This is a genomic window from Deferribacter autotrophicus, assembly GCF_008362905.1.
GTDB classification, from domain to species: Bacteria; Chrysiogenota; Deferribacteres; order Deferribacterales; family Deferribacteraceae; genus Deferribacter; species Deferribacter autotrophicus.
Genome location: NZ_VFJB01000007.1, coordinates 1 through 54,434 on the forward strand (window position 1 = coordinate 1; position 54,434 = coordinate 54,434).

Below are 54,434 nucleotides of genomic sequence, written 5' to 3' on the forward strand. Positions count from 1 at the left end.
TGCCTGTATCGCTGACATTCGGACAGTGATATCGTTTTTATTCGGACACCGTATCGGAAACATTCGGACACCATAGCGCTACTATTCGGACACCTTGAGTTAAGCGAAACTAACCTCTAAACTCCCCATAAAGTAAACAAAGGGGGAGTAAAAATGAAGAGGTTAGCTATGGCTATGGTAAAAGATGTTTTACGTTTAAGATTTCAAAATAAGTTATCGTATCGGGCAATTAGCCGTTCTTTAGGAGTTCCCAAATCAACGGTATTAGATTACTGTACACGTTTTCAAATAACGGGATTATCGATAGAAGAAGGGCTAAAGCTTTTGGATAATGAGCTTGAAGATAAGCTATTCCCAGAGCGTAAAGCAAAGTCAAGAAACAACCGTCCATTACCTGATTTTGCATACATAGCTGAAGAGATACGCAAAAAAGGTGTCACATGGTTACTATTATGGCAGGAATACAAAGAAAGACATCCGGAAGGTTACAACTATACTCAGTTTAAGAAATATTGCCAAGATTATATTCAAAGACTATCCCCTACAATGCGTCAGATATATTATGCTGGGGAGACGATGTTTGTTGATTATTCAGGATTAACGATGAATATGGTTGATGTAAGTACAGGAGAGGAGAAAGCAGTTCAAATATTTGTAGCAGTACTTGGAGCCTCGGGTGCGGTATTTGTTCATGCGACTCCTAATCAAAAGCAGTCTTCGTTTATATTGTCTCATACGTTGGCTTTTGAATATTTTGGAGGAGTTCCGAGACAAATAATTCCTGATAATTTAAAATCAGCAGTAATAAAGAATACTCGAGAAACCCTTGAATTGAATTCCAGCTATTTAGATATGGCAAGATATTACAATACAGTAATAATTCCAGCTAGACCTAACCATCCAAAGGATAAAGCGAAAGTGGAGCAGGCAGTTCAGGGGATACAGCGCTGGATATTAGCCAAATTGAGGAATAGGGTGTTTTACGGAGTAGAAGAGATAAATGCTGTTATAAAGCCTCTTATGGAGCAATACAATGAAAAAAAGATAAGGGGTATAGGTAAGAGTAGGTTTGAGCTGTTAGAGGAGTTAGAGCGTCAAGAATTGCTACCATTACCTAAGAAGCGTTACCAATATAGAGAGCACTTATTACGAACGGTTCATTTAGATTATCATGTGGAAGTTGCAGGTAATTATTATTCTGTTCCTTATCAATATATAAAATCAAAGGTTGATGTATGGTATTCCAACACTACCGTAGAAATATTTTTCAAAGGTAAATTAATAGCAGTTCATCCCAGGTTATTTATTAAAGGTCAAGCTTCTACTTTGGATGAACATATGCCACCTAACCACGTATTGAGTAAAGAAAGATGGAGTCCAAAAAGAATATTTTTTTGGGCATCTAAAATAGGCTTAAATACGACTAAGTTGATGAAAATGATAATGGAATCAAGGAATCACCCTGTAAATGCTTATAGAACCTGTATTGCGATATTAAAATTATCCGATGAATACTCTGCAAAGGAATTGGAATTAAGCTGTCAAAAAGCGATTTCAATAGGAGCGTTTACAGTAAAAAGCGTAAAAACTATCTTGAAGACCAAATCTTATCAGCAAAGACCGAAAAAAGATATCACCCCTTTAAATAAGCATGAGAATATAAGGGGTAAACAATACTACAAGGAAGAGAAGGAGGAAAAGTAATGGAACTTGATAATCTTTTATCACAATTAAGTTTAAAAGGGTTTAGTGCTGCACTTACCAAACAACAAGAAAACCCAGTTTACAACGAAATGCCCTTTGAAGAAAGATTAATTCAGTTACTTCAAGCCGAACTATCGGAAAGGCTGAATCGAAAGATTAAAAGAAACTTGGCTGCCGCAAAACTGAAAGAGAAGATGGCAAGGGTGGAAGATATCGATTACGGTATTCAACGGGGATTGAATAAAAGTATAATGACTTCTCTGATAGGAGGTGATTATTTGAGAAGAAAACAGAACATAATTATTACTGGGCCTACTGGTACGGGGAAGAGCTATATAGCTCAAGCACTGGCAAACAGAGCAATTCTTGATGGTTATACTGCGAGATATTACAGGGTTCCCAGATTAATGGAAGAATTAAAACTGGCAAGGTTAGAAGGTGATTATATAAAAATGCTTTCCCGTCTTGCAAGGTTTAATCTTCTCATTTTAGATGATTTTGGTATCAGTGCGTTTGAGGCTGATGAAGCTAATGATTTATTAGAAGTAATAGAGGATAGAGTTGGCGTGAATTCAACAATAGTTACTTCTCAATTACCAATTGATAACTGGTATGATTGTCTAAAGAATGCCACTGTGGCAGATGCAATACTTGACAGATTGGTACATAGCAGTCATAAGATAAAACTTAGCGGAGAAAGTGTTAGAAAACTGAAATCAGAGGAGAATATAGTTTAGTGATACTAAAAAATACCGTGAGGTTAGTTTTGCATAGAAGGGGTCTTAAAATTAGTGTCTAAAGTGTCCGAATGATAGCGATACGGGTGTCCGAATAAAGCGATACGGGCATTCCAAGAATATAAGAAATCCTTTCAATGGTGTCCTTACTTAAGTTTCCTTGAAGATTTTTTTTCCATTCATAAAATGTTGATTTTGACGTTAGCCCGAGTAAAACCATCTGGTCTTTATACGATTTAATTCCCCATTTCTCGCAAATATTAAAAAAAGCCTTTAATGCAAAATGATTTAACTTTTTGGTATCAATATCTTCAGGTAAAAGAGTTTTATCATTAACCAACATAGTAACCTCCTACTTAATTAATGTAGTCCATATAGATAAATTTCAATAAATATTCCAAATATAGAAAAACTATTGAACTTTATATTCAAAACCCTATATTGTGTAATAGGGGTGGGAATAAGAGGGTGAGGTGAACTATGATGAATAAAAAGACTTTTCAAGAGTTAAAAAAGCAGAATGAGCTGTTAAAAAAAGAAATTCAAATATTAAAAAATCAACCCGAAGAATTTGCAGAAGAAATTATAGATAGAGGTGTTAATTTATATTTTTCCTACAATGTATTGATTCCTTTAGCTGTAGTGTTATTGATGATTCTTGCACCCATTATATTTCCAGTAATGTGGGTGAGTTTTTATTTTTTTGCTGGAATAGGCGCTTTAATTGTTTTGGTGTTTATAATTTTTTATATTTGTAAGCCTCTGTTTTTATTATTCAAATTATTGAGAGATAAAATATAAAAGCCCCTATCAAAAGGGGCTTTTTCATTGTATCCATTTAGGTTTAAAGTCTGGTTTAATTGAAGGATTATGATAACCGGTATCAAGTTGATTTGATCTATTAATAAGTCCGATAACTTTGATATTTCCTTTTTCATCTTTGGCAAATACCATATTATTGACTAAAGATTGAGTTACATAACCTTTTTTACCAAAATAGTTTGAATATACTTTGAAACCGTCATCAGTCTTTTCTACAAAAAAACTATTAGGGTCAAAGGTATCAGTTTTTGTAATTATATTTTTAGGATTTATAGCCTTTCCTGAACTATCAAAGTAAGAGGAATTTCCTGTTTTAATAGATTTTGCAGGCATAATATCATCTATTTTATCGCTCAAACCAGGGATTTTTTCATAAATATTCCGTAATTTGTCTATTTCTTTATCTGAAAGCAACTTATCAGTTTTCAAACCCATAGTTGCTAATTCTCCTCTTACTCCAAAGGCTGCCAAAGCGTAAGCACGAGACAAACCAAAATCATGCATGTTACTATTTAATTGTTTCTCGGTTAGATAACCTTCTCTCAATCCACTATATAATTCTTTAGCATAATGTTTGATTGCGGTCATTCTTGGATCACTGCCTCTTAATGCAGCTTCACTTATGCCAAGCTCTTTAGCCATATCCCTTAACAACATATAATAACCTTCATTATAACTAGCCTCAAAATATTTTTTATTAGCGAAAATTTGTCCAAGTTTTTCTGGTGTAATTCCTCTCTCATTAGCCAATGCAGCAAACGCTTTCATGCCTTGATATGTTTCGCCATATTTCATTCTTAAAGATTCAAGCGCTTTTTCAGGGTCTTTTTCAAATGTTTTCCAGAATTCTCCAGCCTCAGCCCTGTTCATAAGTGTAGTCATCTGCGCATATTCTTGAGCTGTTGCTTTAGCTTCGGCAGCAGTTAATTTCCCGTCACCATTCAAGTCAAACCCTTTAATCCTGCCGCTCATCATAGCTTCTCTAATAAGAGATTCAGATATAACTGCCTTTTGATAAGCACTACGACTACCCCAGAATTGCTCTCTCCCTTTAATTTCACCATTAAGCAATGTATTCTGCCAGTGTTTAATTTCCTCCCATCTTTGAGGATTAAAATCTTCTACTAAAGCTTTCCTTTCCGCAGCACTCATTTTGCCTGATTCAATCCATTGTTTAGATGACATAGAAATAAACTTACCCAATTGCTCTTCTGTCATCCTCTGTTCATATGTACCTTTATTTGCATCAATAACAGCATGTTGTTTAATATAGCCAGCACCATCAGTTGCTTTGGATGTAGCGTCATAAGACAATATCGGCGCAAAAGCTCCAGCTTTCTTTAATGTTTCAACTCTATTTAACATTTCTTGGTCGTTAAGTTTTGAGCTTGCTCTCATCATTTCCGCAGCCATTTCAAATCTCTGAGCATTTCTATAATCTCCCTGTTGTCTCAAAATATCCGCATATTTTTCATAAGTATTCGCAGTCCAGTTAAGGGCTTCTCTTACCTGTTTAGGGGAATCAAGAGTCGAAATAGCGTCTTTAACAGTATTCATCCCTTGAGCAGTTCCAAGCTTGTCCCAACTGATATGTTGTTTTGAATAATCAAATTGCTTTAATTGTGCCAATTCTCCATAGGCTTTAGCATCGATTGTTCCTTCCATACCGAATTTATCAACAACCCGTTGTGTTTCAACAGAGTTTATATACGAGCGTGTTAAACTGCCTTTTGAAATAGTATCTGCGACACCAAAAACACCTTTACCTGTTGTTATTCCTAAATTATCATAACTCATCATTTGAGCGGATTTTAGTCCTATATCCTGAAAAGCTTCATATCTAGCTGTATTAAATAGTCTCGTTTGTTTATCTACTTGAGGATCACCAAGCATATCAGCCGTAACATTTTCCCTGAGCCATTTTCTTGTCATTTCAGGGGAGTAAACTGCCCCAGCAGTAGCCATAGCCGTTCTTGCCATGCCGTCTGCAATTCTGCCTGCAACCCAGTTACCGCCATAAACAACGATAGTAGCAATCGCAGGTATGCTCATCATCATAAACCCCGTTACTCCAATCATACTACCTGCATATTGGGAATATAATGTTGCAGTCATAGGAGAATAACCAGCGCCAACAAGATTTGAAATCATTGCGCTCTTTTTTAATGCCATTATTACAAGTATTGAATTCATTACAGAAGCAATAGGATGCCACAATTGTATCCAGAATAATGATAAAATATAGCCTTTTATAAACATCCATCCTCGAGGAAAGATAAACATTATCACAATTATTGGAAAAACAGCTATCATAATAGCTTCCATTACATTCCTATATGCAGGGATATATTCAGAAGCATAATAAACAAGAGATTTACCTTGTTCATTTGCTTGTAAGAATGACATTATCCCTGTAAATTTATATGGGTCAACTCCAGCATCAACATTACCATTAACAATATTTTGAAAAGTTGCTTTGATTAAGGCATTTTGTAATAGAGCTTGCTTCATTGTATAGCTATCATTGGTTAAAGTTGTTAAGACGTTATCGAGACTTGTTACTTTACTCGCTAATCTTGGTTCAGAAAAATATTTATTATAATAATTATCCATAAAGTCATAAATATCTGGAGCTAAAATATTTTCACATGCTTCTTGACAAGTAGTGTCTACACCACCAATAGTTGTAGGCAATGTCCATCTTGTTCCAAGTCCGTTAGGAAATCTATCACAATTTAAGTTACCATCAGAATCAACAAAGTATTTATTCTTAAAAAAAGTTTCTAATTGTGAGTTTGTCGATGCCAGCATTTCATATGATAAACAGTTTTCATAATAGTCCTGAAATTCAGAGTTGACTTTATATGACAATGAAAATGATTGTATTTCATTTAAAGATTGAAAAGCCCCTCCCAGACCTATTTTAGAATACTGTAAAGCTTCAACGACATCATTAGGTTCGCTAAACAATATAGTAGTCGTTGGTATGGCAAAAGCCTGCTCATATATTTTTGTAAAATAATAACCTATACCTGATACTGTAGTTGCTCCGTAAGCAAAACCAATAGGAACATTATCAACCACATCATATTCGTCGAAGGTTTCATCATATATAGTTACACTTGTTTTACTCCAGAAAAATAGTCCCAGTATAAGCAAGGTTACAGCAGGATATTTTATTACATCATATCGTTTAGCGTATATGCTATAAACAGTTGCAAGCACCATACCAACAAGCATAACAAATTGTAATAATCTGCCATATTGAGAACTGTTAGTAATCATTGCGATTGCATTAAGAGTTGAACTGATAACAGGCAAATTACCAAAACATCTATAAACAAAATCATCAGCAAATGCTAAAGAAGGCAATAAAATTAAAGCAAAATTAAAAACCAACTTACGCATTTATAGCCCCCTAAAAGCTGAACTTACTTAGAGATTTATTAAACTTGCCAGTGACAAAGTCACCTACCTGTAATGATTTTTGTTTTCTTAGTTTTTCAAACATTTCCATATTATTTATGAAGTTGATTAATTCTTTTCTTGTCTTTTCAAAATACTTGTGAATATCACCTCTAAGAGTTGTTAATTGAGAAACTAATTGATTGTATTGTTTCGTAGCTTCGCTTGGAGCATTATGTTTAGAGAGTATAACCGAAACGTTCATATTTACTGCTCTGTCAGCATATATTGAAAGAGCTTCTATAACCCACCACGCATAATATTCAGATATGACATCAATTTGTAAAAGTGTTAAACCTGGGTCTTTTAAATAATTGGTTGCAAGATACATAAACAGGTCAGCGGAGTTTGGTATTGCTTTTAAGGCCACTACATCGTAATCACTGCTTGTAATTGTCTGTCCATTGGCTATTTTTTGAACGACATTTTTAATGGAATCGTAAAATTTATTTTTTATTCCGGAATAACTGCTATCATTAACAACGCTTATGTTATTACAACTGCTATTAACAAAGCCGGCAACTGCACAAACATTACCGCAGGAATATCTCTGTATTTCACCTCCATAAATATATTTTTTAAAATCCTCTATATTCTTAACAAGTGGCGGTTTAACGGATACGGTTATATCTGCCTTTTCAGGCTCATTTATGTTACAGCTTCCATCACCGGGAAACCACTCCATTGTGCCAAATAAACTCATGGCAAGGTAGGCATAATCAGCTGACATTCCAGCGTCTACAACTGCGTCATAAACAATATTACCTCTTGTTCTTTTTGAGTAGTCATCAGGGTTATCCCAGAAATCAGATATTGTCTCAACAAAAGTTCCTTTTGCGCCGCTTGCTATCTCACGAGCTGATTTATCCTGTTTATAACCCTCTTTAATCGTTGTAGCGATTGATTGTCCCAATTTTTTACCCAATGCGCACATATTACCGCTTAACTGTTGAATCATGCGAACATATTTTTGTATTTGTTCAAATACATGCGATACGGTGGGTAAAGAATATGCCAAACCGATGAGCAATCCCCACATGAGCGAAGCGCCGCCCTGCTGTAAAAGCTGTTCAATCATATCAAGATTAAGGATTGATATAAAACCTGCATTAAAATCGAGTCCAGAACAGGATACACGTAAATCAGGCGGTCTAAAACTTGCCAGAGGAGGCATTGAAGTATCTATTCTTATGCTTGCTGATCCGCCAAAATATCCTATTCGGTTTCCAACTTTAAAAGTTCTCGGTTCGCTTATATTTGATAGAATGTTATTGTTATTAATAAAATCATCAATAGCGTCACCAATACCGGCGTAAAGAGTGTTCGTAAAAACCAACAAAGCAAGAAAAAAAGCTGTAATATGTTTCATCTATAACCTCCTGTAAAACTAATGTTTGCCAAATTGTTATTAGATATATTCTCAGGGTTTACCCCTGCTTTAGACAAGAGGTTGTAAAAGATTTCAGTATATTCACCCTTCCATTGCTGGAAAAATTCTTCTTTTGTGATAATACCCTGCTGTAACAAGAAAGATTTTAAATTAAGCTCAATTGCCGATAAGGGAGTATAGCCTTTAGCGATAACTTGAAGAACATTCTTTTCTGGATAATAAGCCGCAAAAGTTGGAACAGAAGTTATCTGAAATTTATAAAACAACCCTGGCGCAACCCTTGTAGGGAAAGAGAGCGAATCATCTTTATCTTCTTCAGTAAAAACAATACCCCTAACCTCTATATCGTATTTTCTTGCAAACATATCTATGATTGGCTTTTCAGCCTCGCAGAATTGACAACCTGCCTTATAAAAAAACAGCAAACCCACTTTATCTTTAGCTTTTGCAAAGGCGTCTTTATAAATCTTGTTTTTCATCCTTGAGGCAATAGGAACGGCTAAAGGTTGCTCTGCATAGCCTTCAATAGGATAAATTGTATCACCATAGTTGAGATAAGTATTTCTTAGAGTTCTTGATATTTTATGAAGATGATTAAAATATTTTGCCTGCCAGCCTAAAAACTTTTTTGCGTTTTCTTCGTTAGGATTTTTTAAAAAATTGGCAATAACAGGCACTCTTTTAGCTTCGTCAGTTAAAGGAAATTCAAAATCTTCAGGGCTTGTGTTTACCTGTTTTTCTTTCTTTTTTGTATGAGGGGGAGTGATTACTGTAACAGTAGTCTCATGTGATTTATTATCGTTTTTAATTACTTTTTTTTCTTTCTTTACTTCTTGTTTTACAGGGTCTTTATACCAGAACCAACCTTTCTTTGGATCATCTTCACTAAAAGAGGTAGCAAAAACATTTATCGAAAATAGCAACAATAGGACGATGAAAAACTTACGCATAATACACCTCTATTGTTTTTTCTAAAGATAAATATAGAAAAGAACTGAAATCAAAAGTGTGGTATTTTAAGACATTAAAAATTTCTTAATTCTTTCAACACCTTACCTATTAGCTTATCTTTCGAAGCCTCATAAATCTTTTCAACAAGATAATCCAGTCTGCTATCGCCATAGACTATATAATCATAATCACATTCTACAGGCTGTTCCGTGCAATGTGCATAGACAAGAGCAGGCACTTGTGTAACATTCAAATCCCTAAAAAAGAAAGGATCAAGCCTCACTTCAATATTATCTATTTTACCTTTCTTCACCTGCTTCTCTATAAATTTTCTTAAGTCTTTAGACGTATTGCCTATAAAACCTTTAAGACAACCTGTAAACTCAATTGATTTAATTTTTTTTGCCTGTTTAAAAACACTCTCAACGGTGGTTTTGGGCACGCTATCAGAATACAAATATACCAGTTGAGGCTTTTTATATCTTCCATATTTTCTATACATTTCTCTAAAACGTTTCGTTTGTTCAATAATATCTTTCATATCATACTTAATCATTGGTTGAGGAAATTTATATGTGTCAGCATAAACCACGTTAAAAACAAATAACACTAAAAAAATAAAAACAACTCTTTTCATATATCCTCCTTAATTGCTTGATGATTGAGGATGTGTTCCTCTTTGATCCATTTCATTCATAAAATCAGTGTAATAAGTTCTTATTCTATTCTTTAAAGCATCGTTAATCTTATTTGTTCTTGACTTGATTTTAGACTCAATATCCTGTTGTATTTCAGAAAAATCCATTCTGTCCCAATCAAGATTATTTAAATCATCAATAGTTAGTCCATTACAACCTTCATCCCAACTTTTCCCTAACTGTATATATGCTTGCTCAACGATGACTCTTGCTAATTTAGAATCGTAACAACAATATTTTCTAGTGTGTTCGATACAAATACTACCAAATCCCAAGTCAATCTCATTTGTGCATTCTGTTCCTAAATAATGACAAAGCCCTTTTTTATTCATTTCATAGGCTTTCTGTTGTTCAGGTTTTTTTTGAAAACATAGAAATCCACCTTCACCTTTGCAGTTATTACAGTAAACTCCACCATATCCATTAACAAAATAGCCATAAGAACAATATTGATACTCACCGCTCCAAATAGAATTAATATCATCAAGCATACCTAGAATTCCCATTGCCGGTCCGAAATCAGTAAAATTATCATTTTTCATTTCAATGTTAGGTATTGGAAATGACTGATCATTACAAACAACTTCTTCATTATATTCAGCGCAAACATTTTTTGTAACAGTTTCAGTGCAATTGTAGTAAACTTCTTTTTGTCTGCAAACCGCTTTAGTTGAATCCCTTGCGTCTTGATGATAGTCTAAACACAACTCATCATTTGTAGCTGAGCAATTGAAAGGAACTGAAGCAGTGTTGTAATCTGTATAGCAGTAATACTGTTCGTATGTTTCTACATAAGTGACATCCACATCAACATATTGGTCATAAGCGTCATTGCCTGCTCCAAAACAGCCCGATTTATTAGAAAGTCCACCAACTCTGGTTTCATTAGCAACGTTTACAACCGGTTTTGGAAAAACGCCTTTTACCGCATTAAATAAATTGTTATCAAATTGGCTTACGCAAGCACTCCAACTGCTTGTGTTTGGCCCTGTTTCTCTACATATACCTCGATAATTAATAAAGCAGTTTTTAGAACTACCGTCAGCATCCCAACCGTTTATAAACCTAATTCTTTCAGTGATATTTTTTTGTTTATCTCCAATATAAATACACAAGGAATTGTTATTTAAATCAGAGCATCCTGTTGAACCTTTAACACATTCTTTTACAGCATAATTCCTGTTAAGCACAAAACTTTTCTCACTTACCTCATTAATTGTCTCTTGCACCCATCTTACACATTCTTTTTTATTCTGGCATAGTGTTTCACTTCCATCTGGACAAACCATTTTATATTCTTTATTTTCACAATTCCTAACATCTGCGCTATCACACTCATATTTTTCTATTTGAACATCATAGAGCCTTCTATCGTCTGTAAGACTAGCAATTTGATTAGGATCAGTTGTGCAAACTCTACCGTTTACAGGGTCAATAATCCAAACGCAATCAGTATTCAATATTGTAGGCTCATCCCCATATACCGTAGTTCCTAAATCATCAACCCTTCTGCAACGAGGATTGTTTTCTAGTTGTTCACATTCATTCACGTAACACTCTGGAGGTCTTTCTCCATTAGCAAGCCTTTCTGCACAACTTGGAGCTTGTCTTGGGCTATAATACTTTTGACAAGTTACCCCGCCACCGGTTAAAGTCATTGCGCTACCCCCAGAGAAAAAACCATATTCATATTCTTCCATTGTAATTGTTCCTGTTTGTCCAAATTGACTACAATCTTCCTCTGTTATATTGCCAGTGTATCTTAAATCATACCCTTCAGGACAATTGTCATAATAATAACCGGGATAACAACCAGAACCTCTTTTGCATGTTCCTGCTACGCTAATTGAGTCATTACAAGTAACCACTATTTCGCAATGCTCTTGATTAATCATAGACATTATATTGCTTAAATCGCAACCAGCCGAATACCTTGTAACTGTTCTTTTCGATTCCTTGCAAATAGTCTGGTATTCTAAACATTCATCACCGACATAATGAGTACAAATAGTTTCTTCGTCTAAACAATGCCAATCGGTTGTTGCATAGGATGTTATAGTATTTAAAATTAGAAAAAATAAAGCTAACTTTTTCATAAATCACCTCTAATTTACAGGGACTGATGTTATATTATAATTACAGTCAACGTAGGTATGCTTAATTTGTTCTTCACATGTTCCGCTTCTCGTGTATTCCCAGCAAACATTTTGATATTCAATACAATTGCCAGCGCTGTCTTTTGTAACACACGTGTTTCTGCTATCAATACATTGATAAGGATTAAGAACACAATTTACTAAAGGATCAAAAGAAGATGGTTGTTCTATATAATAGAATTTTGCTTCTTGAACCGTAGTTGAAATCATTTGCTGTTGAGTAGAACAAGGTTCTTGAACTAGAACATCATAAGGAGACCATGGAGGATTAGTATTACCATTGGCTACATAAGCTCTAAACCCTGTAGTTGTTGATTCCAAACAAATATAATTTGCTACTCTACCATATTGCCAATACTTACTGGAACAACCTTTATTGTTCTCAAAAAGTCTAACACTTGCTAAATGCATAAACCCTGAATAAGTTAGAGTATGAGTAGATGGTTCATATTTAAGACAAGGAAAAAGATCAACACACACGGTTGTAGTCTGAGTAACTTTTTTAGTATCCAACCAATCTGAATAGTGAATTCCATTATAATTAACAAGCACTCGGAATTGATAACCTCTAGCTTGAATTTTAAAAGCATCTGTCTCTAAGCTATAAGTGTAAATTGTAGTTGATGGAAAATAACCATAACAACTATTATTACATTCCGTTGAAGTTGAATACGTTTTATCAGTAACATCACAATAATAAACCGTAACAGTTTCCGTCGTTGTTTTTGCCTCGTAGTCAGTATGATCTAATATTTTATCTTGCGTTACGTCCACGTCACGATATTCATATTCGGTCCTATTATCACAAACAGCAGTTTTAGTTTCTTCATAAACATTAACAGTGCAAGAGTCTGTTAATGTTGTTCCGTAGTCTAAAAATTTATCAGCATCCGCTTGACTTTTAGGACAATCAGAATTTACGCAATTCTCATCATAATTAGGGGTTCTGTTTTTTAAACTATTAACAAAGTTTTCATTTGCGTAGTTACTGTTTGCGTTGTAAAACTCTTGTATTGTGTCAGCTTTTGCTTTTGTGTTTAAAAAAATTATATCTAACAATAACAAGAAAGATATAATAATGATTTTAATAATTTTTTTCTTATTCTTTATAGCAGACAACATATCCTCTTCCTCCATAAAACAAATACATAATCTTCAAAACCGGGCGCTTTAGCAAAGGTTGAAGTATAAGCTGGAATAGTTCCTAAAGAATAACCAAAACGCATTACAGGACACGCAGGTTGTAGCCAGTATTGAGATTTTATAATACGGGGGAAGGGGACAGGTTGACATAAACTATCAGGTATTTCTTCACTACCTACTGCCTCACCGGGACTTGTCGCCCAGAATAAAAAACTAGAATGAGCTTTATCAATTAATCTTGTAGCAATTAAATTTGCGCCAGTAATATCATTGCCACCTTGTTCTTGCGCATTGCCGGTATCGGGGAATATGCCTCCCCAACAACCTGCGCACCAATACAAGGCGTTTAAAGGCTTTTGAAATGTGGAAGCAACGCAATCAGCAAGACAAATAGATTGAGCAATGGGATTTGCATACAATAACTTTTCAGGTTGCAAATAGTGATTTAATTCATCATATGTCCATGTCGGATCAACTTCCGATAAATATCCAAAATCAATAGAAGTTGGGTCAACCTGCATACAAAGAACATCTGACAGAATATTTAATACCCAGAATACAGGATACCAGAGATAATAGGTATTAACAGTTGTTCCGCTAACACCTAACTGATTGCCAACCTTATATAGTCCAGAAAAAACACCTAAATTAAGGTTTAATGATGGAAAGAAGAAGGGTTTTTGTGTTGTTTCTATAAGTCCGATAGGTTCAGCATATCTAATTTTAAAACCTATACGGGGTATCGGATCACCGCAGGCACAAATACCTAAAAATCTGAATTCTCTGACAAACATACTCCAGTCGACATTTGTTATCGGATTAAATATTGGAACACAACCAGCAGAATAGCTCTTATTAGAAATTGAAAAGAATAGGTTAGATACAATAATGGTTAAAACGATAATCTTTTTCATTTATCACCCCCAGCAGGGATTTCTTCAACGATAAGTTTTTTCCCTTTTTGGTAAACAAGTGATGGGAGTTTTTTTACAAACATTTTATCAAGCATTAGCTTTGTAGCTTTGCCGGCAGGGATAGGACGTTTTTGGAATTTCTTAATTGTTTCGTAAAAATAAGTTAAAGAGCCTTTTACAACTATTGGTTGTATATTTTTATATCTGTCTGCATATTCGAGATAACTGGCTATATGTGATCTTTTTTCAGCATTTAAGAAGAAATAAACATGTTTAAAAGTTACATAATCAAATACGTTATAGCTATATCCTTTGGGATATAAAATATTGCCATTCTGGTCTTTTATATCGTGATCCAATATATAAACAGGTTCATATTCTTTAATTTTATGCTCTTTAGCATCAGGCAAATCAAAATCTACATACAATTGTTTATCAACAAAGTTATAAAGTTTATTTTTATCAATTTTTGGTATTTTATCAGCATTCTTTTTTACCTGATTTATAATCCATTCGTAAAAATCATTTTCAACAATAGGGTAGGTGTTTCCAACTGTTCCAAGGTTAACTACCGCAAAAGCATTTATGCTAAACAGCAAAATAATAGCTAAAATCGTTATTTTACTTTTTATCACCGTTTACCTCTATTTTAGGAAGTTTTTGAAGGTTATCTAAATCCAGTTTGTAACCTTTTTTGTTCATTCTTTTGATTACAACATCGGTCAAATCGTAAATATCGCTGCTAACAACAGCTCCTTTTTCGAGAACAATTACATTTAAAGATTTTGACATGGAATCGATTGTGCTTTTTAGGTCTTCAATAAACTTTTCAAACTCAGCAAACAATTGTTTGCTATCGGTTATGCTTTTAGCTTTTTTAGCCAGTTCAATTCTTTCTATTTCAATTATTTTGCTAGTATCTACGGATACAAAATTTCTCTTAATGATGGCTTTTGAAAAGATTTGGGCAGTTACTATTTGAACAATAACGGTAACTAGGAGTACAATTATTACAACAGCAAAATAGTTTATTTTGTTCTTTTTCTGTATTTTAGGGTTACTGATAGCATTTTCTTTTTCTTTACTCATAAATTTAACCTCCTTCAATCTTCTCTGATTACAAGTTAGTAAATTTCTGAAATCAAATTTGTGGTATTTTGAAAAACCACAAAAAAAAAAATTCTTGGCGATATATTTTTCAGATAAAACAAAGAAGAGGTAACAAATGGATGTTAATAACTGTTTTGAAACTATATCAAATCTATTTGCAGAATTCGAAAAAGTGAAAACTGAAATGAAAAACCTTATAGAAAATCAAAAAAAATATTACAAAAAAGGACAGATTTATCTTGAGCTAAAATATTGCGGGAAAAAAGACTGCTTTTTTTGTCCACATGGATTCGTATGGGTTGTGTCGTTTAATCTTGGAAAAGAAAATTCATTGAAAAGAAAGGAGTTAGGTAAAACAATAACTCACCAGATTTTAAAAGAGTATAATAAAGATTTTTTATATTCACGATTAAAAAAGCTGGAATTAAACGTAAAAATTCTTGAGTCAAAAAGAAATCTGATAGCAGGAACAATAAACAAATTAAATAGAATATTATCTAACTACTCAAAATCATTGAATAAATATGATGATCTTTATTCGAAAGAATGGCTTTCGATTAATGAAGCCGTTTTATTAACAGGCAAATCGCATACTTTATTATATAAATACATTAAACAAAAAAAATTAGAAGTAAAAACTGAAAATAATTTAATAAAAATAAAAAGAAGTGATCTGATTAAACCAAAATAATTTTATCCCTTTACTATCCCTATAACGATCAACTTGAGCAACTTGTTGGCTTTTTAAACCCATTTGTTTAATTGTTCAATATTTTTGTAAATTTGAGCAAATCTATCAGAACAACTATGTCCCCAACCACTAAACCATTGTACTAACGTGGATGAACTATTAAATTCCTCATCATTTTCTAAGAGACCAACTTTTTTCATAACTGATTGAATGTCTTCGCCTTCTTTTAGTTTTAATCCACCTCCAGTTAAACACAGCATAAACCACCAATCGTAACTATTAATATTTAAATCATCTTTAAAAAAAATAAATGCTTTCATATAATCAAACTGCTGCGTACCTAATAAATGAAAAACATCTTGCCGTCCTACTTTAAGAACTGACATCATGATTGAAGCTACTCCTAAACACCAATATATACTACCTCTTTTTTCTTCTGTAGTCTCAAGTAGATGTCCTAAGATTCTGAATACCTCTTGTATTTGTCTTGGAGTCAATTTTAACGAACTAATTAGCTCAACAATATTGTCAACACAATGACTATCCAATTTCATTAAGCAATATCGCTCTCCTTCACGTTCGAGGTAATAATCAACATATTTTCTCGCTATCTTCCTATAAGCATTTTCACTAATATCTGGAAGAGTAACTTCTCTATGAACAAATTTTCGATAGTATTCATTAAAGTCAAGATCAGAACCAAAGGCAGCTTTTGCAGAATTTTCTAATTGTTGACGATCTACTGCCAATAAAAAAACAGCACCTTTTATATCGAATATGTGTTTTATAGTTTCTAAATACGAAATGGCATAATCTGGCCTGCAACGATCTAGTTCGTCAACTAGAAATAATACCTTTGGTGAAGAACTTTCTACAAATTCACGAATAGCTTGTTTGAGAGATTCCATAGCCTTTTTACGGGCTTCATAAATAGAAAAAGCGTCAGAATGTAACGGCAATTTACCATTTCTTTCCAACTTCTTTGTTGCAGCAATTTCTCCTGCTTCAAATGCATCAATTCCAGTAAATTTTTTTACTATTTGCCCTCCCATAGCGAGAGTAAACCAACCAAAGTCTTTAGCAGCATTGATTAAATTCTCTGCGGACTCACCATGCTTTTTTATGCACTCAATAAGTGCAGAAATAATGGCGAAAAGAGGATCACCATAATAATCACTTTCCCAAGCGTTCAATAAAATTACTAGTGGTTTATCCGCTTTATTCTGGTCTTCCTGAAAGGAAGACATCCACATCTTCAAAAAAGTTGTTTTTCCTGAGCCGAATTTGGAATTCAGTCCTATAACAAGGCTACCTTCAACATAGTCACTTTCAATTTTTATAAATTGCTCTAAGCGTTTTGCAAAATCTTCTAGCCCTAGTAAATCATCCTTAAAAGTGGAGATTTCCATACAGTTCCTTTTTCAAGCCAACTTATCCATATATTGCAGCACTGCCTTTTAAAGGCTATCCTAAAGCAATCGCTTTTGTCAATAAAAATCAAAATTAAAACTTTTTAGAACTTACGTATATTACGATATTTTACACTAAATTCTTATATTACAACTATATAAATTTGAAGTTTATTATCATAATTCAAAAAATTCAGAAAAAATTTTTCCAAAAAATAGATAAGCAAACTCCTACACTATAACGATTGCATTATAGAGATTATAATATAACGATCACAATATAACCGTAACAATGTATCCGTTATAATATATTGGTCACAATGTAATGGTTACAATGTAACGTGAACAATATAACGGTATACTCAGATATAAAGAATTTCAACTCATCATTGCATATAAAGGAAAAGGAAGAGAAATATGCAATGTGAATAGTAAATTTTTGCTAAAGGAAAATAGAATATGCAATCATGCTTATAAACTTTTTCAAAACTGTTTCACAAATCTTATCCAACTTTTTCAAATATGCTAATCCCTTACAATGTATGTCTCACAATATATCGGTTACAATGTATAGGGTATAATGTATCGGTCATAATATATTGGTTACAATATACCGGTTACATTATAACGGGAACATTATTCTGGTTACAATATAACGGTTTTAAATATAATAAGAATATTTAGATATAACCTATTGATAGATAATGATATAATCTTATCAAAGCAATTGTTTTCTATTTGACTGCTTACATTATGACGGGAACAATGTAACGGGCATAATATAACCGCCATAATGTATTGGGAACAATATAGCGGTTACATTGTAACCGGAACAATATATTGGAAACAATGTATCCGTTACAATGTATCGGTTATAATATGTTAGTTAATGTTAGATTAGTCTAATAGCTCATTGTTGTTTTTTCACAAAATACCACAAAAGCACAATCAAAATTTGCCTATGTTGATATAGCAAGCAGGAGTCTGCCAAAAAATATCGGAGGTGTAAACTATGAACGAAGCAGTAAAAAATGAAGTAATACCATTTGGTTACGGAGACCAACTGGTGAGAACAGTAAATGTTGACGGTGAGGTATGGTTCGTAGCCAAAGATGTAGCCTTAGCTTTGGGATATTCAAATTACAGAGATGCCATTTCAAAGCATGTAGATGAAGAAGATAGAGATGCCGTCGCAATTCGCGACGCCATCGGTAGAGAGCAACAAACAACAATAATTAATGAATCAGGCTTATATTCCCTGATATTTGGTAGTCAGAAAGCAGAAGCCAAACAATTCAAAAAATGGGTAACCTCAGAAGTTTTGCCGGCATTAAGAAAAAGAGGCTACTATTCAATCAGAGAAAAAGACGTGAAATATATCGAACGACTTGAACAGCGAGTAAGAACACTTGAAGAAATGATCACTGCATATTTGCGATATGAGTCGGAACCTATACTCGCAGGTGACTATATTTTTACAACAGAGGACTTAATAGCTCTTGTAGTTGAAAAAGTAACTCTTTTTAACAGTATGACTAAGATGTCTACAGAATATCTTGTGAACCTTGTATGCAGGAAGTTAAAGATCAAGAAGCTTGAGGACATTCGGCCATATCACTACGATTTGCTGAATCAAATACTTGACGAAATGGAAAGATATTGCATTGAGAGAGAAGAAAACACGGAAAAAATACTGAAAGTTGCAACAGAGTTCAAAACAATCAGAGAAATTGCCGAAGAATCCGGTTTATCATCGTATGTAGTAGGCATAATATGCAGATTTTTAGCAAGAAAGGGATATATGGAAGAAGAGAGAGTATCTCATCCTGAGAAGAAAAGAAAAACGCTACTCAAATATAAAACTATCAAAATGTTAAATGAATAGAGGGCGGAATAGCCCTCTTTTAAACTTTATATTGGTTTTTGAATTTGATTGATTAGTATTGTGCAAAAATAGTGAGTAAATAAAATATGACTCCTAAATTTGATCAAACAGATAGAATTAAAAAGCGGTTTATAAAAAAAGATAATAAAAAATCATAAATTAGATTTAAAACTTTAAAATCTTACATCTTCATATTTATAGAATTCATTATTTGAAATTAAATTATTTTCTTTAAGTATTAAATAATAAATAGATTCTTCTTTATTGTGGAAATACCCAAAAAAAGAATAAAGTATTTGTTCAATTAATATTTCTTTAATATCATTATGTAGCATAAATCCAGAATATTCTAAATAAGTATGGTAAACACTATAAACTTTATCTAATCTTATTATAGAGTCAGTTAAATTTCCTTTTCCATCCGTTTTGACAAAAAACAAATTATTATATTTAAGCATCCTAACTTTATCGATAAAATCTTGGTCAAATTTGCTTTTTAACTTGCCCATATCGTTATAAATTGAATATAAAGGAAAAACTAAACAAATATGCTGATCAATTTTAAATGAATCGTAATATTTAAAAAATAAGCATGGTCGTTTTTTAGCTTTTATTACAGGAAATTCTTCTGTACTTTCCAATTTTGGCTTTTTAAGAGGTGCTTTTCTTTTATAAGCGTCTTCACCAACTGAAGATATTTTAAAACACCTAGCGATAGTTTTGTCTTCATCCAAGAAATCAACTGGTCTCCAAATTTCTTTATGTTCATAAAAATAAGGTATAATTGCCCAAAAAATATAGCCAAATTCATATTTGTGTTCTTTTTGATAAACTAAAAAGGATGATAAATTATAAAAAATATCATCCACGTAAACAACATCAGAGCTCATCTTCCTGTTCCATAATTTTTACATTTTTATAATATAAATCATCATATACAGGTGCTATTTTTGAATTTTGCAAGAAAATTTTCAACAAAGTGTCTTTTTTGTTTTTCCTGATTTTATCAAACTTTTCTCTTAGTAATTTTATTTTGTCGGGATTGCTTTTTGTATACTGAGGTTTTCTGTAAACAGTTTTTTTTCTATCTATTTTACCAAAATCTAATTTATCTTTAAAATTTACGTTTTCCATTGGTTCTGTTTCATAATAAACAAAGTCTAATAATTTGTTCAAATCGTAACTAGAGAATTGATCTAAAATTCTTTTTAATATAATTTGGGATTTTATATCAATATTGTTTTTATCAAAAAATTTTTCAATATTGGCATCATAATCATCCAAACTATTGATAAAGTAAACGTCATTAGTTTCTTTAATAATTACACCACTTTCAGTTAATAAATTTTCGAATTCATAAGCATATGGTCCAAATTTGTAATAAATCCAATTGAAGTCTGTAAGTTTTTTCCCTGTAAGTCTATAATATTCAACGTCTAATAAATATAATAATTTGATTAATTTAGTTTTTGTCAAAGGAGTATTTTTCTGTTTTGTTATATAATTTGTAATTACACGAATTAATTCTTTAACATTGATAGATGCGTTCATCATAATTTATTTATAAAAGTTTTAAATTAAATAAAGAATGTCTTTTTTTTTGTCAAGTTTATTGTTTTAATACTATATTTTATGTTTTTGTTATTTACATCATGCAGATTTTTAGCAAGAAAAGGATATTGGAAGAAGAAAGGTTGCCGAATCCAGAAAAAAAGGTCGGTAATTCTCAGGTATAAAACTATTAAAACAGATGAATAAGAGGGTGATATAACGCCTTCTTTAAAAAATTATTAAAGTTGTAAGTAAAAGTAGTTTAATTTTTAAAATAAAAAAACACCATTTGTTTTAGCGTAAGATAAAGCGATTTTAGTTTTGTGAATATGGTATTTCGGAGACAACTTTAAGTAGAAGTATTGTACAATTTTTTAATAAAAGGTGAAATTGACTTGAAAACATTGTTATAAAAATGTATACTCTTTTAAAGAAATATATACTATATTGTCGTATATTATCAGAAAATTGAGGTTTATGTGATTTGTTTTTATATAAACTAGTTATACGCAATCATATACCGGGAGGCATAAAATCATGATGCATCCAATATATTTACCATTTACTGAACAACAATTGTTATCGCACTTTGCTGATGTTAGGCGCAAAGGTAAATGTATTAAAAATGTTAAACATGTCGAATACTACAAACAGAGTATTGAAAGATACGATAAGTATCTCAAGAACAACACTGACAGGAAAGGAAAACCTTTAAGTGAGATGAGAAAACCTTGTCAAATAGAAAAAGATGAAAGATTTTGGATTGCCGCCTGCATGATGACTATTTTTTACAGCAAAAACAGAAAACAAGAGCTTATCCAACTTTTTGAAATGGCTTATGGTAGATTTCCACCAATTGAAGGATTAGAGTCTTGGGAAGATTGTTTTGATGGGAAATTACACTTATTTTTCGAAGTGAGTTTGCCATCTCCAAAATCATATAAAAAATGGCTACAAAAAAATCTCACTAAAAGACAATTTATTCCTTATGTCTTGGATAATGCTCATAGCAATGCTAATCTTGAAGGTGCTACAAATGTTGATGCAATTCTTTTGAATTCTCAAAATGGTTTTTCAGTTATCATTGAAGCAAAAGTGTTATCTGATATATCTTATGAAGTTACGTACAATACTATGCGAGACCAAATTGCAAGAAATATTGATGTCATGTTGGAAGAGAATTGTGAACTTTGTTTTCCCTTAAATAAGAGGGATCCTGAAAAATCATTATTTTTATTGGTTACTCCTAAGATTTTTAAGGACAACCCATCAAGCCGTTTATATGGTTATAAATTCCATGAATATAAAAACAATCCAAATGCTCTTTCAAGGGATCTTCCACATATTGAAGACTGTAATTGGCAGAATATATCTGACCGATTGGGATGGTTAACTTGGGAAGAGTTTAAAAATGTAAATAAAGATTGTTGTAAGTGGTTAGATTAAATGATTTTGTGTGCGGTAGTATCTAAAAAGTATGTGTATTCAATATTTTTCTACAATTCTAATTAATAAAACTTCAGATACGCTCGTAACGTTAGCAGAAATTCAGGGGGTGCCTGTGAATGATAAACAAAAAGAAATAGTAAGAAACTTAATAAATAAAGGAGAAAAACTACTAAAACAACCATACGAGAAAATAAAATTTACTGGAAATTCAGAGGCAGATAACTTACTTAATGATCTTAAGAACTTTCCTCATGCCTTTGTATTAGCATGTATAATGGATAGGCAAGTTAAAGCAGAAAAAGCTTGGTTAATTCCATATGAGATCTCAAACGAAATTGGAGGTTTTGAGTTTTCAAGACTTTTAAGATTAAATCATGAAAGCATTAAAGAAATATTTAAGAGAAAAAGTCTTCATAGATTTAATGATGATATGGCTCGGAACTTCTATTTTGGAATTCAAAAAATACATGAAGATTACAATGATGATGCTTCAAATATTTGGAAAGATAGTCCAAAAAGTGCCACAGTTGTTAGAAGATTTTTAGAATTCAAAGGGATTGGTGTAAAAATTGCAACTATGGCAGCGAATATACTGGCAAGAGAATTTAAAATTCCTATGAGCGATTATATATGTATAGATATTTCGCCAGATACGCATGTAAAAAGAGTTTTTAAAAGATTGGGATTTATATCCAAAAATGCAAGCAATGATGAGTTAATTTATGCTGCAAGAGAACTTAATCCAGAGTATCCAGGAATTTTTGATTTGTCATGTTGGGAGATTGGAAGAAAATGGTGTAAACCCAAAAAAACACAGTGTAAAAATTGTTATTTGAATGATTATTGTCCAAAAAAATTTGAGGAGAGAACGTGAAAAAGTAAAAATAATCAAATTTGTTGCAAACTCTCAAATTCATTGGCACTTCGTACCTTTGCCCAAATCCTCATATATTGGCTCGAACTTCAGATATCCGCAAAACGTTATAGATAAAAAATTACCAATTTTTGTATATTTTTGACATTCAAGTCAAAAACCACAAAACTAGAATGTGTATGAACTATAATAAACATCATGAGACTCGCATCCCACAAAGCAATAGGAGTATCCACAGCATTAGTGTTAGGATATGACGTTTATGGTGTAATTGGCGTAACAGTAGGTTCCATATTGCCAGATGTTATAGATATGTTTATATCTGGCGGAGGAGATTTTTTCTTCCAGAAAGTTCATCGGAAACTATCACATTGGTGGGTATTGTATGCAGTTTTAATCTACGTTGCATATAAAGTTTATTTGTTTAGTGTTTATATAAATCAAGTAATATTTTACATATCTATAGGAGCTTTATTGCATATAATCTGCGACAGTTTAACAAAGTCAGGCGTGCCTTTGTTTAATCCTTTTAAACAGGATTTCCGCATAGGGTTGTTTAAAACAGGATCACCTGTGGAATATTTGTTGGTAACGGTGGTGACGACTTTGTTAATGTATATGAGGTATAAAAGTTGAGAGTGTTGGTTATTTTTTTAGCAATTATGGTAAGCGTAAAAGTGTATGCAAAGAGTGTAAGCGATGAGATAATAGACTGTGTAATGAAAGCCTCAAAGAGGTATAGCGTGCCGTCAGAGTTGATACTGGCAATAATAGACGTGGAGAGCGGATTTCATCCTTATGCGTTAAATGTTGCTGGGAAATCGATGTTTTTCGAGAGCGAAGAAGAGGCGATAAAAAAGGTTAAGGAGCTTGGCAGTAGTAAAAAGAGTTTTGACATAGGGCTTACGCAGATAAACCGGTGGTGGTTTGAAAAATATGGCTATTCTTATGAATTTGGGTTAAATGTATGCTTTAATATCAACTTTGGGACATACATACTAGCGTATGAGATAAACCGAAATGGGTATAACTGGGATGCGATAGGTAAGTATCATTCCAAGAAAGAGAGAAGAAAGCAAGAATATGCGTTAAAGGTTTGGGAGAGGATGAAGAGATTAAAGTAGTTTTCGAAATATATGCGAGAAGGAAAGCGCAAGGGAGGTGTAAATATGCGTATTTACATACCAACCAGCGGAGAAGTTTTTGAAGCGGTGAAGGGGTTAGGTGTTGTAAACATTTATTTTTAATTATTTCGGTGCCGTAATACCCCGCTTCTATAGTTATTATAGTATATATATAGCTTATATATAAAGAGAGAGGGGCGCTTTTTAAGAGCGCCCCCTCTCTCTAATCTTAAAAAGGGAAGTGAGAAAAAAATGGGAAGAGAGACCGACTGCAAACAAAAATCTTATTACCTGCTTTAAGACTGGAGTTAGGATTAAGAACTGGTAAGTAAAATCTCCTCCCTGAGCCCGTCAGAGGCTCTCAGAGCGTCGTTTTGGCATCGAGTAATGGTATCAGGTCGGATGCGAAACGTGGCTTACAGGGCGATTTTTGGTGTCAAAGGTAGATGTTTTTTCTATGGCTAATTCTTATTATCAAAATTACCAATTCGTTAGCATTCTTTTGATAAATTACACGATAGGTTCTAAGTCTTAACCTATAAAATCCTTCCCATTCGCCTTTTAATTTTTTTATTTTTCCAGTCTTAATAAGTTCTGCTTCGTATTCATTTGAGAAATTATTGGCAAATTCCTTAAGAGAGTTTAAAATAAATTTCTGGATATATACTGGCAGTTTTTTTAAGTCTTTTTTAGTTTGAGGCGCAAATTTGAGAGTATAACTCAAAGTCTAAGCTCTTTTTCTATTTCTTCTATAGAAAGACATTTAAGGTTTTTAGTTTTAATTTCATCGATTCTTTCTTTTGCAATTTTCAAGTCCATATAATCAAAAAACATTTCAAGAGCTGAAACGACAACATTAGATTTTTTTAAACCGCTTTCTTTCGCATAATTGTTCAATTCATCCATAATTTCTTGAGGAATTGAAAAAGTTGCTTTAACTGTATTCATACCACACTCCATACTTTTTTACATAATATAACCTCAAGAGAGGCTTACGTCAACTATCCAATCGGCAAAATTCATCCGATATTCAAATCCAAATGAACACTTATAGCATATTCAATTTTCTTTGTAATATCATCTGGTAGTTTTCCAATTTCTTTTACAATTCTTGACTTATCTATTGTTCTAATTTGGTTTGCTTTTGCTTTTGAGTCTTTGTCTAAATTAGCTATATCTTTTGGTATTTTTACTTCAAAAGGATAAATTTTTTGAACATTACCTGAAGTGATGGGAACTATTGTCACCGTATCAGCATATTGATTATTTATATCGTTCGATACGATAACAACTGGTCTAATTTTGTTGATTTCTGCGCCTTTAGTTGGATTTAAATTCGCAAGATATACATAACCTCTTTTTATATCAATCAATACCGTCTCCTATTGTATCAATCCATTCATTTGATAATTCTTTATCTTCTTTTTTTGTAGCGATATATCCTTCTTTAAGGGCTTCAGTTAAACGTTTTTTTTCTTCCTGTTTAACATATGCTCTAATAGATTCAGCGATAAAGGCAGATTTATTTTTCACGTTTTTAAGCATATCAGCAACATCAGCCGGCAAGGTAATGTTTAATCTAACTGTATTCATAATACACCTCGTTTATGTATTTATAATACAGAAGATAATACAGAGTCTGAAAAAATCAATAATTACTTTTAAATTAAAAGTGTTCTTTTCGCCTGTGGCGGCAAGACGCCATCCATGATGGCTATAGAGATGTTCGCGGGAAGAAAACTAAAAAAGTAGACGGTGTGATGGAATCTGATATGGTCACTGAACGAAGAATAGTAAAGAAGGTTGATTCTCGGGTATGATGAGGGTAAATTCCGTAAAAAGAAAGTGAAAAACGGTTGAATATTTTAAGAAGATAAGGCATTATTATATGTAACTTGAGAGGTGAATTAATGTGCAATATTGAGCTTTACTGCGGAGATTGTCTTGATGTGCTTCAAAATATCCCTGATAATTCTGTTGATTTGATTTTTACTTCACCACCTTATGCTGATAGACGGAAAAATGTATATGGCGGGATACATCCGGATAAATATGTTGAGTGGTTTTTGCCACGTGCGGAGCAGTTTTTGAGAGTGTTAAAACCTACGGGTTCTTTTGTGTTGAATATTAAAGAAAGAGTTGTAAACGGTGAAAGGCATACTTATGTGCTTGAGTTGATTATTGCTTTAAGAAAACAGGGCTGGTTATGGACGGAAGAGTATATCTGGCATAAAAAGAACTGTTATCCGGGTAAATGGCCAAACAGGTTTAGAGATGCATGGGAAAGATTACTGCATTTTACAAAACAGAAAAAGTTTAAAATGTTTCAGGATGAGGTGAAAGAGCCTATAGGTGATTGGGCTAATACAAGGTTAAAACATCTTGGCAAGAATGATGTGGTGAGATTTAATTCGAGGTCTGGCAGCGGGTTTGGTAAAAATATTGCGAATTGGCTGGGTAAAGATTTGGTTTATCCTACTAATGTGTTGCATATGGCCACAGAATGCGGATACAGGGGGCACAGTGCTGTTTTTCCTGTAAAACTACCGGAATGGTTTATTAAACTGTTTACTGAAAAGGATGATTTGGTGCTCGATCCTTTTGTTGGTTCGGGGACTACATGTGTGGCAGCTTACAATCTTGGCAGGAATTGTATAGGGATTGATATAAAAGAAGAGTATATAGATTTGACAAAGCAGAGACTTGAAGAGATTAGAAAAGATGAGGAGATTTTGAATGTCGTTGTTGGATGAGATTAGGGTTTATGTTGCAGAGAATATAGGCAAGTTTCACGGTAAGAAGCTTGCGAGATTAAGGAAATTAAAGCTTAAAGAGATATTGAGAAAGAAAAATCCTTATCTTTTTAAAGTGAAAAATTTTGAAAGTGCCAGTGAAATTGTTAAAGGGATTGTGGACGCTTTTATATCCTCACAAGAAGAGACAATGTTTGGTGACTGGCTTGAAGATCTGGCTATATTTGTGTGCTATAAAGTTTATGGCGGGATGAAGTCGACTGCTCTTGGTATAGACCTGGAATTTGTAAGAGATGGAAAAAGGTATCTTGTGTCTATCAAGTCAGGGCCTAATTGGGGAAATAGCAGTCAAATTAAGAAAATGGAGCAAGATTTTAAAAATGCTAAAATACGTCTTAGAGGGCGAGTAAATGAGGAGATAGTATGTGTAAATGGATGTTGTTATGGACGTGTAACTGTAGATAAAGGGGGTTATTTAAAAATATGCGGGCAAGATTTTTGGGAGCTGATTTCAGGAGAGCCTAATCTTTATATTGATATTATTGAGCCACTTGGTTATCAGGCCAGAGAAAAGAATGAGGAATATTTGGTAGAGTATAATGCTAAACTTAATTTGTTTACTAATGAGTTTATTGAGATTTTTTGTTTTAAGGATGGGAGGATTGACTGGGAGAGGCTTGTAAATTTTAATTCTGGTTCAAGAAGGGGTTAGGTATGGCTGATAAGATAAATCAGGAAAATCTTGTGAAGAGAGTTTGCAGAAAACTGGAGATTATGCAATAGGAGTTGGTAAATATAAAAGTTAATGCTACTTGAGAGCCAATTTTGATGTTGTTTTTATCCATAACCACCCCCTAAATTTATAATTTAACATCAAAAAGGCAAATCATCTTCACCAAAGATAATCTTATAGTTTTTGCCAATTTCAAACTCCTGGATAGGCGAATAACATTCACAGCCATATAGTTGTTCATTTCCGTTGTATTGGACAACAACTGTATCAATTAATCCAAGATTTAACAGTCTCATTGATATGGCTAAAGGGGAGCAATTATTGTAAATATCATACAGGTGATATAGATTGAAGCCGTATGCTTTAGCCTGATCTGTGAATTCATCTGAGGGCATTAAAAATTCAGCGGCGGCCCAATTAAAATCTTTTTCAACAAAGCCAATATATCTCCTATTTAGAGTATCTTCAAAAATTTCGTGAGCAAGGGTGAATGTTTTTCTGTAGTAATTTGTGTCGTGCAGATAAATAACTTTGCTAAAAGGTAAAGTGCATCCGTCAAATTCAGGGATGTCATGTTTTTTATTAAAAGTTATTTTATATCCCAAACATTCGGCAAGACTGTAAGGGTCGTAAGGAGGGAACGGTATATTAGAAATTTCTCTAAAACGCTCTACAATATTAGAAATTATTTTTTCTTTTACTTTACAATCCGTAATAATCTTCCGATTTGTTGTTAAACTTGCAGATTGAATAAAAGACATATATCCCCCACTATAAAGATTTACAGTTTATTTTTTGCCGTTAATTTCCTCTTCAATTTCATCAAGAAGGATATCAACCATATCTCTGGGGCGATAGCTTTCGGAATCTATGGCGAAGTCTCCGGAGCGGATGAGGTCTAACAGTTGGAGATAACCTTTTTTAGTGATGTGCTTTCCTCTGAATTTAGCTCCAATAAGAGCCTCAAGTTCTTTTATAGTAACGTTATATTTAGGATCACGATAAATTTCCATAATAGTATCGAGGGCTTCTTTTTCAGGCAGTCCTCTTAAAAGAGTGAGAGGTGAAATTTTGAGAGCTTTTGCAATCTGTTCTATTTTTTTGAAAGATAATCCAGCAGTCCCCGACTCTATTTTTGAAACATAAACACGTGAAGTGCCTAATCTTTTGGCAAATTCCTCACCTGTTAATCCAAAAATATTCTTTCTCCAAAACTGTATAGTTTTGCCTATTAGTCTCTCAATTTTTTTTTCTGACAAACTCATAATTAATAATTAATAAATAACTAATAAAATATCAAGTTACGTTTAAAAGATATTTTATTTAAAAAAAGGAGGTTACTATGGTTTCTGAATCAACTATAAAGAGAAATATTAAATTAGATAAAGAAACAGCCAAAATAATAGAATACTTGCACTCATCTACATTAATTCCAAAATCTGGAATAGTTAAAATTCTTATACTCAACAGTATTTTAAACTCAGACACATTACCAAAAGTAATAAGGGTTTTTATAACAAATGAAATCAAAAACATAAGCATTTCAATAATGAAGAAAGGAACTAAAAAAAATGAAAAAAATTGATAAATTAATAGGAAAGACTATACAGTTTTGGCGTAAAAATGTTTTTGGTTATACAGCAGAAAAATTTGCTGAAAAATTAGGTATCTCAAAAGGATATATATCAAAAGTTGAGTCAGGCTATACGGGAATATCTTTAAGTAAGATCGAACAAATCGCCAAAATATTAAAAATTTCTCCATTAACGATTCTGTCTGGCTTACCCGTTAAAGAATCTCTCGACGCCATTTTAAGAATATATCGCAATCCCAAGTATGAAGTTACCATTAAAGAGCTTGAAACACTTGTCAATATCAGATTTAGAGACAAAGTAATCAAGGAAGAACATTACTTACAAATACTGAAAATGCTCCGTTCTTCTAATTCTAATCTTAACTCTTACCGTCCTAAAAATGAAATAGATATTTTGCTTTTAGATATCGAAGAGGAATTATCAAACAATTAAAGTGAAAAGGGGTATTAAAAATGACAATTCCTACTAAAAAACCAGAGAAACTCAAAAGAGGAGTAATAAAAGAAGAGCTTGTCTTACTAACTGGAGACTATATTAAGGCTTTAATTTTAAATCAGTTTTTATTTTGGACGCAAAGAAGTAACGATTTTGATAAATTTATTGAAGAAGAAAGAGAAAGATTTTTAAAAGAAGGAAAAAATATTGAACTGCAAAAAAATTACGGTTGGATTTATAAGAAATCGAGTGAACTTTCACAAGAGATTCTGCTGGGGCTATCTGATAGTAATATAAGAAGTCATATAAAAACTTTAATAGAATTAAATTATCTTGAAGAACGCAACAATCCTATACATTCATGGGATAAAACAAAACAATACAGGGTGAATCTAAAAGAGCTGATTATTGATCTCTGGATATACGGTTATTATCTGGAAGATTTTAAGTATGATTTTCAAAGCATTTTCTTAGAATATCTCCAAAACCTTGATTTTCTCGAATTTCTATCACAGAAATTCGAAAGTCTTTCCACGAAAATTCGATTTTCTGATACGAAAATTCGATTTTCTGCTATAGAAACTCGAATTTCTATCTTAGAAACTCGAATTTCTATCATAGAAAAGCAATACCATAGACTACTAACAAAGACTACTAACAAAGAAAATAATAATTCTTTAAATACTACTGCACCGAACGATAACGGATCGTTCGATGCCGAAGAAAGTTTACCGTCATCTCATCCAAAACCTTCTTTAGAAACTGAGAAAAGAACAAACAAAAACCAAGCGTTACAATGTAACGAAGATGTAACAAAATGTAACGATAATGTAACAAAAATGAAACAAAAAAGTAACATAGAGTATAAGAGTATAGAGAATAAGAGTTTAGAGAAAGAAAATAATAATACATATGCACCGAACGATAAAGAATCGTTCTGTGCTGAAGAAAATGGAACGGAAACTCAAGCTTCAATTGAAAAACAAAATCAAGAACAACCTCAAAAAGCAAATCAACCTGAAACACCCTCTTTAGAAATTCAAAATGATACTGAAAACGTAGACAGGAATACAACGGTAAACGAGTCTGATAGCGTAGACTGCAAGATAGAAAGAGAGAGTTCCGCTCGTGCCGCCGCTGGCGATGGATTAGTTGCGAGCGAGCCCGCCGACCCGCCCGCTGGCGATAAGCATCGAAAGATTGGGACTGGATTAGGTAATTCGAATATAGCTAACAAAAAGCCAAAAATCAACTTTAATTTTGAGACTGAGGAGTGGGAAAACATAACGGATAAGCATATAGCAGACTGGAACGAGGCGTTCCCTGCGTGTAATGTTAAGGTTGAGTTGAAACGTATGAGGCTATGGTTGCTTGCTAATCCTCACAAACGGAAGAAGAACTACGAGAGATTTATCCTTAACTGGTTATCAAAACAACAAGATAGGGGCGGAAGCAAGCAGTTAGAAGCAAATACCAGCAACGGCGAGAAAAAGGTTAAATACATAATTGAACCCTATAAACCTGAGAGGAGGAAAGCATGAAATATTTTGAATTCGATTACTCAACCATGCAAGAATATGTAATCAATAGCTTGCTTGTTAATAATGAATTTTTATACCTAGTGGATTTAAAAAAAGAGTATTTTACCGGCAAGTATCACAAACTAGCATCAGTAATCATCGAAAAAATTAAATCTGGAGAAACTGTAAGCCTATCTTCAATGGCGCCAGTAATCATTAAATTAAAGCTAGAAAACGTAATTGACAACGTAAACGGGGCATTTAGTGAAAACGAGTATATTTCAGCGGTTGAGTCTTTAAGAGCGTTCTATCAACTAAAAAGCGTCAAAAATCTTTTAGAAAAATACATTGCCCATATCGACAGACAGTTAGTTCCTGAAATGGATATAGTGTCAGACTTAATTTTGAAGCTTGAAAATATGCAGGAACAGGAAACAAAGCAGTTAGTAGTTGATATTAAGGAAATTGAAGATGAAATAGAGACGGCATTGCAGGAGCTTGTAGACAATGAAACAAAGATTGGTGTTCAAACCGGTTTAGAAAATTTTGACAGAGTTGTTGGCGGTTTAAAGAACGGGTTTATTTACGGCATAGCAGGTCGAACACACATGGGAAAAACAGAATTTGGGTTAGAATTGGCTTTAAGGGCATTAGAGCAAGGAAAAAAGGTTTTGTATTTTAATTTTGAACAGCAGGGTAAAGATATTGCAAAGCTCTTGTCAATTAAAAAAGCCGGTTTCTCTTATACAGAATTTGATAGCGCTAATTTAGATGTTTTTAAAGTTTTTGATGCAAAAGATTGGCTTGTAAATCAAAATTTTATTTTAACTAAAAAAGTATGCACTGATTTTGAAATTATATCGACTATTAAAAAGTTAAAAATACAGAACAAAATAGATATAGTTTTTATTGATTATCTTGGGCTTATATCTCTTAGCAACTACCCATCTTATATGACAAGGCATGAAAAAATGGCCGAAGTTTCAAAGAATCTTAAGAAAGCGGCCATAGAGATGAATATTCCTATTGTCGTAATGATACAAATAAACAGAGAAGTTGAAAAGTTAAAAGACAAACGTCCTTTGATGTCACATTTAAGAGATAGTGGGCAAATTGAGCAGGATTTAGACTGTATTATGCTCTTATACCGTCCGAATTACTACGACAAAAGTTTACCTGATTTTTTAGAAGTAAATGTTGCAAAAAACAGAGTGACTCACAGAACCGGCAAGATATTTTTTACGCTTGAACATGGCAGATTAGAACCTGCAAATGTAGCAATTGAAGCGTGAGGTGGGCTGTGAATTTTTGGCAGAATGAACGGATGAACATTTTTCAAAAAGCTATTCACTGGATAGGAGAAAGATACGACTGGACTGACAATGAAGAAGCGGAAAGGGGGCTTTTTAAGAGGTTAAACAAAATAGACATGCTTATCTTAAACGAGGCAGATATTGAAAGAATTAAAAACGAATGCAGGAAATTATGCTTATTCGTCAGAAAGAATTTTAACAAAAAAGGAGTACAGAATGGCAACAAACAAGTTTATTGAACAGGTTAACAATTCAAAACTTGAATTTGCCGATAAACAAATCAAAAACTGGTATGATGTTTTCAAAAAAGATTATGAGCCTTTTGTTGTGTGTCGTGAATGGATATCTGACACTTCAATAAACATCGGCTCAGTAATAGGTACAAAACACCCCGATTACATAGGTTTGACATGGAGAGAATTTATAAAAGTCGGAAAAAGAATGCCATCAAATATACAGCTATATGAGCAAAATCCCGATTATTACTATACTGTCGATAAAAAACTTCCAGAAATATCATATATTTCAATAGACAAGACTAATTACTACGTTGATGCCGATGGTAATCATAGAACGGCCATAGCAAAATTTATTTTTGAAAACAGTCGATTATTTCAGGGTGTATCAATAACAAATCTTAAGATCGATTATGATTTTTATAAGTTTTATGTGGGTTTTATTCAAACGATTAAAGCTAAAAATTTGCCTTTGCATGTAGGAGTAAATTCAAAGCACGTTGCTCGTGAAGATGGTTCTGGCTGGTGTAGAGATTATTTTGAAACGGAATTTTCTGTAGTCAATTATAGAAACAATACTCATGCGTATTACAGTAAAACTGAATTTGGAATGTTAGTCAGTTATTTTGCGAGAACCAACAGGCTTGTTCGATTTTTCAAAGTTCCTGAAAAGTTTGCTGTATTAAGAGGGATTTAAGAATGCAAGAAACCTATAAAAAACTTGAAATATATCACAGGTTAATGGCCTGGTTAAGGGAAAGGTTTATTTATCCCGAAGGAGCTATTTATGATGAATTCAGACATAGAATGCAGAAACTTGGCGAGTTGCTTGCTGATTATGATGTTGGTTTTGAGCGGTTTGTTAAGGAAGCAAGAAGTATTTGTGTCTTTGCAAAAAAGTATTTTTCAAGGATCAAAATAGGAGGATCTTATGCAGGGGACAGCGCTACAGACTGTAGAAAATAAGCAGAATGCTCAAAATCAATTAAGCTTAAACAAGCCGGTATTAACTCCTCAGGATATTGTACATCAGGTAAATTTAATTCAGGAAGTTATGAAAACAGTCATGAAAGAAGGTGAGCATTACGGAATTATACCGGGAACCAATAAACCAACTCTGTACAAAGCGGGCGCAGAAAAGCTTTTGATTACGTTCAGGCTTGATCCTGAATATGAGGTAATTTCATCTGTTCATGAAAAAGACTTTGTTTCCTATACAGTCAAGTGCACTCTTTATCACATCAATACAGGCAATAGAGTATCTTCCGGGCTAGGTAGTTGCAATAGCCGTGAGAAAAAGTACAGAAAGCAAAACCCTTATGACATAGATAACACCATCCTGAAAATGGCTTCCAAGAGAGCTTTGATTGCAGCAGTATTAAACGGAACTGCCGCATCAGATATTTTTACTCAGGATATAGAAGATATTTCTGATCTTTCGGAAAACAACTCTAAGCAAATAAAAACTCCTGAAAAACTGAAAGAAAAATCCAAAGTAAGTTACAAGCTATTGTTAGGAGAACTTTTGTTCAGAAAATACGGAATCGATTTAAAGACAGAGAAAGAGAAAGCCGTAGAATTTATTTATCAGAGGACTGGCAAACGTTCTTTGACAGAGAATGAAGCAAGAGAATTATATGAAAAACTGAACGAGGAACTTGAAACAAACCTGTCCAGGCAACAGAGGGAAGAACTGGAAAGTTATCTTAAAGAGGCAGGATTTTTCAGTAATCGTATTGAGTTAATTCTTGATACAATTGATTTTTTCAAAACTATTGACGTTCTGAAGCAGTTCAGAAGTGGCAATATTGAAGAAGCTCTAAAATTGTTGGGCTACCGTATCAATGCAAATACCATTGTTACACTTGATGGCGAAGTCGTTGGTGAAATTGAAGAGGACGATGTTCCTTTTTAATTAAAATCAGGAGGTAGTTATGATTATTCAGGTAAAAGATAAGAATTATAAGAAAAGTATAAGAAAACACGCAGGGTGCAGGAATTTCACATGTCAGGAATGCGGGATTGAGTTTGATTATATGGAAGTGGCGATAAATAGGTTTTTTTGTCCGGTTTGCGGCGCATATATGGATATTTGTAATGGTTGCGGAAAATGTGGGAGATGGAATTAGAGGAGACGCATATGAGCGTAAGAGAAAAAGTGATTTTAGAAAAAAGACAGGGGCTTGGCATTCTATTATGTCAGGCGATTGATCTGATTAATAATGAGCAATATGAGAACGCGATAATAACATTGGAGCAAGCTATTAAAAAAGTGAGAGACATAAAAATCTTGAAGCAAAACAACAACAAAAAGGAGGTTTGTCATGCTTAGCACAGTTGGAGCATTATGGAAAAAAGATTACAAAGGTGAGGATGGCAAGAAACATGCTTTTCTTACTGGTGAAGTAAATCTTGGCATTCTTGGTCGCAAAAGGATATCAGCGTTTAAAAATGAAAAGAAGGAAAAAGATACACATCCAGATTGGCGTATTGTTATGTCTGAAGAGGTGGCTAGTGATGATGGGAAGAAGGAATACAAGCAGAATACTTGTGGAGCTCTTTGGTTAAAGGAGTATACGGATAAGGATGGTAATAATAAAAAATATTTTTCTGGCGTTATTCAAATTGGATTAATGGAGCATAATATTGCAATATTTGCCAACGAGAACAAAAAAGAAGAGAAGCATCCGGACTATCGAGTTGTTTTCAGTAAGCCTGACAGGATGACTCCAGACCAAAGTATTGAAGACGATAGTTTTGATGAAGATGATTTGCCTTTTTAGAGGGGATTGCTCCCTCTCTTTTTTGCCGGAGGTAATAAATGCAGAATGTTAAATGGATCAATTATGGAGGTAATCTGATATGCGATATGAAAACAGCATCAAAACTTCTATTGTTAAGAGAAAAGACAATTTACAACCTGGTATCGAAAGGGGATCTAAGGGTTTTCAAAGTAGGGAGAAAAAACTTTTTCACAAAAGAGGAGATAGAAAGATACCAGAGGCAAAGAGTTATATTGAAGTAAGATATTCAAACTCGATACTGGATATAATTGTTAATGTCAGAAATATTGAACTTGGAGAATTAATAGAATTGCTTAAGAATAAACTTCCTGATGTCGAAAAAGTTTTGGGTAAAAATTTGAAAATCAGAGGCAGGTTTCCGTATCAGATAGGTTTTTGGATTGCAAAGAGATACTATAAACTTGCAAGCAGTATAAGCGTATTTGACCCTGTCACCAAAGAGTATGTTCGTATTTTTTAATAAAAGGAAATAAAATGAAATAAAGTGAAATAAAAGGAAGTTTGCCACTGAGTGCAAAAAATAGAGGGGGTTATTATGAATGTAAAAATGATTGAAATAAACAAATTAAAACAACATACAAAAAACAAAGATTTTTTTGAAGATATGGTTGGATATGATTTTGAAGAATTAAAAAGAAGTATTGTTGAAAATGGTCTTATAGAACCTTTAATTGTCACCCCTGATAAAAATGGATACTATAAAATAATTTGCGGAAATCAGAGATATAAAGCCTGTAAAGAATTAAATATAGAGGAAATTCCGTGTATTATCAAAGAATTTAAAAATGAAGATGAAGAATTGAAAACATTGATTGAAGATAATCTTGTTAGAAGACATTTAACACCATATCAAAGAGCAAAGCTAATGAATGAACTATTTAAACTTTCAAACAAAAAAACTAAAACTGAAAGAATCAAAGAATTGAGTCAAAAAACCGAATACAAAGAAAGACAAATCAGTAAATATTTAAAAATAGCAGAGAACCTGATTCGAGAATTTGCGGCAATGCTTGATAAAGGAGAGATAAACATAAATACAGCAAATGAACTGGCTACTCATTCCAAAGAAGTTCAATATGAAATATATAACATTATTAAAGAAAAAGCCGTTGATGATGTAAAAAATACAATAACAGAGCAACTGCAAAGAATAAAACAATTGCTAAACGAAAATAAAAAGAAAGATGAAAAGATTAAACAAATAGAAAAGGAATATTCAGAATTTAAAAACCTCTTAAAAATTAAAAGTCTTGATCCTGAAACTAAAAAACATGATGCTGAAATTGTTCGGGATATAATAACAATAAATGTTCAAATACTGAATTTAATTAAAAAATGTTTAAAATATTCAGTTGATATGAAAAAAATGGGTTTTGCTGATGAAAATATAAAAATGGATGTAACACTTTTTAGTGAAATAAAGCCTCCAGTATTCCCTATATTTAAAGTAGATTTGAAAGATATTGCTGATTATATTGAATTAAGCAAGGATGTAAGGAAATATGAAGAAGTAATTGAAGAGCATGTATTAAAATATCTTGAGTAGGGTATTATGCTCAAATACAGCGATGTAGTTCAATACCTGAAACAAAAGGGGTTGAAAAACAAATACATTGCAGAAATGACAGGGTTATCCTGTTCTTATATAAGGCAATACTATGGAAATGATGACTGTAATCATACTAAAAAGAAGCCTAATGCAAGAGAAATAAAAATAGCTAGCATTCTCATAACAAAAAGAAATAAAAGTTTTATAGATGTTGTGGAAATATTTTCAGACAAATATGATATAAACGTTTTTTACGAGTCACTTGCTGATGAAATAAAAAAGCAATCGCTAAATATTGTTGATTCTTTTTTTGAAGATGCTTCAAAGTTATTAAAACTTGGTCTTTCTTTAAGGCAGGTGTGTAAACTTTTTGAGGTGGCGAACGATGGTTTTACGCCTGATCATTCGTCGCTTAGAAAACATTTAATCAAAAAAGGTATTTATACAAAAGTTGTTAATTTAACTACGCAAGATAAAAAATTGACGTTGAGAGACAGAAAGAAAATATTATTTTTTATTCGTAAAAATAATCTTAAACTCAGAATAGAAGATTTTATGTTGTTGTATTCAAAGTTTTCAGACGTTCATGTTAAAACATTATTCGAATTGTTAGAAAATAGTGAGAATTATGAAGTAAAGAAATGTATATGCTGTGGGAAAGAATATTTGTTTAAAGATAAAAAATTCCGTTTATGTCCGCAATGCCGCAATAAAGCAAGTTATGAGAGTCACTATGGTAGCCTATCAATTTAAAAAGAGAATTTGTTTTTTGGTATTTCGATAATATATTTGCCTTTAACAGAAATTAGCCTTTTGATAGGAAAATCAAAACATTCATTTAACAAAAATTCTTTTGACGCTACTTTTTTCAGTGAGCAAATCACCAGCGGGAATTGCATTTCCATCGATTGAAAAATGTAGATATTGTTTTGTTTAAAAACAAACAACATGCCATCATATGGATAGTTTCTCACATTGCTCAGTCCTTTGCGTCTCAAATAGTTATTATCAGCTATTTGAATATGAAATGTTTTGCCATTAATGGTGATAACATCGCTTGAAAACTGAAAATAATCAAAAATATTAACGATGATTAAAATAATTGTTAAAGTTAATAATATTGTCTTTATGTTTTTTGGGTTCATAATCTTCTCTAAAATCGAAATGTTCAATCATCGGAACATCAACACTTTTTACAGCCATACATTCCGGACAGATATACAGCAATGATAGCATTTTTTTGTTCCTGTCAATAATTGCCTTAAAAACAAGGTAATCGATACCGCATTTTTTACATTTCATGCTTTTACAATAATAAAATTTTGTCAAAAAAATAGTGGTTTTCTGAAATACCACAAACAAATCCCATAAAATCGGCAATATTTAAAAATGATAAAAGTTGAGGTGCGGTTATGCCAGTTATGATTATTGAGAAGAATATTGATTATTACAAATATCATGAGGCAATAAATAACAAAAGCAGACAGTTTGTTATCAGTGAAGAACAGTTAAATTATCCATCAGTAAATCCTTTTGCGATTTTAGGTCACAAGAAATCAAATATTAATCGAGACAAACCATTGAAAACTGGAATAAGAAAGGGGGTGATAGGAAACATATACTTTGATTTTGATAAATATAACATAAAGCCTGAAGAACAGAGAAAACTTCAACAAATCATCAAAACTCTCAAATCAAAATATTCCAACAAAATAATCAAAGTCATCGGATACACTGACTGGTTTGGAACAGAAAAGTATAACGATGAACTGGCAAGAAAACGTGCTTATCAGGTTGCTCTTCACTTATGGAAGGCTGGGTTGACAGTTAAACCTGAGGGGAGAGGCAAGTGTTGTTATAAAACCACACCCGAAAAGTCAAGGAGAGTGGAAATTATCATTGAAGATAAAAAGGAGGTGAAATGACAATGAAAAAGAAACTTAAAAAATTAGCAACAAAGTTATACGTAACCTTATGTGATCCCAGAGTTCAGGCAGTTTTAATTGTTGCGTTTGTTATTGCTTTATCAAGCGCAGATGTAATGGCACAAACATCAGATCCATGGGAAACTTCATATTCTACCATTTCTGACTGGATAAGCGGTAATTTGGGTCTTTTAATGGCTCTTGTAACATTTATCATCGGTGTAGGTATTTCAATTGCAACAAAGTCTCTTGCTACTCTTGGATGGGCGATTGTTCTTGCGTTTGTAATTGGTGGTCTTGGCGGTATTGCAAAAAGCTTCTTCAACTTAGGTGGAACTGCTTTTGGGCATTAATAAACGAAGAGGTGGCGTATGAACAATGAGGATTACAGAATACCGAAATATTTAGACTCACAACCGGTTATTTTGTTCTGGGAGTTAGATGAATTTATATTGTTTATAGTCATAATCTTTGTGAGCATGTTCATACGCCACCAATTTATAGGGTTTGTTATAGCCTTTACGGTTGTGCAGACATTTAAAAAAATCAAAAAGAAAAAGCACAAAGGATTTTTATTTCATGTCGGATATAAGCTTGGACTTGTCCAGATAAAAAACATTCCGCCATATCACATTAAAGAATTCGGGGATTAATATGAGCTTTGTAGAACAATGGGAAAACATCAGAAAAAGTAAAAATCTGCTGACTTATGTAGCAATAGGTTTGTTTGCGTTAAATATTCTTCAATTGATTTTATTGGGGTATGTGAGCGCTCACAGGAAAGTGTTAATTCAACTTCCCCCTACAAGATTAGTAGAAAGCATAAATTACGCATCAAACGAGGCAAATCCGGCATTTTTTAAAATGTGGGCGAGATACATTATAGCGACACTAACAAATTATACTCAGGATACAATAGATGATAATGTATTCATAATTTCTCAATATTTGCATCCTGAAATTTACAACAAGGTTACTGCCGATCTCGAAGAATTAAGAAAAACGGTTAAAGAGAACAGAATGAGCCAGGCTTTTTACCCAGACTGGGAAAGAGCTGAATACGATTACCGTGGAAAATACGCTCTTGTCAGAGTTAAAGGCAAGGGCTTGAAATACATAGGCTTTAAGAAAAAAGAAATCAAAGAAGGCTATGAATTAAAAATGCTTATAGAGGATGGTCATTTATATATCGTTGGTATTTCAAAACTTGATGATAATGAAAAGAAAACTCCTGAACAAAACAATAAGGGGGCAAAATGAGAAAATTATTAATTTCTACGATTTTAATTATAAGTGTTGCATCAACTATATATGCTAAAGTTATAAAAAAAGATTTTCGTGAGCTGATAGGTAACAAATTTATCAATGTATCAATAAAAGACATAAACCTTCTTAGATTTCCGTATCAGGTTAAAGAGGTTCAATCAAGCAAAGATTTATCCATGAATATCAGAGGTAAAAATATATTTGTTAAATTGATTGAAAAAGTGCCAACCGAATTGTTCGTTATGCTGAATGATCCAGATGAAACGACAATTAATATTATCTTAAATCCAAAAGACATTCCATCACAAACGATAGAGTTTACTGACAAATCAGCAGAGATGAAAAAAGTCTATGAAGAAGAAAAATCTATGCCTTATGAAAAAGCGATAAGGAACATTATCGTGTCAATTTCTAAAACAGGAAAAGTAAAAGGTTATTCTGTTTTAGAAGCGGATAATGAAACAATCAAAACTAACGAGCTGGAATTAACAAAACTTAGAACATACCAGGGCTATAAGTATAGCGCCGAAGTCTGGAAAGTTAAAAATATCTCTAATAAGGCTTTATATCTTGAAGAACCTTTCTTTTACATGATTGGCATGAGGGCAATCAGTATCGAAAAGCATAATCTTGCACAAGGTGAAGAGACCTTACTCTATATTGTGAGGTGACAAATGCTTGATAAGATTAAGAATATATTTAATAGAGACGGTTTGGTTACTAATGAGGATATTTTAAACAGGAAAAGAATTTATATTGGTATAGGAGCAATAGTTCTTGTTTTAGGTGTCATAACATACAGTTATATCAGTTACGCAAATAAAGTTAAAGAATATGCTAAAAGAAATAAAATTGTCCGTAAAGATTCCATAATTACAGATGAAGATAAAAGAAATTCCTGGAAAGTATATATTGAATCAGAACTTGAGAAGATAAAAAATGAAAATGAACAATTAAAAAAGACGATTGAGGAACAGAAGAAAGTTATAGAAACATACAAAAATCAAAATACCGTTGTTGATACAAATACAGTAAAAACGAAAGAAGCGGTAAAAAAAGAAGATGCCGAACAGATAGAGAAAGAAGTTTTAGCAAAGTATAAAGAGAAGAAAAGAACGGAGCCAGAAACTGCAAAGTTTGACTTAAATTTATTGCCTCCGCCTCCGGCGCCAAGAAAGAATATAGATGTTTCATACAATCGCCCAAACACAAGAAATGCTAAGTACAACAGAACAACAAGGGCAGGGGGAAATAAAGGCGCTCAAGATGCAGGCATAAGAGTTTATAAACCAGCGGAAGAGCCAAAGCAAACACAACAGGAAAAACCTAAAAAATCTATATACATTCCGTCAGGTAGTTTTTTTGAGGGCATATTATTAACTGGACTTGATGCTCCAACCATGCAAGCTGGAACAAATAATCCTCAACCCATATTAATCAACGTAAACAAAGATGCAATACTTCCTAATAATTATTCAACGGACATAGTCGATTGCTTTCTTTTAGGTAGCGGATATGGTGATCTATCAAGCGAAAGGGCTTATATCAGATTAGTAAAGCTTTCATGTATAGATAAAAATAAGCAGGTAATTGATACTGATATAACAGGATGGGTAATAGGAGAAGACGGAAAAGTTGGAGTAAGAGGCAGACTTGTATCAAAACAAGGTTCTTTGCTTGCAAAGGCATTGTTAGCTGGGTTTGCTGAAGGAGTATCTAAAGCGTTCACAAATTCAGCAAGCAATATAAGTGTAACTCCAGAGGGTTCGGTAAGCACTATTGACCCTAACAAAACGTTTCAAGCCGCCGCATATACCGGCATAGGCGAGGCTATGAAACGTTTAGCAGATTTTTATATGAAAATGGCTGAGAGTATGTTCCCTGTGATTGAAGTTGGAGCAGGCAGAACAGTAACCGTAGTTATTAAAGACGGAAAAGAGCTAATTTTAGATAAGAAGAAAATAGTTCAAACAATAAACTACAACATTAAGGAGGCAGAATAATGAAAAAGGGTATTTTTATAGCGTTTATGTTGTTAATTTCAATGGTGGCTTTTGCGAGAGATATAACAATGGCAAAGACGGATTTTGATCATAGCAGATTTGAGTTAATTACGATGGCTTATAGTTATAGAACTCAACCGCTTTATATGGATGTCGGTCTTGGTATTGAAGAGCTATTAAAAACAACAAAAAATATGTGTTTGAAACTTCCGGATTGTGTTGGCGTGTATAACTTTGAGATGAATGTTTCAGCATCACAAGGTGGTAGATTTTATTATGCTACATTTGATCTTGTAAGGAGAAAGAAATGAGAAAACCAGCAATAATGTTATTAATAAGTTTCGCGGTAATGTTTTCAGGTTGCGCAAAGATGCTTAGTCCGGGAGCAACTGAATTTAAATGTCCGGCTAGCGGGACTGGCGTATGTGCGGATGTTACGACTGTTTATCAGAACAGGCACAACATAGAAGCATTAAAGTTTAAAGATTTGCCTGATAAAAACACATATATTGAAGAGAAATGCGGATTTTTAAAGAATTCAAGCGAAAGCGAGGGGAATTTTGAATACAACGATTGCGTTTATAGGGCAGGTAATGAATATGAAAAACTTAAAAAACAGGCAAAAATTGAAGATAAAAATACAAAGCTTAAAGTATTAGCAACCGGCAATGAGACATTATACAAAGCTTTGAGAGCCGACGAGGGCATTCCTTTAAGACAACCTGATGAAGTTATCAGTATCTGGATTGCTCCATATAAAGCTGATACAGGCGATTTAGTATATAGCCATTACATTTATGCGGTTAGGAAAAAATCTGACTGGTTATTTGTTCCGGAAAGCGAACAGACAAAAATATTAAGACAGAGCAAACAGTTTAATCCGCTTATGCCATACCTGCCTGAAAGCAAAATTGTAAAATAGGGGAGAAATACATGGGATTGGCGGTAAAAAATCTGCAGGCAATATTTGAGCGTGGAAGGATAGCGGATTATTTAAGCGTATATCATTATGTAAAAGACGGTATTTATGCTTTGCGTGACGGATGGGGGTTCTGTATTGAATGCGAACCCATGCCGTTTGCCGGCACAAATACAGCTAAGGCTATTGAATCGCTATTAACGGCTCCGAGACATTCTGATGACTGGTATTTGAATATTTTTTTGTATGCTTCTCCATACATAGATGAGTTGATGGATGAATACCTTAAAAGAAAGGAACAGGGAAAAACAAATATCAACGATGAAGTTATTCTTGAACTGTTCAAACAAAGACGAAAATATTATGAAGAACATACTAAAAAATCTTTTTTTGATGAGTTTGATTTTCGGGTTAGAGATTTCAAATTATTTATTTCAGTTATCATTCCATATAAAAATAAAAAGCAAACTGCAACCGAGATAGATGTAAAGATTGAGTTAGAAGACGCTATAAAAGCAAAGAATGCTTATTTTGGAGTTTTAAAATCTGAGGGTCTGGCCCCAAGAATAGTATCACCTGAGCGATATATTGCGATAATGAAAGAGATTTTAAATCAAGAAAAACCAACCATAAATAACTACAACCCTCATAAAGAAATAAAAGAACAGATTATTTATCCGTCAACAAAGATAAAAATAAAAGAAAACGGGGATTTATTGATAAACGGCAATCCTTTGCGTGTATTTTCAGTTAAAACTTATCCTAACGTGATAAATCTTTTTCAATTTGGTGAAATAATTGGTTCGTATATTGACAATATGAAACAGATACCAACTACATTTGCTTTAGCTATGAATGTTAAGCTGGTTGATCCCGTTAAGAGTAAAGAGAAGTTTCAAATGAAGTCTAATTTTATAACACAGCAGGCTGATGGCAATCCTGTTGCGAAATATATTCCTACATTGCACATTCGTTATCAAAACTACCAGCTGGCAATGAAATATTTTGAAGAAGATGGAAAAGTTTTAACTCCGACACAATTAACATTTTGGGTTATTGGGGATGATGAACATCATCTTGAATATTTAGCGCAATTTGTTCGCAATCACTGGTCACAACATAAATTTGAAATTGCAAAAGAAAATGACGATACTTCATTTACCGTATTTTTATCAACTCTTCCAATGCAGATGGACAGTTATTATGATAAGTTTTTACATAGGTTTGAGCCTATATTCTGTCACAATACATCCAATTTAGCTCCAGTGTTTGGCGATTACAAAGGCAATGGTTATCCGCTATTAACTTTTATCAGCAGGCGTGGCCAGATTATGAGTTTCGATCCGTTCGTATCCGATGGCAATTACAATATTGCGGTGGCAGCGGAATCAGGCAAAGGAAAATCATTTTTTACAAATGAGCTGATTACTTCAGTTTTAGGGGAGGGCGGAAAAGTTTTTGTTATTGATGTGGGTCGTTCATATGAAAAGTTATGTGAGCAATTAGGCGGTGAATTCATAGAGTTTGATGAAAAGAAAAATATAGTTATTAACCCCTTTACAAACATAAAAACAAATGAAAACGGCGAAATAGACAGTTCGGAATTTGAATTGCTTGTTCCGTTTATCGGTAATATGTGCGGAATGAATTTAATGGCATCTACGGAAGAAAAAGATCCGACGAAAAGAGTTCTTGCTTCATTTATTGAACAGGCTTGCAGGGAAGCATTCAGGCAAAAGCAACACGATACAACAATTAACGATATTTATGAAATTTTGCAGAAACATCCGGATAATAGAGCAAAGGATATTGCTCAGGCATTGTATCCATTTTCAATACATGGTCGTTATGGCAAATGGTTAAATGGAAGGGATAATTTTCAGTATCAAAAGGACTTTGTAGTACTTGAATTGGATTCTCTTGAGCAAAAAGAAGATTTAAAATCATTAATTTTAATGCTGATGATGTTCAGGATCAGTCAGGATATTTTCTTTGATTTTAAACGCAGGAAGATGTTTATTATTGATGAGGCCTGGCAGTTGTTGAGAGATAATATTTCATCTGCTTTCATCGAAAAAGGTTTCAGGAGATTCAGGAAACACAATGCTTCTGCAATGACAGTAACCCAGACAATAAACGACTATTTCACCAACGAAACCACAAAAGCGCTTTTTAATAATGCAGAGTGGAAAATATTTCTTGGGCAGAAGAATGAGGCAATTGAACAGGCAAAAGAAGAAAAGAAACTGGTAATGCACGAATATTTTTTTGATTTACTCAAGACAGTTGATACTGTGAAAGGCAGGTATTCGGAAATAATGATTATCGGATCCAAAGGTATTGGTATTGGACGTTTATTAGTTGATAGGTTTACATATTATCTCTACACAACGGACGCTAACGATAAGATGAAAATTGCGCAAATTCAGAATGAACTGGGTTGCAGTTTATCCGAAGCAATTAAGATTCTTGTTGAGAGGGAACATGGTGCGAAAAGTGGAACATTACTGGAAAAGTAGGAGCTACATTTATCTGTTAAGGGATGGAGAAAAAATTTTAAATGCGACAGGCAATGTAATCTCCCGAATAGGAGATATAGCGGTACGCAAAGGTTATATAACTGAAAATCAACTCAGGAAGGCTTTAGAAATACAGCAAAAAGCCCCTTTTATTCGTTTAGGAGAGATATTGGTGGAGCAGGGATTTATTAATGAAAGGCAACTTGAAGAAATCATTAACGAACAGATTAAAGAAGCGTTACAACTTATTGATAATTGGGAATATTGTAACTATGAGGAGAAAATACTGTAATGTTTAAAGTAGAGCCTATCGTAAACATTATATCCAACGAGGTTATTGGTTATGAAATATTGTTTAATGGGAGTATTCCTAATGATGTCTTGTTTAAAGAGCCGAGTGTTTATATTGATTTGTTTATATTTGATAAAATCAAGCAGTTCTTCTTTGATAAATTCAGCAAGATAAAGAAGAAGATTTTTATAAATATCAATATAGAAACGCTTTGCGCTAACAGTAATTTATTTTCGGAGCTTCCAGGAAATGTTTATTTTGAAGTGATTGAAAACGGCAGAAAGTTTAATTTTTATGAAAACTGTTTATGTAATGAAAAGGATAAAATTATTATTGATGATTTTGGAACAGGCAATGCGAATATTGATACGATTATAAGGTTAAAGCCTTTTGGAGTTAAACTAGATAGAATTATTTTGAATTTTTCGGATACGTTTTTAATCAATTTATTATCAGAACTGAATAAACACTGCCAGATTGTGATTTTTGAGAAGATAGAAACTCAGGAAGAATTAGAAAGAATCAAGAGTCTTGGATTTCAATTTGCGCAAGGTTATATTTTCTCAAAGCTCAAACATTACGAATTCCTTTTCAAAATACCACAAAAATTATCCGTAAAATCGATATTCTAATTAATAAATATTAAACCAGGAGGCAGTTAATGAATATTGTAGCAGTTGATATAGGGTATGGCAGGATAAAACTATATAACAGTAAGATAAAGTTTAGTTATCCGTCATATTTAGTCAAATACACTCCTTCTGATATAAGTTTTTTTGCGACACCAGACTATATAGAAGTTAACGACAATAAATTTTATGTCGGTGAAGACGCTTATACTATGGGTAAATTAATCCCTTTGATAGGAGAAAATTTTCACGGATCAAACGAATGGAAAGCGCTTCTAAGTTATGCTTTATACAGGTATTTTCAAGAAAAAGGTGGTTACAGCGATATTGATTTGCTTATTTTAGGTTTACCACTTAATCAGTATAATGAAGAAAGAAAACAGAAAATCAAATCTATTAAATCAATTACAGCAAGCGTAAATGACCAGAGTTTTAGCCTAAAAGTTAAAGATGTCATTGTGTTGCCTCAAGGCGCTGGGGCAGTAATGTTATACCAGGACAAATATGATTCAATGGCCATAATTGATATTGGTTATTACACGATAGATTTAGCGCTTTTTCTTGATGGAAAATTTGTTTTTAACAGGTCATTGTCATTCAATTTTGGCATTCACGAACTATATAAAAACGTTGCAAAGAAAATTAGCAAAAAATTTAACTACCGTCCTGATTACAAGAAGATAGAGGAAATTGTAAAAACAAAGAAAGTTAGAATCAAGGGAGCGGAACATAAAGTAGATGATATAGTTGACGAATGCAAATTGAATTACTGCTTTGACTTAGTGAATATGATTAAAGATGAGTGGGAAGATAGTCAAAAAGAAGCGGAAAAAATGCTTTTTATTGGCGGTGGAGCTGAGGTTATTAAGGATATACTGCCTGCCGATCCGCAGTTTTTGGTTCCTGATAATCCGGCTTTTGCAAATGCAATCGGATATATGAAGTATGCGGAGGTTTTTCATGGACAAAGAGAGGCAGATGTGGCGGAAAGGGAAGAAGAAAATGGTAATTAAATGTTTGAGATGCGGAGATAAATTTGTAAGCGAAGGCGCTCACAATAGATTGTGCAGAAACTGTAGACGATTGGTAAGTTCGATTAATTTTGTCAATCACAGGATCATAAAATGAGAAAGACTTATTCTTTCTCCCTATATGAAAACAATGAAAAAGATAAAGCTCTAATTCAGTTGCTTGAAATTTTACCTAAACATCTCCGAGGCAAATTTATTCGCAGTATGCTGTTAAAAGCGATAGAAGATAAGGTTTTTGAAAGTGTAGAAGTTTTGAAAAGGGAAGCAGAAACCGAAAATAGAAAAGAGGATACAACGCAAGAGCAAAAAATTGCGGAAAATACCACAAAATCGGAAACTAAAAAGACATATAGTAAAAATAATCCTTTTGAAGGATTGAAAATATAGTTACGGAGGTGAGTAATGAGCAAAGCAAAAAACGGAACAATTGAAATAATACCAAACACACCAATTACAAGAAAGCTTGCAAGTGAGGTAATCAGGGCGGACAGTATTCTCAGAAGTGTGAATAATAGACTGATGGCTGGTCATCTGGATTACGAGACTCATCAAAAGATAATAAGCGAATATCAGGACATAGTGGGCAAGATTACAGCAATGAATAGCGAATTGACAAAGAAACTGTTTTCAAGAGGAAAGAAGGAAAAAGAAAAAACTGTTAAGGCAGATGATGAACCAAAAGTAGAGAAAGCGGTAGTGGTTTGAATTATTCTGATGAATAATGAGTTTAGTAACCAATTATGGGATATAAAGAAATTTGTCGCTGGCAAAAAATTCAAGGAGTTTTCAATTTAGAAGCACCTCCTCCCCCTCCTGTTTTGTTTTGCCGTCTGCGCAATGCAGGCGGTTTTTTTTAAAAGTAGTAGTGAGGATACAAATATGAAAAGGTTGTATTTATTGATAGTTCTTATAATTTTAATGAGCTGGAACAATACAAAAGCAGAGAACATTAATGCAATAACATTGAAAAGTATCACTGCGTTAAACTGTAAAATTCAGTATTTAATGTATAAGTTTTATAATTCTGAAGAAAGCGGAGTAACGATCAAGCAAAAGGTTGTAAAAGCATTAGAAAAAGCAGTTAAAATTGATAGGATCGATGGGATTAAAGCAAGTGTAATTATAAATAGCTGTAGGCAGGGAATAGATGACATATTGGATATTGGTGAAAGCACAAGAACGTTTACAGATTTGTATAGCGTGTTGGATAGTTTGTTGGGAAATTAAAAAAAGCATTGACAATTTAAAATTGGGATTCATACTATTTAATAGATATTTATGTTGTTTGAAAGCTGAATACAAAACCAGCCTGTGTGGGGCTGTCCGTTGGGCAGGACAGTTGTTAATCCCAGCAGGCATGTGTAGCCCGAAGAAATTAATTACCCTCGCTATTCAAATTGAAATAACTTAACAAATTTGTTAAGTAACGGCAACGTAGATAAATTTTATAATTTTTAAATATCTTATAATTCCCTCCTAATCTAGACCAAGCTTGATCTTTTGTGTTCACGTAAAATATCCATAACTTAATCATTCTATATATAAATCCCAGCATACAATAGTATTGCAGCTAAAATTATGTTTTTTGCCAATATCGGTGTATCTATCTGTCGTTGCAGTGTTTTTGTATGCGAGGGATTTGTAACGAGAGATGAAAAAATACGCCTCTGATTGGCGGTGTTCGATCAGTAGGCGAAATAACCCATAACCGGCTATGATTGGTTAGCGGGTAAAAAAAAGAAAGAAAAACCCCGTCAGGGGGCAGTTTGTCCCCTGACGGGGATACGACTGCCTCCTGACAAAAAAAAATAAAACAAGGAGGCAGAGCTATGTTCAAGTTTATCAAATCAAAAAGAGAAGAAAAAGAAAAAGAATTCTTTGAAATTATCAAGGAGTTCAGGAGTCAATTTCCAGCAACAGAAGGCTGGAGCATTAATACCTTTATTAACAACAAAACTGGATACGTTGTAACAAAAATTGAAAAAAATGGAAAAGTTATGTCTCAAGCAACTGTTGAAAAGGGTGACTCGATAATTGACTCCGAAAGAAAAAGTATAATGGAAGCATTAATACGCTTCGGGTTTGTCCCTGATGTAACAAGTTAAACATTAAAAATTAAAAAAAATATCCCCGCAGGGGGAGGTATTTCTCCCTCTGCGGGAGAGTTACGCCTCCTTTCTGCGGGACTGGTTGGGTCTTAAAGAAAGGAGGTGAGGAGAATGTTTAAGTTATATTTGAAATCACTTTTATTAACAGCAGAGGATACTTTAAAGAACATAACCTTTGCTGGAGCAATAGCTATTTTTATTGATAGGAATTATACGGTTGTAAAACTAATAGTTACATTACTTAGCTTTACATTGACAGTAATATTGAAAAAGAATATTTTAGAAGAAGAAAAGTTGGAGGAATAAAAATGTTAGGGATTGTTCTTTTGGGAGTATTTGTATTAATTATTGGAATAGCAGGAATAATAGCTGGAAGATATTTGATAAATGAAAAAAAGAAAGAAAAGCATAATCACGTTTAAAATATGAGTGGTGTAGAAATAGCATTTATAATTGGAATAGCCGTTGCACTAATAGGTGCTATAGCTGGATTTTTAGCGTTTAGAGAATTGAAAAAAGGAAATCATAACCATGTTAAATGAAGTGTAATAGAGGAAAAAAATGAGTGTAGGTGCAATTTTATTAATTATGTTACTAATAACAGCAATAATAGGGTTTACAGCCGTATATTTTTACTTCAAAGATGAAAAGTAGAAAATAAATATGGAAGGGATAATTTTCATAGGAATATTTTTTGGAATTATGGGAATACTTGCGATAATTGCAGGTTATTATCTTCAAAAAGAGAAAGAAAAAAAGGAAAATCACAACCATATTCATTAAAACATAATAAGTGAAATAGGTTTCACTGCAACATACCTATATTTCAAAGACGAATAAGATGGTCTAATTTAAATCAAAAATAGAATATGAAACTAACACCCCGCAGGGGGAGCAGTCTATTTGCGTCCCCTTGCGGGGATAAGACTGCCTCCTTCTGCGGGTAAAAAAGAAGAAGGAGGTAGATTATGTATTTCAATAAGGTAGTTCTTTTAGGAAATATGACAAGAAACCCAGAAGTCAGATATATACCAGGGAGTGGAACTCCCGTAGCAACTTTTGGGTTAGCGGTTAACAGAAAGTATAAGAAAGATGATGAAAGTATGACAGAAACCTGTTTTGTAGATGTAGTTGCCTACTCAAAATTAGCCGAGTTTATAGGAGAATATACGGCTAAGGGCATGGCAATATTGGTAGAAGGGCGTCTATCATATCGAACTTGGGAACAAGACGGTCAAAAACGTAGCAAACACGAAATTGTTGCTGAGAATATTCAACTTGTTTGGAGGAAAGATAAAACAACGGAAGAATCAGATCTTGTAGAAGAAAATGACTCTGATGAATTTTTTGATGAAGATGATATACCCTTTTAATAAATAAACCCTCCCCGTCGGGGGACTCCAGTATCCCCCGATGGGGGATTACTGCCTCCTTGAAGAGGACTCCCGTGGCGGGAGTGAGTCTCTCGGCGGGAGAAAAACATAAAGGAGGCAGAGTTATGAGTAACGTAGTTAAACTTGAAAAATCTTTTAATGAAAAAGAGCTTGAGGTAATCAAAAAACAATTTTTTCCATCAAATACAAGCAAAGAAGAAATGGAATATTGCCTTGCAGTCGCAAAAACATTTGGTCTCAATCCAATTACAAAAGAAATTCACTTCGTACCTCGAAAACAACAGGTAAACGGAAAATGGATAGAAAAAGTTGAACCGCTGGTTGGCAGAGACGGCTTTTTATCAATAGCGCACAAAAGCGGCCAACTTGCAGGAATGAAAACTGAAAGTTATATCAAAGAAGTTCCCACTCTTGAAAATAGTAAATGGGTGATTAAACCTGACCTGGTGGCAAGATGTGAAGTATATCGTAAAGATAGTGATAAACCTTTTGTAGTTGAAGTTAGATATTCCGAATATGTTCAATATACTAAGGACGGTAAACCAACACGCTTTTGGCAGAAAATGCCTGATACTATGCTTAAAAAAGTTGCTGAATCACAGGCACTCAGAAAAGCTTTCAATATATCGGGCATTTATGCTGCCGAAGAAGTTGGTATAGGCACTTATTCGGAAAATGGTGATCTTATAATTGATACTGAAGTTGAAATAACTCAAGAGGATAAGCCTACTGAGTTATCTAAAGGTTATATTGACCCTGATGAAATTATAGAAGCTTTTAAAGCTTTAGGTTTTGACGCTGCGTTTGGAAAAAATAGAGATAGAATATATGTGCGGGGTAATTTCTACAACAAACCCGCAGCAAAAAAATTACTCGAAATGTATAATTTTACAAAAACAAAAGAAAAAAATGTTTACTGCTTAAGAATTGCTTAAGAGGTGTTAAATGAAAATAATAATCGAAAAATTACTTGATTTAGCCAACATGTTTATTGCAGGCTATGTGATCTCATATATTTTTAAACCAGAATTTAAAAAATTCTGGTATATAATCTTTCCCATCAGTTTAAGTATTTATCTAATTGCGATAACATCATTAATTATTGAATATTTGAAAAAAAACAGTAAATTAAAATAGGAGTAAAAAATGAGGAGTAACATGATAGTTTGGATAGCGTTATATGCTACAATTGCAATTATAATTATAGCAACTGCGATAGGAATGTATATAGAATACAAAATTGATAAGAAGAAATAATGATTGGATTGTATGTAACAATAGGCACTATTGTTGTAATGTTCATAATCGGCGTAATTGTTGAACATAAAATAGAAAAACCAAAAAAGTAATTTCTCAATAATAATTAAAAAACTTCCTACATATTTTAAATCATAAAAAATAAATATCCCCCGCAGGGGGCAGTTGTCCTCCTGCGGGAGGATTACTGCCTCCTGTTAAATAAAAGTAAGGAGGTAGATAAAATGTATAACATTAAAAAAATCGAAAAAGAATTGAAAAGATATGGATATGACAGGGTTTTTCAATGGCTTGATGACCCATGTTACGATTTACCTGACTATTTATCAGACTTCCAGAAGGTTGCCGAAATGTCAGGAGCAACCAATATTCGACAGGTTCTATTTTTTATGGAAATTTTAAATAAACTTGAACGTCTTGAACACAGATAAATAAAAATCCATCCCCGCAGGGGGCAGATACTGTCCCCTGCGAGGGGATAAGTCTGCCTCCTGCAAAGAAAAAATTACTAGGGAGGCAGAAATGATTCACGAAATAATAAAAAAATACTTACCTAAAATTATTAAAGAAAAATCAGAAATAGAATTAGGCAACCGTAAAGAATATATAGGAGCAAGTGATATTGCTCAGTGTTCAAGAAAGGTTGTTCTAAGTAAACTAAATCCTGTTGAACACGATGTTGAGACTTTAATACGTTTACAGCGTGGCCATTTAACGGAAAATCTGTTAAAAATGATATTTGATAAAACTCCTTATAAATATACAACTCAAATGGAATTAACACATCCGGATTTGCCATATCTTAAAGCACATTTAGATTTTGTGTTTTATACCAAAGATATGAGCAAAATCGGTGTATTGGAATTAAAAACTGTTTCAAGTATGCCAGATGAACCTCATGAGAGCTGGATTCAACAGCTTCATTTTCAATTAGGATTAATGATATTGAAATATCCTGATGCGGAAATAAAAGGTTCAGTTCTGGTTATCAATATCAATACAGGCGAAATGAAGGAATTTAACAATTATGAACCTAATAATGTAATTTTTAATGCCTTATTAGAAAAGGCAAAAAAGATAAAAATGGCATTGGACGGACAAATAGAACCTAAGACTGAACAAGGTTTTTTATGTTCCAGTTGTCCATATAAAACTGATTGTCCCGCTTTAATTAAGGGAGAAAAAGTTGAGTTTCCTGACGATATGAAACAAAGAGTAAAAAAACTAAAAGAATTGGTTAAAATCGAAAAAGAAACTAAGTCATTAAAAAATGAAATTAAGCTGTATATGGAATCAATAGGTATCAAAACGGGAATTGCCGATGATATCATAGTTCAGTATCAATCAAGAAAAGGACGTAAAACTCTTGATGAAAAAGCTTTAAAAGAAGCTTATCCGGAAATAGATATAACGCCTTTCTATAAAGAAGGCGATCCTTATAGTTTCATAACATTGAAGTAAAACCCACCCCCATCGGGGGCAGGCAACTGTCCCCGATGAGGGGATTAGTGCCTGCCTCCGATAGTGAAGAAAGGAGGCAAAGATGCTGACAGCTGTTAATGAATTAAATAAAATAAAAGCAAAAGATATTAAAAAGTTTTTAGATTCCATTAATTTAAGCCTTAAAGTAAACAAAAAACCACATAGCTTATCATCAACATATACGATTGTTGATAAAAAAGGTTATCCTGTATTTTACGGAAATTACAACGCATTTATAAAGTTTATTTGTTCACTAAACTACATTCTCAACTATGTGAGAACAAATAATATTAATGAAAGAATGAATTAAATAACCCGCCCCGACAGGGGGTAGTCAATCCCCTGTCGGGGGATTACTGCGACTGCCTCCTGTCCTTTTCTGGGTGGGTAACCAAAAAATATGACAGGAGGTAGAAAATGGCAGTATTAGTTATTACAGAAAATAATTATCAAACTGTTTTCCCATCAATAAAGGAAGCATCTCCTTTCTTAAAAGAAATAGTCCAGCAATATGGAAAGATTAAACAAATAATAACAGATTACTCCCCTAAAACTCCCCATGGCAGTTGTCCAGAATGCGGATCGCCAATGGCATTTG

At 33.2% G+C, this 54,434-nt stretch carries 72 protein-coding genes (1 of these 72 running past the window's edge); 51 read left to right on the top strand and 21 right to left on the bottom strand.

The window, feature by feature from the left end; genetic code table 11:
* Positions 1–153: 153 nt before the first annotated feature.
* Positions 154–1,704: an IS21 family transposase gene (istA, locus tag FHQ18_RS09065; protein ID WP_149265514.1), complete on the top strand. Its 1,551-nt coding sequence runs from the start codon at positions 154–156 to the stop codon at positions 1,702–1,704.
* Positions 1,704–2,441 (top strand): IS21-like element helper ATPase IstB, encoded by a 738-nt coding sequence (gene istB, locus FHQ18_RS09070; protein WP_149265513.1) that lies wholly within the window; start codon positions 1,704–1,706, stop codon positions 2,439–2,441. Before istA ends, istB begins: the two co-directional genes overlap by 1 nt.
* A 58-nt stretch (positions 2,442–2,499) precedes the next feature.
* Here istB and FHQ18_RS09075 read toward each other — a convergent pair whose 3' ends face one another.
* Positions 2,500–2,784, bottom strand: coding sequence for an antitoxin Xre-like helix-turn-helix domain-containing protein (locus FHQ18_RS09075; protein ID WP_149266861.1), 285 nt, complete (start codon positions 2,782–2,784; stop codon positions 2,500–2,502).
* Between the two features lie 137 nt (positions 2,785–2,921).
* Here FHQ18_RS09075 and FHQ18_RS09080 point away from each other — a divergent pair, with 137 nt between their 5' ends.
* Positions 2,922–3,242, top strand: a complete 321-nt coding sequence (locus FHQ18_RS09080; protein WP_149266862.1) for a hypothetical protein — start codon at positions 2,922–2,924, stop codon at positions 3,240–3,242.
* A 24-nt stretch (positions 3,243–3,266) separates the two neighbouring features.
* Here FHQ18_RS09080 and FHQ18_RS09085 read toward each other — a convergent pair whose 3' ends face one another.
* The 9 genes from FHQ18_RS09085 to FHQ18_RS09125 all read right to left on the bottom strand — a co-directional run bounded on the left by FHQ18_RS09085 (position 3,267) and on the right by FHQ18_RS09125 (position 15,069).
* Positions 3,267–6,671 carry a conjugal transfer protein TraG N-terminal domain-containing protein gene (locus tag FHQ18_RS09085; RefSeq protein WP_149266863.1) on the bottom strand — a complete coding sequence of 1,135 codons (3,405 nt, stop codon included), beginning with the start codon at positions 6,669–6,671 and terminating at the stop codon, positions 3,267–3,269.
* Between the two features lie 10 nt (positions 6,672–6,681).
* On the bottom strand, positions 6,682–8,097 hold the full coding sequence (locus FHQ18_RS09090; protein WP_149266864.1) for a conjugal transfer protein TraH: 1,416 nt from the start codon (positions 8,095–8,097) through the stop codon (positions 6,682–6,684).
* On the bottom strand, positions 8,094–9,068 hold the full coding sequence (gene traF, locus FHQ18_RS09095) for a conjugal transfer protein TraF (RefSeq protein ID WP_149266865.1): 975 nt from the start codon (positions 9,066–9,068) through the stop codon (positions 8,094–8,096). Before traF ends, FHQ18_RS09090 begins: the two co-directional genes overlap by 4 nt.
* 74 nt (positions 9,069–9,142) lie before the next feature.
* Positions 9,143–9,706 (bottom strand): TrbC family F-type conjugative pilus assembly protein, encoded by a 564-nt coding sequence (locus FHQ18_RS09100; RefSeq protein WP_149266866.1) that lies wholly within the window; start codon positions 9,704–9,706, stop codon positions 9,143–9,145.
* A 9-nt stretch (positions 9,707–9,715) separates the two neighbouring features.
* The gene (gene traN / locus FHQ18_RS09105) at positions 9,716–11,863 is read right to left on the bottom strand and encodes a conjugal transfer protein TraN (protein WP_149266867.1); all 2,148 of its coding nucleotides are present in this window, start codon (positions 11,861–11,863) and stop codon (positions 9,716–9,718) included.
* Positions 11,864–11,872: 9 nt separating this feature from the next.
* Positions 11,873–13,045 (bottom strand): hypothetical protein, encoded by a 1,173-nt coding sequence (locus FHQ18_RS09110; RefSeq protein WP_149266868.1) that lies wholly within the window; start codon positions 13,043–13,045, stop codon positions 11,873–11,875.
* A complete protein-coding gene (locus FHQ18_RS09115) occupies positions 13,030–13,980 on the bottom strand; it encodes a TraU family protein (RefSeq protein WP_149266869.1) in 951 nt (316 codons plus the stop codon). Before FHQ18_RS09115 ends, FHQ18_RS09110 begins: the two co-directional genes overlap by 16 nt.
* Positions 13,977–14,615, bottom strand: coding sequence for a hypothetical protein (locus FHQ18_RS09120; RefSeq protein ID WP_149266870.1), 639 nt, complete (start codon positions 14,613–14,615; stop codon positions 13,977–13,979). Before FHQ18_RS09120 ends, FHQ18_RS09115 begins: the two co-directional genes overlap by 4 nt.
* A complete protein-coding gene (locus tag FHQ18_RS09125) occupies positions 14,602–15,069 on the bottom strand; it encodes a TrbI F-type domain-containing protein (RefSeq protein ID WP_149266871.1) in 468 nt (155 codons plus the stop codon). Before FHQ18_RS09125 ends, FHQ18_RS09120 begins: the two co-directional genes overlap by 14 nt.
* 136 nt (positions 15,070–15,205) lie before the next feature.
* Between FHQ18_RS09125 and FHQ18_RS09130 the strand changes: the two genes are divergently transcribed.
* Positions 15,206–15,781 (top strand): MerR family transcriptional regulator, encoded by a 576-nt coding sequence (locus FHQ18_RS09130; RefSeq protein WP_149266872.1) that lies wholly within the window; start codon positions 15,206–15,208, stop codon positions 15,779–15,781.
* A 53-nt stretch (positions 15,782–15,834) separates the two neighbouring features.
* On the opposite strand, the gene FHQ18_RS09135 is transcribed toward FHQ18_RS09130, so the two are convergent.
* Positions 15,835–17,190 (bottom strand): KAP family P-loop NTPase fold protein, encoded by a 1,356-nt coding sequence (locus FHQ18_RS09135; protein ID WP_149266873.1) that lies wholly within the window; start codon positions 17,188–17,190, stop codon positions 15,835–15,837.
* Positions 17,191–18,202: 1,012 nt separating this feature from the next.
* Between FHQ18_RS09135 and FHQ18_RS09140 the strand changes: the two genes are divergently transcribed.
* Positions 18,203–19,075, top strand: coding sequence for a BRO-N domain-containing protein (locus tag FHQ18_RS09140; protein WP_149266874.1), 873 nt, complete (start codon positions 18,203–18,205; stop codon positions 19,073–19,075).
* A gap of 173 nt (positions 19,076–19,248) precedes the next feature.
* On the opposite strand, the gene FHQ18_RS09145 is transcribed toward FHQ18_RS09140, so the two are convergent.
* Both FHQ18_RS09145 and FHQ18_RS09150 read right to left on the bottom strand, forming a co-directional pair.
* Positions 19,249–19,965, bottom strand: coding sequence for a hypothetical protein (locus FHQ18_RS09145; protein WP_149266875.1), 717 nt, complete (start codon positions 19,963–19,965; stop codon positions 19,249–19,251).
* A complete protein-coding gene (locus tag FHQ18_RS09150) occupies positions 19,955–20,629 on the bottom strand; it encodes a type II toxin-antitoxin system antitoxin SocA domain-containing protein (RefSeq protein WP_149266876.1) in 675 nt (224 codons plus the stop codon). The genes FHQ18_RS09145 and FHQ18_RS09150 overlap by 11 nt, the downstream gene beginning before the upstream one ends.
* 534 nt (positions 20,630–21,163) lie before the next feature.
* On the opposite strand from FHQ18_RS09150, the gene FHQ18_RS09155 reads away from it, so the two are divergent.
* From FHQ18_RS09155 to FHQ18_RS09170, 4 genes are all read left to right on the top strand, one after another.
* Positions 21,164–22,072 (top strand): hypothetical protein, encoded by a 909-nt coding sequence (locus FHQ18_RS09155; protein ID WP_149266877.1) that lies wholly within the window; start codon positions 21,164–21,166, stop codon positions 22,070–22,072.
* A 115-nt stretch (positions 22,073–22,187) separates the two neighbouring features.
* On the top strand, positions 22,188–22,949 hold the full coding sequence (locus FHQ18_RS09160) for an iron-sulfur cluster loop (RefSeq protein ID WP_149266878.1): 762 nt from the start codon (positions 22,188–22,190) through the stop codon (positions 22,947–22,949).
* A gap of 198 nt (positions 22,950–23,147) precedes the next feature.
* A complete protein-coding gene (locus FHQ18_RS09165) occupies positions 23,148–23,585 on the top strand; it encodes a metal-dependent hydrolase (protein ID WP_149266879.1) in 438 nt (145 codons plus the stop codon).
* A gap of 2 nt (positions 23,586–23,587) precedes the next feature.
* Positions 23,588–24,073, top strand: a complete 486-nt coding sequence (locus FHQ18_RS09170) for a lytic transglycosylase domain-containing protein (RefSeq protein WP_246798736.1) — start codon at positions 23,588–23,590, stop codon at positions 24,071–24,073.
* Between the two features lie 436 nt (positions 24,074–24,509).
* On the opposite strand, the gene FHQ18_RS09175 is transcribed toward FHQ18_RS09170, so the two are convergent.
* The 4 genes from FHQ18_RS09175 to FHQ18_RS09190 all read right to left on the bottom strand — a co-directional run bounded on the left by FHQ18_RS09175 (position 24,510) and on the right by FHQ18_RS09190 (position 25,666).
* Positions 24,510–24,797, bottom strand: a complete 288-nt coding sequence (locus tag FHQ18_RS09175; RefSeq protein WP_149266881.1) for a type II toxin-antitoxin system RelE family toxin — start codon at positions 24,795–24,797, stop codon at positions 24,510–24,512.
* Positions 24,794–25,021: a CopG family transcriptional regulator gene (locus FHQ18_RS09180; protein WP_149266882.1), complete on the bottom strand. Its 228-nt coding sequence runs from the start codon at positions 25,019–25,021 to the stop codon at positions 24,794–24,796. Before FHQ18_RS09180 ends, FHQ18_RS09175 begins: the two co-directional genes overlap by 4 nt.
* A 71-nt stretch (positions 25,022–25,092) precedes the next feature.
* Entirely contained in the window at positions 25,093–25,446 is a 354-nt protein-coding gene (locus tag FHQ18_RS09185; RefSeq protein WP_223144608.1) for a type II toxin-antitoxin system PemK/MazF family toxin, read from the bottom strand.
* Entirely contained in the window at positions 25,439–25,666 is a 228-nt protein-coding gene (locus tag FHQ18_RS09190) for a hypothetical protein (protein WP_149266883.1), read from the bottom strand. Before FHQ18_RS09190 ends, FHQ18_RS09185 begins: the two co-directional genes overlap by 8 nt.
* A gap of 317 nt (positions 25,667–25,983) precedes the next feature.
* Here FHQ18_RS09190 and FHQ18_RS09195 point away from each other — a divergent pair, with 317 nt between their 5' ends.
* Together FHQ18_RS09195 and FHQ18_RS09200 are read left to right on the top strand one after the other, a co-directional pair.
* Positions 25,984–26,826, top strand: coding sequence for a DNA-methyltransferase (locus FHQ18_RS09195; RefSeq protein ID WP_149266884.1), 843 nt, complete (start codon positions 25,984–25,986; stop codon positions 26,824–26,826).
* Positions 26,810–27,538, top strand: a complete 729-nt coding sequence (locus FHQ18_RS09200) for a PmeII family type II restriction endonuclease (protein ID WP_149266885.1) — start codon at positions 26,810–26,812, stop codon at positions 27,536–27,538. Before FHQ18_RS09195 ends, FHQ18_RS09200 begins: the two co-directional genes overlap by 17 nt.
* A gap of 161 nt (positions 27,539–27,699) precedes the next feature.
* Here FHQ18_RS09200 and FHQ18_RS09205 read toward each other — a convergent pair whose 3' ends face one another.
* Together FHQ18_RS09205 and FHQ18_RS09210 are read right to left on the bottom strand one after the other, a co-directional pair.
* The gene (locus FHQ18_RS09205) at positions 27,700–28,320 is read right to left on the bottom strand and encodes an ImmA/IrrE family metallo-endopeptidase (RefSeq protein WP_149266886.1); all 621 of its coding nucleotides are present in this window, start codon (positions 28,318–28,320) and stop codon (positions 27,700–27,702) included.
* Positions 28,321–28,347: 27 nt separating this feature from the next.
* Entirely contained in the window at positions 28,348–28,824 is a 477-nt protein-coding gene (locus FHQ18_RS09210; protein WP_149266887.1) for a helix-turn-helix domain-containing protein, read from the bottom strand.
* Positions 28,825–28,901: 77 nt separating this feature from the next.
* On the opposite strand from FHQ18_RS09210, the gene FHQ18_RS09215 reads away from it, so the two are divergent.
* The 15 genes from FHQ18_RS09215 to FHQ18_RS09280 all read left to right on the top strand — a co-directional run bounded on the left by FHQ18_RS09215 (position 28,902) and on the right by FHQ18_RS09280 (position 37,764).
* The gene (locus FHQ18_RS09215) at positions 28,902–29,144 is read left to right on the top strand and encodes a hypothetical protein (RefSeq protein WP_149266888.1); all 243 of its coding nucleotides are present in this window, start codon (positions 28,902–28,904) and stop codon (positions 29,142–29,144) included.
* Positions 29,131–29,586 carry a helix-turn-helix domain-containing protein gene (locus FHQ18_RS09220; RefSeq protein WP_149266889.1) on the top strand — a complete coding sequence of 152 codons (456 nt, stop codon included), beginning with the start codon at positions 29,131–29,133 and terminating at the stop codon, positions 29,584–29,586. Before FHQ18_RS09215 ends, FHQ18_RS09220 begins: the two co-directional genes overlap by 14 nt.
* 20 nt (positions 29,587–29,606) lie before the next feature.
* A complete protein-coding gene (locus FHQ18_RS09225; protein WP_149266890.1) occupies positions 29,607–31,130 on the top strand; it encodes a helix-turn-helix domain-containing protein in 1,524 nt (507 codons plus the stop codon).
* The gene (locus tag FHQ18_RS09230) at positions 31,127–32,401 is read left to right on the top strand and encodes a DnaB-like helicase C-terminal domain-containing protein (protein WP_149266891.1); all 1,275 of its coding nucleotides are present in this window, start codon (positions 31,127–31,129) and stop codon (positions 32,399–32,401) included. The genes FHQ18_RS09225 and FHQ18_RS09230 overlap by 4 nt, the downstream gene beginning before the upstream one ends.
* 8 nt (positions 32,402–32,409) lie before the next feature.
* On the top strand, positions 32,410–32,661 hold the full coding sequence (locus FHQ18_RS09235) for a hypothetical protein (protein WP_149266892.1): 252 nt from the start codon (positions 32,410–32,412) through the stop codon (positions 32,659–32,661).
* Entirely contained in the window at positions 32,639–33,355 is a 717-nt protein-coding gene (locus tag FHQ18_RS09240; protein ID WP_149266893.1) for a hypothetical protein, read from the top strand. Before FHQ18_RS09235 ends, FHQ18_RS09240 begins: the two co-directional genes overlap by 23 nt.
* Before the next feature lie 2 nt (positions 33,356–33,357).
* Entirely contained in the window at positions 33,358–33,624 is a 267-nt protein-coding gene (locus tag FHQ18_RS09245; RefSeq protein WP_149266894.1) for a hypothetical protein, read from the top strand.
* Complete coding sequence (locus FHQ18_RS09250) at positions 33,590–34,573, top strand: hypothetical protein (protein WP_149266895.1); 984 nt, start codon at positions 33,590–33,592, stop codon at positions 34,571–34,573. The genes FHQ18_RS09245 and FHQ18_RS09250 overlap by 35 nt, the downstream gene beginning before the upstream one ends.
* A gap of 19 nt (positions 34,574–34,592) precedes the next feature.
* Positions 34,593–34,787, top strand: coding sequence for a hypothetical protein (locus tag FHQ18_RS09255; protein WP_149266896.1), 195 nt, complete (start codon positions 34,593–34,595; stop codon positions 34,785–34,787).
* Between the two features lie 11 nt (positions 34,788–34,798).
* On the top strand, positions 34,799–34,990 hold the full coding sequence (locus tag FHQ18_RS09260; RefSeq protein WP_149266897.1) for a hypothetical protein: 192 nt from the start codon (positions 34,799–34,801) through the stop codon (positions 34,988–34,990).
* A complete protein-coding gene (locus FHQ18_RS09265; RefSeq protein ID WP_149266898.1) occupies positions 34,983–35,441 on the top strand; it encodes a hypothetical protein in 459 nt (152 codons plus the stop codon). The genes FHQ18_RS09260 and FHQ18_RS09265 overlap by 8 nt, the downstream gene beginning before the upstream one ends.
* 86 nt (positions 35,442–35,527) lie before the next feature.
* Positions 35,528–35,683, top strand: a complete 156-nt coding sequence (locus tag FHQ18_RS12980) for a helix-turn-helix domain-containing protein (protein ID WP_425457904.1) — start codon at positions 35,528–35,530, stop codon at positions 35,681–35,683.
* 68 nt (positions 35,684–35,751) lie between these two features.
* A complete protein-coding gene (locus FHQ18_RS12985; RefSeq protein WP_188020384.1) occupies positions 35,752–35,922 on the top strand; it encodes a hypothetical protein in 171 nt (56 codons plus the stop codon).
* Between the two features lie 75 nt (positions 35,923–35,997).
* Positions 35,998–37,008 (top strand): ParB/RepB/Spo0J family partition protein, encoded by a 1,011-nt coding sequence (locus FHQ18_RS09275; RefSeq protein WP_149266900.1) that lies wholly within the window; start codon positions 35,998–36,000, stop codon positions 37,006–37,008.
* 6 nt (positions 37,009–37,014) lie between these two features.
* The gene (locus FHQ18_RS09280; RefSeq protein WP_149266901.1) at positions 37,015–37,764 is read left to right on the top strand and encodes a hypothetical protein; all 750 of its coding nucleotides are present in this window, start codon (positions 37,015–37,017) and stop codon (positions 37,762–37,764) included.
* Here FHQ18_RS09280 and FHQ18_RS09285 read toward each other — a convergent pair.
* Both FHQ18_RS09285 and FHQ18_RS12650 read right to left on the bottom strand, forming a co-directional pair.
* Positions 37,761–38,156, bottom strand: a complete 396-nt coding sequence (locus FHQ18_RS09285) for a DUF192 domain-containing protein (protein WP_149266902.1) — start codon at positions 38,154–38,156, stop codon at positions 37,761–37,763. The two genes, FHQ18_RS09280 and FHQ18_RS09285, sit on opposite strands and share 4 nt — an antisense overlap.
* Positions 38,095–38,313, bottom strand: a complete 219-nt coding sequence (locus FHQ18_RS12650; protein WP_188020385.1) for a hypothetical protein — start codon at positions 38,311–38,313, stop codon at positions 38,095–38,097. The genes FHQ18_RS09285 and FHQ18_RS12650 overlap by 62 nt, the downstream gene beginning before the upstream one ends.
* Before the next feature lie 110 nt (positions 38,314–38,423).
* Between FHQ18_RS12650 and FHQ18_RS09290 the strand changes: the two genes are divergently transcribed.
* From FHQ18_RS09290 to FHQ18_RS09405, 25 genes are all read left to right on the top strand, one after another.
* Entirely contained in the window at positions 38,424–38,936 is a 513-nt protein-coding gene (locus tag FHQ18_RS09290; RefSeq protein WP_149266903.1) for an OmpA family protein, read from the top strand.
* A 2-nt stretch (positions 38,937–38,938) separates the two neighbouring features.
* Positions 38,939–39,289, top strand: a complete 351-nt coding sequence (locus FHQ18_RS09295; RefSeq protein WP_188020386.1) for a TrbC/VirB2 family protein — start codon at positions 38,939–38,941, stop codon at positions 39,287–39,289.
* An 18-nt stretch (positions 39,290–39,307) separates the two neighbouring features.
* Complete coding sequence (gene traL / locus FHQ18_RS09300; RefSeq protein ID WP_149266905.1) at positions 39,308–39,589, top strand: type IV conjugative transfer system protein TraL; 282 nt, start codon at positions 39,308–39,310, stop codon at positions 39,587–39,589.
* Position 39,590: 1 nt separating this feature from the next.
* Positions 39,591–40,196 (top strand): TraE/TraK family type IV conjugative transfer system protein, encoded by a 606-nt coding sequence (locus FHQ18_RS09305; protein WP_149266906.1) that lies wholly within the window; start codon positions 39,591–39,593, stop codon positions 40,194–40,196.
* Positions 40,193–40,873, top strand: coding sequence for a TraK domain-containing protein (locus FHQ18_RS09310; RefSeq protein ID WP_149266907.1), 681 nt, complete (start codon positions 40,193–40,195; stop codon positions 40,871–40,873). Before FHQ18_RS09305 ends, FHQ18_RS09310 begins: the two co-directional genes overlap by 4 nt.
* A gap of 3 nt (positions 40,874–40,876) precedes the next feature.
* Positions 40,877–42,205 (top strand): TraB/VirB10 family protein, encoded by a 1,329-nt coding sequence (locus tag FHQ18_RS09315; RefSeq protein WP_149266908.1) that lies wholly within the window; start codon positions 40,877–40,879, stop codon positions 42,203–42,205.
* Positions 42,205–42,516, top strand: coding sequence for a hypothetical protein (locus FHQ18_RS09320; RefSeq protein ID WP_149266909.1), 312 nt, complete (start codon positions 42,205–42,207; stop codon positions 42,514–42,516). Before FHQ18_RS09315 ends, FHQ18_RS09320 begins: the two co-directional genes overlap by 1 nt.
* Positions 42,513–43,127, top strand: a complete 615-nt coding sequence (traV, locus tag FHQ18_RS09325; protein WP_149266910.1) for a type IV conjugative transfer system lipoprotein TraV — start codon at positions 42,513–42,515, stop codon at positions 43,125–43,127. Before FHQ18_RS09320 ends, traV begins: the two co-directional genes overlap by 4 nt.
* Before the next feature lie 11 nt (positions 43,128–43,138).
* The gene (traC, locus tag FHQ18_RS09330; protein ID WP_149266911.1) at positions 43,139–45,643 is read left to right on the top strand and encodes a type IV secretion system protein TraC; all 2,505 of its coding nucleotides are present in this window, start codon (positions 43,139–43,141) and stop codon (positions 45,641–45,643) included.
* On the top strand, positions 45,609–45,935 hold the full coding sequence (locus FHQ18_RS09335; RefSeq protein ID WP_149266912.1) for a cyclic di-GMP-binding domain-containing protein, MshE-related: 327 nt from the start codon (positions 45,609–45,611) through the stop codon (positions 45,933–45,935). The genes traC and FHQ18_RS09335 overlap by 35 nt, the downstream gene beginning before the upstream one ends.
* Positions 45,935–46,567 carry an EAL domain-containing protein gene (locus FHQ18_RS09340; RefSeq protein ID WP_149266913.1) on the top strand — a complete coding sequence of 211 codons (633 nt, stop codon included), beginning with the start codon at positions 45,935–45,937 and terminating at the stop codon, positions 46,565–46,567. The genes FHQ18_RS09335 and FHQ18_RS09340 overlap by 1 nt, the downstream gene beginning before the upstream one ends.
* Before the next feature lie 29 nt (positions 46,568–46,596).
* The gene (locus FHQ18_RS09345) at positions 46,597–47,577 is read left to right on the top strand and encodes a ParM/StbA family protein (RefSeq protein ID WP_149266914.1); all 981 of its coding nucleotides are present in this window, start codon (positions 46,597–46,599) and stop codon (positions 47,575–47,577) included.
* Complete coding sequence (locus FHQ18_RS13005; protein ID WP_484068194.1) at positions 47,567–47,692, top strand: hypothetical protein; 126 nt, start codon at positions 47,567–47,569, stop codon at positions 47,690–47,692. Before FHQ18_RS09345 ends, FHQ18_RS13005 begins: the two co-directional genes overlap by 11 nt.
* Positions 47,689–47,982, top strand: a complete 294-nt coding sequence (locus FHQ18_RS09350) for a hypothetical protein (RefSeq protein WP_149266915.1) — start codon at positions 47,689–47,691, stop codon at positions 47,980–47,982. The genes FHQ18_RS13005 and FHQ18_RS09350 overlap by 4 nt, the downstream gene beginning before the upstream one ends.
* A 15-nt stretch (positions 47,983–47,997) precedes the next feature.
* Positions 47,998–48,300, top strand: a complete 303-nt coding sequence (locus FHQ18_RS09355) for a hypothetical protein (protein ID WP_149266916.1) — start codon at positions 47,998–48,000, stop codon at positions 48,298–48,300.
* Positions 48,301–48,474: 174 nt separating this feature from the next.
* Entirely contained in the window at positions 48,475–48,822 is a 348-nt protein-coding gene (locus FHQ18_RS09360) for a hypothetical protein (RefSeq protein WP_149266917.1), read from the top strand.
* Between the two features lie 602 nt (positions 48,823–49,424).
* Positions 49,425–49,700: a hypothetical protein gene (locus FHQ18_RS09365; RefSeq protein WP_149266918.1), complete on the top strand. Its 276-nt coding sequence runs from the start codon at positions 49,425–49,427 to the stop codon at positions 49,698–49,700.
* Between the two features lie 114 nt (positions 49,701–49,814).
* Positions 49,815–50,009: a hypothetical protein gene (locus tag FHQ18_RS09370; protein ID WP_149266919.1), complete on the top strand. Its 195-nt coding sequence runs from the start codon at positions 49,815–49,817 to the stop codon at positions 50,007–50,009.
* Between the two features lie 662 nt (positions 50,010–50,671).
* Positions 50,672–51,076 carry a single-stranded DNA-binding protein gene (locus FHQ18_RS09375; protein ID WP_246798733.1) on the top strand — a complete coding sequence of 135 codons (405 nt, stop codon included), beginning with the start codon at positions 50,672–50,674 and terminating at the stop codon, positions 51,074–51,076.
* 125 nt (positions 51,077–51,201) lie between these two features.
* Positions 51,202–52,032 (top strand): phage recombination protein Bet, encoded by an 831-nt coding sequence (gene bet, locus FHQ18_RS09380; protein WP_149266921.1) that lies wholly within the window; start codon positions 51,202–51,204, stop codon positions 52,030–52,032.
* Between the two features lie 10 nt (positions 52,033–52,042).
* Positions 52,043–52,234, top strand: a complete 192-nt coding sequence (locus FHQ18_RS09385) for a hypothetical protein (RefSeq protein ID WP_149266922.1) — start codon at positions 52,043–52,045, stop codon at positions 52,232–52,234.
* 344 nt (positions 52,235–52,578) lie between these two features.
* Positions 52,579–52,785 carry a hypothetical protein gene (locus tag FHQ18_RS09390; protein WP_149266923.1) on the top strand — a complete coding sequence of 69 codons (207 nt, stop codon included), beginning with the start codon at positions 52,579–52,581 and terminating at the stop codon, positions 52,783–52,785.
* Positions 52,786–52,876: 91 nt separating this feature from the next.
* Positions 52,877–53,815 (top strand): Dna2/Cas4 domain-containing protein, encoded by a 939-nt coding sequence (locus FHQ18_RS09395; RefSeq protein WP_149266924.1) that lies wholly within the window; start codon positions 52,877–52,879, stop codon positions 53,813–53,815.
* An 82-nt stretch (positions 53,816–53,897) separates the two neighbouring features.
* Positions 53,898–54,146, top strand: coding sequence for a hypothetical protein (locus tag FHQ18_RS09400; RefSeq protein WP_149266925.1), 249 nt, complete (start codon positions 53,898–53,900; stop codon positions 54,144–54,146).
* 107 nt (positions 54,147–54,253) lie between these two features.
* On the top strand, positions 54,254–54,434 hold the 5' portion of the coding sequence (locus FHQ18_RS09405) for a hypothetical protein (RefSeq protein WP_149266926.1). It continues 50 nt past the right edge of the window; the window shows 181 of its 231 coding nt (coding positions 1–181); its start codon is at positions 54,254–54,256; its stop codon lies beyond the right edge, outside the window.

Excerpts from the sequence above, each read along its gene's own strand:
- FHQ18_RS09390 (WP_149266923.1), top strand. The coding sequence starts at position 52,579 with ATGTATAACATTAAAAAAATCGAAAAAGAATTGAAAAGATATGGATAT.
- FHQ18_RS09350 (WP_149266915.1), top strand. The coding sequence starts at position 47,689 with ATGAGAAAGACTTATTCTTTCTCCCTATATGAAAACAATGAAAAAGAT.
- FHQ18_RS09345 (WP_149266914.1), top strand. The coding sequence starts at position 46,597 with ATGAATATTGTAGCAGTTGATATAGGGTATGGCAGGATAAAACTATAT.
- FHQ18_RS09260 (WP_149266897.1), top strand. The coding sequence starts at position 34,799 with ATGAGCGTAAGAGAAAAAGTGATTTTAGAAAAAAGACAGGGGCTTGGC.
- FHQ18_RS09360 (WP_149266917.1), top strand. The coding sequence starts at position 48,475 with ATGAAAAGGTTGTATTTATTGATAGTTCTTATAATTTTAATGAGCTGG.
- bet (WP_149266921.1), top strand. The coding sequence starts at position 51,202 with ATGAGTAACGTAGTTAAACTTGAAAAATCTTTTAATGAAAAAGAGCTT.
- FHQ18_RS09385 (WP_149266922.1), top strand. The coding sequence starts at position 52,043 with ATGAAAATAATAATCGAAAAATTACTTGATTTAGCCAACATGTTTATT.
- FHQ18_RS09220 (WP_149266889.1), top strand. The coding sequence starts at position 29,131 with ATGAAAAAAATTGATAAATTAATAGGAAAGACTATACAGTTTTGGCGT.
- FHQ18_RS09190 (WP_149266883.1), bottom strand. The coding sequence starts at position 25,666 with ATGAATACAGTTAGATTAAACATTACCTTGCCGGCTGATGTTGCTGAT.
- FHQ18_RS09340 (WP_149266913.1), top strand. The coding sequence starts at position 45,935 with ATGTTTAAAGTAGAGCCTATCGTAAACATTATATCCAACGAGGTTATT.
- FHQ18_RS09265 (WP_149266898.1), top strand. The coding sequence starts at position 34,983 with ATGCTTAGCACAGTTGGAGCATTATGGAAAAAAGATTACAAAGGTGAG.
- FHQ18_RS09155 (WP_149266877.1), top strand. The coding sequence starts at position 21,164 with ATGATGCATCCAATATATTTACCATTTACTGAACAACAATTGTTATCG.
- FHQ18_RS09090 (WP_149266864.1), bottom strand. The coding sequence starts at position 8,097 with ATGAAACATATTACAGCTTTTTTTCTTGCTTTGTTGGTTTTTACGAAC.
- FHQ18_RS09150 (WP_149266876.1), bottom strand. The coding sequence starts at position 20,629 with ATGATGAACGCATCTATCAATGTTAAAGAATTAATTCGTGTAATTACA.
- FHQ18_RS09135 (WP_149266873.1), bottom strand. The coding sequence starts at position 17,190 with ATGGAAATCTCCACTTTTAAGGATGATTTACTAGGGCTAGAAGATTTT.
- FHQ18_RS09320 (WP_149266909.1), top strand. The coding sequence starts at position 42,205 with ATGAAAAAGGGTATTTTTATAGCGTTTATGTTGTTAATTTCAATGGTG.
- FHQ18_RS09140 (WP_149266874.1), top strand. The coding sequence starts at position 18,203 with ATGAACGAAGCAGTAAAAAATGAAGTAATACCATTTGGTTACGGAGAC.
- FHQ18_RS09130 (WP_149266872.1), top strand. The coding sequence starts at position 15,206 with ATGGATGTTAATAACTGTTTTGAAACTATATCAAATCTATTTGCAGAA.
- FHQ18_RS12650 (WP_188020385.1), bottom strand. The coding sequence starts at position 38,313 with ATGAAATGTAAAAAATGCGGTATCGATTACCTTGTTTTTAAGGCAATT.
- FHQ18_RS09230 (WP_149266891.1), top strand. The coding sequence starts at position 31,127 with ATGAAATATTTTGAATTCGATTACTCAACCATGCAAGAATATGTAATC.
- FHQ18_RS09295 (WP_188020386.1), top strand. The coding sequence starts at position 38,939 with ATGAAAAAGAAACTTAAAAAATTAGCAACAAAGTTATACGTAACCTTA.
- FHQ18_RS09400 (WP_149266925.1), top strand. The coding sequence starts at position 53,898 with ATGCTGACAGCTGTTAATGAATTAAATAAAATAAAAGCAAAAGATATT.
- FHQ18_RS09280 (WP_149266901.1), top strand. The coding sequence starts at position 37,015 with ATGCTCAAATACAGCGATGTAGTTCAATACCTGAAACAAAAGGGGTTG.
- FHQ18_RS09225 (WP_149266890.1), top strand. The coding sequence starts at position 29,607 with ATGACAATTCCTACTAAAAAACCAGAGAAACTCAAAAGAGGAGTAATA.
- FHQ18_RS09215 (WP_149266888.1), top strand. The coding sequence starts at position 28,902 with ATGGTTTCTGAATCAACTATAAAGAGAAATATTAAATTAGATAAAGAA.
- FHQ18_RS09195 (WP_149266884.1), top strand. The coding sequence starts at position 25,984 with ATGTGCAATATTGAGCTTTACTGCGGAGATTGTCTTGATGTGCTTCAA.
- FHQ18_RS09085 (WP_149266863.1), bottom strand. The coding sequence starts at position 6,671 with ATGCGTAAGTTGGTTTTTAATTTTGCTTTAATTTTATTGCCTTCTTTA.
- FHQ18_RS09250 (WP_149266895.1), top strand. The coding sequence starts at position 33,590 with ATGCAGGGGACAGCGCTACAGACTGTAGAAAATAAGCAGAATGCTCAA.
- FHQ18_RS09375 (WP_246798733.1), top strand. The coding sequence starts at position 50,672 with ATGTATTTCAATAAGGTAGTTCTTTTAGGAAATATGACAAGAAACCCA.
- FHQ18_RS09125 (WP_149266871.1), bottom strand. The coding sequence starts at position 15,069 with ATGAGTAAAGAAAAAGAAAATGCTATCAGTAACCCTAAAATACAGAAA.
- FHQ18_RS09165 (WP_149266879.1), top strand. The coding sequence starts at position 23,148 with ATGAGACTCGCATCCCACAAAGCAATAGGAGTATCCACAGCATTAGTG.
- FHQ18_RS09335 (WP_149266912.1), top strand. The coding sequence starts at position 45,609 with ATGGTGCGAAAAGTGGAACATTACTGGAAAAGTAGGAGCTACATTTAT.
- traF (WP_149266865.1), bottom strand. The coding sequence starts at position 9,068 with ATGCGTAAGTTTTTCATCGTCCTATTGTTGCTATTTTCGATAAATGTT.
- FHQ18_RS09370 (WP_149266919.1), top strand. The coding sequence starts at position 49,815 with ATGTTTAAGTTATATTTGAAATCACTTTTATTAACAGCAGAGGATACT.
- FHQ18_RS09255 (WP_149266896.1), top strand. The coding sequence starts at position 34,593 with ATGATTATTCAGGTAAAAGATAAGAATTATAAGAAAAGTATAAGAAAA.
- traC (WP_149266911.1), top strand. The coding sequence starts at position 43,139 with ATGGGATTGGCGGTAAAAAATCTGCAGGCAATATTTGAGCGTGGAAGG.
- FHQ18_RS09080 (WP_149266862.1), top strand. The coding sequence starts at position 2,922 with ATGATGAATAAAAAGACTTTTCAAGAGTTAAAAAAGCAGAATGAGCTG.
- FHQ18_RS09355 (WP_149266916.1), top strand. The coding sequence starts at position 47,998 with ATGAGCAAAGCAAAAAACGGAACAATTGAAATAATACCAAACACACCA.
- FHQ18_RS09210 (WP_149266887.1), bottom strand. The coding sequence starts at position 28,824 with ATGAGTTTGTCAGAAAAAAAAATTGAGAGACTAATAGGCAAAACTATA.
- traN (WP_149266867.1), bottom strand. The coding sequence starts at position 11,863 with ATGAAAAAGTTAGCTTTATTTTTTCTAATTTTAAATACTATAACATCC.
- FHQ18_RS09315 (WP_149266908.1), top strand. The coding sequence starts at position 40,877 with ATGCTTGATAAGATTAAGAATATATTTAATAGAGACGGTTTGGTTACT.
- FHQ18_RS09110 (WP_149266868.1), bottom strand. The coding sequence starts at position 13,045 with ATGTTGTCTGCTATAAAGAATAAGAAAAAAATTATTAAAATCATTATT.
- FHQ18_RS09075 (WP_149266861.1), bottom strand. The coding sequence starts at position 2,784 with ATGTTGGTTAATGATAAAACTCTTTTACCTGAAGATATTGATACCAAA.
- FHQ18_RS09115 (WP_149266869.1), bottom strand. The coding sequence starts at position 13,980 with ATGAAAAAGATTATCGTTTTAACCATTATTGTATCTAACCTATTCTTT.
- FHQ18_RS09285 (WP_149266902.1), bottom strand. The coding sequence starts at position 38,156 with ATGAACCCAAAAAACATAAAGACAATATTATTAACTTTAACAATTATT.
- FHQ18_RS09395 (WP_149266924.1), top strand. The coding sequence starts at position 52,877 with ATGATTCACGAAATAATAAAAAAATACTTACCTAAAATTATTAAAGAA.
- FHQ18_RS09305 (WP_149266906.1), top strand. The coding sequence starts at position 39,591 with ATGAGCTTTGTAGAACAATGGGAAAACATCAGAAAAAGTAAAAATCTG.
- FHQ18_RS09245 (WP_149266894.1), top strand. The coding sequence starts at position 33,358 with ATGCAAGAAACCTATAAAAAACTTGAAATATATCACAGGTTAATGGCC.
- traV (WP_149266910.1), top strand. The coding sequence starts at position 42,513 with ATGAGAAAACCAGCAATAATGTTATTAATAAGTTTCGCGGTAATGTTT.
- FHQ18_RS09205 (WP_149266886.1), bottom strand. The coding sequence starts at position 28,320 with ATGTCTTTTATTCAATCTGCAAGTTTAACAACAAATCGGAAGATTATT.
- FHQ18_RS09145 (WP_149266875.1), bottom strand. The coding sequence starts at position 19,965 with ATGAGCTCTGATGTTGTTTACGTGGATGATATTTTTTATAATTTATCA.
- FHQ18_RS09240 (WP_149266893.1), top strand. The coding sequence starts at position 32,639 with ATGGCAACAAACAAGTTTATTGAACAGGTTAACAATTCAAAACTTGAA.
- FHQ18_RS09310 (WP_149266907.1), top strand. The coding sequence starts at position 40,193 with ATGAGAAAATTATTAATTTCTACGATTTTAATTATAAGTGTTGCATCA.
- FHQ18_RS13005 (WP_484068194.1), top strand. The coding sequence starts at position 47,567 with ATGGTAATTAAATGTTTGAGATGCGGAGATAAATTTGTAAGCGAAGGC.
- FHQ18_RS09200 (WP_149266885.1), top strand. The coding sequence starts at position 26,810 with ATGTCGTTGTTGGATGAGATTAGGGTTTATGTTGCAGAGAATATAGGC.
- FHQ18_RS09365 (WP_149266918.1), top strand. The coding sequence starts at position 49,425 with ATGTTCAAGTTTATCAAATCAAAAAGAGAAGAAAAAGAAAAAGAATTC.
- FHQ18_RS12980 (WP_425457904.1), top strand. The coding sequence starts at position 35,528 with ATGAAAACAGCATCAAAACTTCTATTGTTAAGAGAAAAGACAATTTAC.
- FHQ18_RS09180 (WP_149266882.1), bottom strand. The coding sequence starts at position 25,021 with ATGAATACAGTTAAAGCAACTTTTTCAATTCCTCAAGAAATTATGGAT.
- FHQ18_RS09290 (WP_149266903.1), top strand. The coding sequence starts at position 38,424 with ATGCCAGTTATGATTATTGAGAAGAATATTGATTATTACAAATATCAT.
- FHQ18_RS09275 (WP_149266900.1), top strand. The coding sequence starts at position 35,998 with ATGAATGTAAAAATGATTGAAATAAACAAATTAAAACAACATACAAAA.
- istB (WP_149265513.1), top strand. The coding sequence starts at position 1,704 with ATGGAACTTGATAATCTTTTATCACAATTAAGTTTAAAAGGGTTTAGT.
- FHQ18_RS09100 (WP_149266866.1), bottom strand. The coding sequence starts at position 9,706 with ATGAAAAGAGTTGTTTTTATTTTTTTAGTGTTATTTGTTTTTAACGTG.
- traL (WP_149266905.1), top strand. The coding sequence starts at position 39,308 with ATGAACAATGAGGATTACAGAATACCGAAATATTTAGACTCACAACCG.
- istA (WP_149265514.1), top strand. The coding sequence starts at position 154 with ATGAAGAGGTTAGCTATGGCTATGGTAAAAGATGTTTTACGTTTAAGA.